Source organism: Saprospiraceae bacterium, assembly GCA_026129545.1.
Classification (GTDB): domain Bacteria; phylum Bacteroidota; class Bacteroidia; order Chitinophagales; family Saprospiraceae; genus M3007.
Genome location: JAHCHX010000003.1, coordinates 173015 through 230685 on the forward strand (window position 1 = coordinate 173015; position 57671 = coordinate 230685).

Below are 57671 nucleotides of genomic sequence, written 5' to 3' on the forward strand. Positions count from 1 at the left end.
CGCGTTTTCAAAATTTCCAACGGACAGGACAAGTACACGGTTTTTACGAAGGACCCGGCCAAGTGTAGTGCCGCTCGCGATTGCTCGTACGGATTGATAGCGGATAAAAGAACGATCACACCGTGCCGGGCCAGGGTCAGACCGACGAAGCCCAAACGGGCTATGTTTTCCAAACGGTCTTCTTTTGAAAATCCGAGATCGCTGCACAGGTGGCGGCGGTATTCGTCGCCGTCAATAATCTCCACCTTGTGGCCCAGGACGAGGAGCTGTTGTTGTACGGCGCGGGCAAGCGTGGTTTTACCAGCGCCGGAAAGGCCGGTTAACTGGATCAGTAGCATGGCAAAGCAGGTTTAAGATTGTGATCGGTTTGCATTGAAAAAATCCGGTATTGATTGGTCAGCCAACAAATCGGCAGTATCGCCAGGTAAGTCCATTGGGCCAGCGTCAGCCCCAGCGCCACCGGCGTGTTGACGCGAATGCATTCCAGTAAAAAACAAAAGCCAGCAGACCCAACGAAAAAGAGCAGTCCCGTGCGCCCGTCGGGAGCGCCGCTTTTCCAACGGCGAAGCAGGTAAACGAAAAAGAGCAGGTGAAAAAAGCTGTCGTACAAGGGCGTGGGATGTACCGGCAGACGGCTTGGGCGGATGCCCCATTCGTAGTGCATGCCCCAGGGGAGTGTAGTCGGTATGCCGTAACAACCGTCGCCCGAAAACTGGCAACCCAGTTTGACAAAAACAATAAACAGGCAGGTTGAAAGCGCAAACAGGTCGAAGCTCTTCCAACGGCTCACAGACGAAATGGCGAGTAACACAACTGGAAGAAAGAGCGCGTAAAGCAGCATACTCCCATTCCAGCGCAATGCGCCAAATCCGGGGTTTTTCAAAAGCAAATCCCACTGAAACGCTACGCCTCGGCTCAAGCTAATATTGAAAAGCGAGAACAAACGCGCGCCGCTCAGCCCGGCCAACACAAAAAATGCAGACAGTAGGAAGAAGGCTGGCCAATGCGCCCGCAACAGTTTGACCCGCCAACACACCAATAAAAAAACCAACACCGCCAGCTCGCCTGCGTTACGAGAAATGGCATTCCAGTTCAGCTGGAGGTCCGAAATGTCAATTTGATGTAGCATAATCGTTTTGATTTTGAGCAAAGTGCAGGTGAATATGCGTCATAGTTTTTGGAGCATCCATTTCCAAGTCTTGCTCCGGCCGGTTTTGCATGCGTAAAACCAGAGGGTTCATTAGCCGAAACCACGCCCGGGGAATCAGCGCCAAGAGCAGCATTTTAGACGGTAAATGCGGCATACGAGGGCCAGCAAGCAAGCCGACTTTATGCAGCGGCCGCTCCAAATGATGGGGCGAATGCACGAAGAGGAACCAGGAATTGTAATTGTCGTATTTGAAATAGCTGTTCCACGAATGTTTCATTGTTATGGCTTCACCGGGCAACCTGCGCAGACCGTAATGTTGGGCATAATTCGTCAGTTCATACAGGACATACACCAGCACGCTCTGGCCCAGCCAAAACAACAGCAGTAGCGGTTGAACAAAAAACAACGACGCGGCAAAAAGCGCAAGCAGGCCCGTGAACAGGTAGTTGTTTCTCCGAATCTTAGATTTGACAACAGGCGGCAAATCGCTCCGGCGGGAATAGCTTCGCCGGATTCGCTGGAGAAATGTCCGGCCTATGAAACTATAAAAATGTTGTCCGAACCTGGCGCTGCTTGCGTCCTTTGCCGTGCCAACCAGTTCGTGGTGACCGTAAATATGGTCGGCTCTAAAAAAGGGCAGGCAAAGCGTGAAGAGCATCAAATTGCCCGTCCAACGCTTAAAAAGAGAATCTGAGTGAGAAAAATCGTGCGCTAGCGGCAACATGAACGTTCCGTTGCTGAATGCAGTCGAAACCAACAAAGCGATAAAATTTAAGGCATCGAAATGCCAGTTGGCCACCAAACCGTACAGGGCCACATTGAACCCAACCAACAACAGGGCGCATGCAATTTTCACCTGCTGCATACGGCGGTTGGAATAAAAAAATGTTAACTCCTGTCGCAATTCCGCTTCGCCGAACTCACCCATCCGCATTGCCGGATAGATCGTTGCAATCAAAAGCAGGATATAAAGCGGCACAGCATTCGCCCATGCCATGAAAAGCAGGGCCAGATACCACCAAACCGAGCCAGTATATTTTAGCGTTTTCATACGTTCATTTAATAGTGAGAAGAGGAGGAGTTACCCGTTTTCATCAGCTGATTTGTTACAGCACGCTCGCAGGGAGTGAGCAAGTAACTCGCAGGCCGAAAGTTTTTCTGTGTTTCCAAAAAAGCGCGGAAAGCGGGCAGTGCGTTTGAAAAGCCGGGCAGATTTAATGCTGTGTAAATGTTTTCCAACGTCTGCTCCGGATGGCGGATGAACTGCTCATATTTGACCTCAATGAGGTTGTTGGGTGGGATTAGCGTTTTTTCAGTTTCATAACGATCGAGCAAACGGGTATAAAAATCAGACACGAACAAAGGCAGACCCAAATTATCGGACGCCGCGGTGGCAAAGCGGGCAAAGAGTTGTTCGTGCATCCGGATTGTTGAGTAATAAACCTCGGCTGGCTCCCTGCTCAAATAAATAAACCGGGCATTAGGGAAGAGTTTGAGTAACAGGCTGATCCGTCCTGTATTTGGTGGGTTTTTTAGCAGAAGTTGCCGGTCGCCGCAGATCGCCGTTAGCTTTTTTAGCACGTAGAGGTACTGTTGGCCAAAGCGGGTGCGATTAGCCTCATCCTCGAATTGCAAGAGAATGTATTTTTCAAAAAAACGGCGCAGCCGGGCCGGACGACACCAACCTGTGTAAGCTGAGGCACCAAACAATCTATCTATGGCAAACTCCTCTTCCTGTGGGCTATCGGGTGTCAGCGCGACGTTATCCCACCGTTTTTCCGGGATAAGCCGGGCTATGACGGCACGGACAACACTTTTTTTGCCAGCTTCCATGAACCAGGGGAAAAAAGTTTTTGCGTTCGTCATCACGCCGAATTGCGCATCCTGCGCCATCAGTGTGTGAAAAAAAGTTGTTCCGCTACGCCAATGGCCGAGGATGAACACGGGGTCGTTGGTCAGCGTCACGCTGGCAACTTTTCGATGCCATTTCAATCGTTCCCAGCCACGCAGCACAGGATACAGAAAAGCCTCCAAGAAAATCATCATAAACGCCCGTAGCAGGAAGCGTATCCGGCTGCGTATTCTATGAGTTTTCCCAATAGAAGCGACTATTGGCATTTTATTCAATACCTGTGGTTGTATAATTGCTTGGTTCATGATATCATAATTTATGACAGTTCAGGCTGTTTTAATAGGCGTTTTGTATTTGAGTTATTCCCAACGTAGAGTGATTTTGAACTGAAAGGAAAATCATGAATTTACGTAAAAACTTAGGCAGCCCCAAGCGCATAAGACTCGGTTGACAGGCTTACAGGTTTTTGACGGGATTTACAGGATAGATGAAGTGGCTTCGCCGCTAAATCCTGTCGAAAATTCAATGTGTGCTGCCCTGCCTAATCAGGGATTGCCACACATTCAACATCGAGACAAAGATTTCCCTTTCCCTTATATCCCAGCGATATTTCGGGTTGGAATAAGGGTGGATAAGATGGTTGGAAAAAGGTTGGAAAGGGGCGCGACAGCCCCCGGTCAAGAAAAAGATTGCGTCGCGGTAAAAACAATCGGCACCGAATCAAGCAGCGGCCCTCGGAGGTTATTCTCCTTCTCGTATTTTCTTACCTTGTAGTAGATGTGGTTGACGTGCGACTTCACGGTGCTCAAATCTATGTGGAGGGATTCCGCAACCTCTTTTTGGCGACGGCGCTCCACAAAACGCTTTTGAAAAACAGCCAACTCAGCGGGTGACAGCCGCTGCTGAAAACGCTCCAGGTGTTCGGCATAGCCCGACGACGGCAACACCGTAATGCTTACCACAAGCCGCTCCAACTCCTCGAAAACCCAGATGTCGTTGAACACTAACCAAGCGAACACAAAAGTCGCCATTGCCCAGGGGCAGTTGGGGAATACCAAGTCGCCCCAAAAACCGCCTTCTTCCATCAGCGAATAAGGATAGAGCCAATAAAATAACAGCAATATCGCAACGCACGCACCGCCCAATATGCCGAGCAACACCACAAAAGGCTCGGGGACAAGGCGAATCAACCCGTTTAGCCGGTGAAACACAGTACCTCGGATGTTTAGGTCTTCCACCATGCGCCGTATTCGTTGCTCCGCAGCAGGGTCGTTTTGTTCCAGTGCCTCGTGATACTTGCGTAACATAGTTTGCCGAAGTGTTTGGCTGACGCCCATGAGCCTTCGGCCCAATATGAGCAAGGTCAACCCAATAAGCGCCGCCATAAGGCAGGCTGCCTGTTCGGTAGTGACATTGTCGAACCCATTTGTTTTCAAAACAAACCGGATGAGCCGCCAACAAAGCAAACCGCCGAAAGCCAGCAACAAGAATAGGATGAGTTGAGAACGCGCGCCGAGGCACACGGCGAGGTGACGAATTTTTGTGCGCATGACTGTGCTCCTTTTTTAAAAGTGAATCAAAAAGGTTTTGATTGGTACAAAAATGAAGCGGAAGGAGTTAAAAGGGGAAGACAAATTTTCAAGAGTTTAGAAAAAAATTTCATGCAAAGCCACTGAAAATGAAGCGGTTGTTATTGCTTTTTTAGAAAAACTCACTTCCTTCGCCTTATGGAAAAAACTAAATTATTACAACTGCTCAACTGCCTTTCGGCTTGGGAACTGCGGAATCTCGGGCAGTTTCTGCGCTCGCCTTTTCACAACCAGCGGGATGATGTGGTGCGCTTGTTCAAATTTTATCGAGAACAACGCGACAAGCGCAAACCCGATTTTAGCGACAAGGCAGCTATCCACGCTGTGTGGCCCGACATGTCGCGCAGCAATGCGGAGTATCCCAACTTGCGGAGCTATCTATACAAGTTGGTAGAAAAGTATTTAGCTATTGAAGAGATTATGGGGGATGAGTTTTTGCTCAAAATGTATCTGGCCAAGGCTTACGGACGCTTGAATAAAGCAGACAACTTTGGGCAGACTGTGCGCGATTTGAAAAATATATTGGAAAAACAACCCTTGCGCAACACCGAGCATTTGCGCCGGCAATTTGAGTTGGAGTACGAACTATTGGATTACGACATCAGCAGAGGCGATATCAAAGAGGACAAACTCCGCCAAGTCTCTGATATGCTCGATTCACATTACTTTGCCGAAAAACTAAAGCTTGCTTGTGCCCAAACCTCTTTTCTATATGTTCGCCCAGATAGTTTCGATATAGACCAGCTGCATGAAACAGTGGATTTTGTGAAAGAAACAATCAATCCTACTTCGCACCCTGCCATAAATATGTATTACCTCGCCTATCGGGCGCTAAGCGACGAGCATGGTAAAGAACATTTCACAAAAATACGCCACCTCTTATCCAATAGTGGGCAACAATTCACCGCGCGAGAACTGGGCGATGTCTGTCGTATATGCCTCAACTATTGCATTAGAAGGGCCAATCAGGGTGACTTGGCCTATGCCAATGAAGGGTTGATACTATATAGCTTCGGCATTGAGCATGGCTATCTGCTAAAGGAAGGGCATTTGCCATACCATACTTACATCAACGCCGCCGCATTTGGCATCTCCCTCGGGGAATTTGAGTGGGTCGAACGCTTTATCGAAGATTACAAGAACAAAATCACGCTTGGGCAGCGTGAAAACGCCTATTTGTTTTCCCTATCTCGGCTGCGATATGCACAAGGCGAGTACCACCAAGCCATGCCATTACTGGCAAAATTCGTGACTGATTATCCATATCATTTTCTCATTGCCCAAAAAATGCTTTGCAAAATCTATTTCGAGCTGAAAGAGATAACTCCATTAGAATCTCTCCTCGGTAGCATGGTCAATTACTTGCATCGTCATAAAATGGACACAGCCATGAAAGCGCATTTCAAACTGTTCGTCAGCCTACTCTCTCGGCTTGTGAAGCTGACACCGGGCAACGAAAAAGCAAAATGCAAACTAAAAAGCGAAGCTGAAAAGCTGCCTCTCAAAATAGACCAGAATTGGTTCCTGAAGCATCTTGACTGACGCCGGCAATATGGTGTTGGAAGTCTTGTGACCGGTGTTGCAAACTCGCTTTTTTGGTCGGGCACTTGCACGGCTTGGTCGGTTTGGCAAGCTCGAAATCGTCGTGAGGAAAAATGTGGCGAACAACGCCAACTTGTAGGTGCATGAACTTTTCATATCCCAAAAGTTTAAGATGGTTGTTGGGTGCATTCCAAATTGTCGTTCATGCAGCCTGAGCGTCAGAGACTTTGATAAGATCGACGACTTTGTTCCACTGGCTACTCATATGTGCCACCCTGAGATTAAGCATATTCTGGGCTCCTATTTCTGACCAGCGTTGACCGGATCGTTTAAGCCGGCACTGGACGACGGTTCGGTGGGCGGCCTCAATAGCCCCTGAACCGATAAACAGTCCATTTTCGAGGTATTCTTTGTATCGCATTCGGTATTCGTTGTCCAACAGGTAATTGATCAAATTTTGTTGTTTGCCTCTGGTTTTGGGCAGCGGAAGGGCAAAGGATCGAATGCATTGAATGACTGCCTGAAAATCACCCTCTAATAATCGGTCGGCCTGCACCTCCAGCCATTTCCGTCGTTTTGCGGCATCAGGATAGACAAGTTCAGCAAATTCGGTCAAGTGTTCTTTGACATGATAAAAGTCCAATATCTGCACCGCTTGGGGATAATGCTCGCTTATCCAGTTTTTAATCCACAATGCCCCGTCGCTGAGAAAAACCAGTCGCTCGCCGAGGTGGCCATATGGGGAAATGACACGGCCAAATCGATTCATAAATTCCTGATAATTACCTAAATAGGCTGAATAATGGCTTTCCCTGATGCTTCCGTTTCGTTTTTCCGAGGTGCTTATTTGGCAGTCGTTTTCCCGGAACAGCCGACCGACTTTAACCTCGCGCCAGTCGTCATCTGTCAAGATCATTCCTCCGTCCATTTGGGCGTAGACCATTTCTCCCTCGTCCACCTGCTCTTCCTTTGCGCTTTCTTCCTCTTGCGCTATTTGCACTTCCAAGAGCGCCCCATAAGTATCGGTAACCCGGTAAAGTTGTGTGACGCTTACCTCCACACCAGCCAACTTTTCCAAAATCTCTACTCCATTGCCGTAACTCTCCATTTGCCCAACATAAACCATCATTTCCTGAAGCAGCGGACTGATGGCAAACCCCCGCACCAATTTGCCGAAGCCGCTGCTGTTGGCTATTTCGATTTGTCCAAACCGCGTTCGAAACTTCTTTTTTTTCGACGATCCGCCGGAACTTCGCTTACCGAAGATTCCAACACGGCACGACCCAACTCAATCCAAATCTCCGCAAATCGCTTCTCGTATGCGTAAAAGTCGCCCCCAGATTTCAATTCTTGTTGCCGCTGTTGGCGCCCCGCCAACAGCAACGGCGGAGTGAGGGGTTTATCTTGTCCACTCATTCCACCGATTTTTGTTGGCGGGAGGCCAACAAGGGCAAAAAGCAAGTCCCACAACCCTCTACCTTCCACCTTCTGCCCTCTACCCAAGTTTTGCTCCAAATCTAAATTTGCAGAGTAAAGCCTTTTGCCGACCTTCGCGCCGTGCTTGCCCTATTTCGCAACAATCAGTTCACTACTGCCATCACGCTCGCGCTTTATGTGGGGCTTACTCACCTCGCGGCACTGCTGGGCAAAATAGACACCTCCGCCCTTGGAATCCCGGAAGGTGGCGTGCTGTATCGTGCGTGGTTCGATTGGGCAGCCGCTTACCCACGCTGGTCGGCCCTCGCTGCGGCGATGTTGGTGTTCTTGCAAGCGCTCTCCGTAAATGTGTTGGCCGACGAGTTTCGTTTGATGGGCGAGCGCAACTGGTTTCCGGGGCTGTTTTATGCATTGGTGGCAGCTTGCCTGCCCGATTTTTTGTTTTTGTCGCCGCCATTGGTGGCGGCCACGTTTTTGCCTATCATTTTGCGGCGCGTGTTCAGGGCTTACAATCAGCCCAAAGCGACGGCGCTGGTGTTCGATGCAGCCTTTTGGACGGCGGTGGCGGCCTTGTTTTACCCACCCGCTATTTTTTTGTTGATTGCGGTATTTTTCAGCCTCAACATCATGCGCTCCTACACTTTTCGGGAGCAGATGGTGTCGGTGGCGGGGGTGGTGGTGGCTTTTTTTCTCGCTTGGCTGTGGTATTTTTGGGGCGACAGGGGTTGGTTGTTTTGGGGGGTGCAATTGGGCGGCCTCTTTCATTTCTATGATTTCGACACTACTTTCGACCAAAAGACTTGGATACAACTGATTTTGCCAGGGTTGTTGGCGGTGGTGGCGTTGCTGAGTTATGGGGCCTATATGTATCGCAGGCTCATACAGGCTCAGAAGTGCATCAGCGTGCTGTATTGGTTCTGGTGGGTGGCGGGGTTGACCGCTTTGTTGCAAGACCAACCGCGGGCGGCTCATTTTGTGCTAATGGCCGTCCCTTTGGGACTTTTTATGTCGTTCTCTATTGCTTCTATACAAAACCGCTCGCTGGCGGGCCTCTTGCATTGGCTCATGTTGGGGCTTGTTTTGTGTGTTCAGTTTTACGATGAGCTGACGGGAGTGCTGCATGCCCTGTGATGCCCATCTCGCTTGTCGGCGGGTTTCGTGCCAAGACCAACGTTCAGAACCTTTATCAACCATAAATTTAGCTCAATGAAATTTGGTGTTATCGTTTTTCCCGGCTCCAATTGCGACGACGACATGGTGCATGTGCTCGGCGATGTGATGGGCCAAGAAGTGACCAAAATTTGGCACAAAGACAAGGACTTGCCCGGCTTCGGCGATGGCGACTGCGTGGTGTTGCCCGGCGGCTTTTCCTACGGCGACTATGTGCGTGCCGGAGCCATCGCCCAGTTTTCGCCCATCATGCGAGCCGTGAAGGATTTTGCTGCGGCAGGAGGGTATGTGTTCGGCGTTTGCAATGGGTTTCAGGTGCTCTGCGAGTCGCATCTGCTGCCCGGAGTCTTGCTGCGCAATGCCAACCAGCAATTTATCTGCAAAAACGTGTGGTTGCGCCCCGTCACCAACCGGTCGCCCATCACGGCGGAGTTGGATTTGACAAAGGCGCTTAAAATCCCTATTGCTCATGCGGAGGGTCGTTATTTTGCCGATGAAAAAACACTCGACGCGCTGGAACGCAACGACCAAGTGCTTTTTCGCTACTGCACCTCCGCTGGGGAAGTGACGGAAGCCGCCAACCCCAACGGGGCAGCCCGGAACATCGCGGGCATTTGCAATGAGCGGCGCAACGTGTTTGGCATGATGCCTCACCCCGAACGCGCCGCCGAGGAGGTGCTGGGCAACACCGACGGGCGAGGGCTTTTTGAATCGCTGCTGGCGAGTGTGGCTTTGGTGTGATGGAACCCGAATCTTTTTTCTCAATATCTCTTTCATCCACAAAACAAAGTTCAACTTATGAAAAACATTTTCCTCACGGTGGCCTCCGTTTCGCTGCTGTCCTTTGCGCTCTCCTGCAAATCAAACAAGTGCGCGGAAAAACCCATTTCTGCCGACTGTGTGTGCACCATGCAATACGACCCGGTGTGCGGCTGCAACAACAAGACTTACAGCAATGCCTGCATGGCCCAGTGCGCGGGCATCAAGGAATACAAGAGGGGCGAGTGCCCGAAGTGAGGCGCAAGCGCGAGGCAACCAACGCTTTTTGGCTTTTGATGGAAACAGCGGCGCGTGCGATTGCCGCCGCGTATGCCGACCAACGCCATGATTTTTGTGTTCTCCCATTGCCTTTCGCGCAAACGCCTTTTTCGTTTTTCCAAAAAAACACAACTTTTTAGCATTTTCGGAACATGAAATTTTTTCACGCCCGCAAAGTTTTCACTATTATTTTGCTGCTGACAATATCTTTGCCCGTCTCTTGGGCGCAGGGCAACCGCGATTTCATGCGCGAGACGGGCAAAATAAACGTCGTGGTCGGCGTTATTTTGCTCATTTTCCTCGGCATCGTTTGGTATCTCGTGCGCTTGGAGCGTAAACTAACCAGATTAGAGCACCAACTCAACGACGACAAAAATGAGTGGAAAAATTAGCTTCTTCAAAAGCGTAGAAGACTACGTGGACAAGGCCGCCGCCTTCACCGACATCCCTGAGGGGCTTGTGGCGCAAATCAAAGCGTGCAACCTCGTGCTTCAGATTCGTTTCCCCATCCGCCGCCTCAACGGCGATTATGAGGTTATCGAGGCCTATCGCGTGCAACACTCCCACCACCGTCTGCCCACCAAGGGCGGCATCCGTTATGCAGAAACCGTTGACCAAGATGAGGTGATGGCGCTCGCCGCGCTCATGTCGTACAAGTGCGCGCTCGTGGACGTGCCCTTTGGCGGCGCAAAAGGCGGTATCAAAATCAACCCGGCCAAGTACAGCACGGAGCAGCTGCAGAACATCACGCGCCGCTACACCACCGAACTGGTCAAAAAGAACTTTATCGGCCCTGGCATTGACGTGCCTGCGCCCGACTACGGCACCGGCCCCCGCGAAATGGCTTGGATTCTCGACACCTATCAGGCGTTCCGCCACGGCGAGATAGACTCGATTGGTTGCGTCACTGGCAAACCCGTCACTCAAAACGGCATTCGCGGACGCGCCGAGGCTACCGGACGCGGCGTGTTCTATGGCTTGCGCGAAGCGGTCTCTTTTGCCGACGACATGAAAAAACTTGGCCTCACCAAAGGCATCGCGGGCAAAACGATGGTGGTACAGGGGCTGGGCAACGTGGGCAGCAATACCGCCCTCATCAGCCAGCAAGAAGGCGACGTGAAAATCATCGGCGTGGCCGAGCGCGAAGGCTCCATCTATTGCGAAAGCGGCATAGACGTGGAGAAACTGTTGGCTTTCCGCAAAGAAACGGGATCCATCATGGGCTTCCCAGGCTCCACCGCGCTGCCCAACAATCTGGCCGCGCTCGAACTCGAATGTGACATTCTTGTGCCCGCCGCGCTCGAGAATCAAATCACCGTGGAAAATGCCGCTCGCATCAAAGCGAAAATCATCGCCGAAGCTGCCAACGGCCCCATCACCGCCGATGCCGACCCAATCCTGACCAAGAAAGGCATCGTGACCCTGCCGGACTTTTACATCAATGCAGGCGGCGTGACGGTTTCGTACTTCGAGTGGCTCAAAAACCTCTCTCACCACCGCTTTGGTCGCCTCGAAAACCGCTTCCAGCACAATGCCTTCGAAGGCATCCTCAACAAAGTGCAGGAACTCACTGGCAAGACCATCGGCGACCGCGAGCGCGATTTCCTCACCCGCGGCGGCACCGAAGTGGAACTTGTCAACTCCGGCTTGGAGGACACCATGATTACTGCCTATCAGCAAATCCGCGACACCATGAAGCAACATCCCGATATTGGTGATGTGCGCACCGCGGCGTTTGTCTGCTCGCTGAAAAAAATTGCCAGCGACTATATTTCGATGGGTATTTTCCCGTGATGACGGGTCATACGCACAACAATCACACGGGGGTAACAATGAGCCGTTTGCGCCATTGTTGCCCCCTTGATATTTCCATTGCCCCCAAATCGCCCGCACTCTCCCCGTCTTTGTCGCTTAACTGACGTTTTCGCGCCCCCCTGCCTTAACCCATACCTGTTATTGGCATCCGTTTTGTTTTCCCCTTGCCGAACATTCAATGAGATAGCAATGAGAAAACTCTTTCTACTAATCCTGCTGGCGCTATGCCTGCAATTCCCAACCACTCAAGCCCAGAATGCCGAATTCCCCAACGCTCTCCATGCCAAACTTGATTTCCTTAGCTACGGCATTCTGAATAGCGAAGACCTGCGACTAGGGCAAGGCTTTGAAATAGGCTATTTTCGCAACATCGCCCCGTTTTTGAACGTAGGAATACCCTTCAAACTGGGGCTTGCCAAGTTGCCTGCCATCCCCGAAAATACCGTCACTACTAGTCTCGACCTCGTTTTCCACATTGGCAACATGCGCAACGATGCCAAAATATCGCCGTATGCGTTTGGCGGGGCGGGGTATTTCCTCGAAGATTTCGACAACGGCCATTTGCAATTCCCCTTCGGCGCAGGGCTTAATATTCGTGTTTCAAAATATGCCTTCGTCAACGTGCAGGGGGAGTACCGCAAGGCCACTCAGGACAAACGCGACAACATACAACTCGGAGTGGGCTATGTTTACTTGCTGCACAAATCTGAGCCCAAACCAGTGCTTCCGCCCGACCGCGACGGCGACGGAACGCCCGATGCCTTGGACAAGTGCCCCGACTTGGCCGGGCCTGCCACCGCGCTCGGATGCCCCGACGCGGACAAGGATGGCCTCGGCGACCACGAAGACGAATGCCCCAACGACCCCGGCCCTATCGAAACCAAAGGCTGCCCCGACACCGACGGTGATGGCTTCCCCGACAAAGACGACGAATGCCCGACCATCGCTGGCCGTTGGAACGGCTGCCCCGACACGGATTTCGATGGTGTGCCTGACAAGGACGATAAATGCCCGACCGAACCGGGGCCTGCTTCCAATTTTGGATGCCCGGAGGAACAGGCAGCAGACAAAGACAGCGACGGCGACGGTGTGCCCGACAGGTTGGACAAATGCCCGAACGTGCCTGGCACGGCAGCCAACCACGGCTGCCCCGAGGCGAAAGAGGACAAGGTGGTGGACAGCGATGGCGACGGCGTGCCAGACAAAGACGACAAATGCCCCAACACGGCTGGCCCAGCCTCCAATTTTGGTTGCCCAGAAGTGAAACAGGAGGTGAAGCAACGCCTCAAAGTGGCTACGCGCTCCGTCCAGTTTGAGACCGGAAAAGCAGTGCTCAAAAACCATTCTTTCCCGGTGCTCGACGAGATGGTGGACATCTTGCGCGAATATCCCGACTACACGCTTTCCATCAGCGGACACACGGACAACGTGGGCGACGAAATGAAAAACCTAAAGCTCTCGGAGGCACGCGCCAAGGCGTGTTACGATTATCTGGTGTTCCGTGGCATCAAGACCAATCGCTTGCGCTACGCCGGCTTTGGCCAAGAGCGCCCCATCTCGGACAACAATACCAAAGAAGGACGAGAGTACAATCGCCGCGTCGAGTTCGAGCTGGTGCTGGATTGATAAACTTAATAAACCAGAGAGGAGTACAATGTGCAAATTGCGGATGAGTTGTCGCCTGTTTTAGGCCACGACAATTGCGCCGACGTACTTGTGTGGAACCCAAACGAGCGGCTCGCTGTTGGCGAGCCGCTCGTCATTTTTGGGTATTTGGCCAAAAACAAAAACCGGCAGTCGAAAACGACGCTGCCGGTTTTGCCATACTTTAAAACAAGGCGGATTAAAGAAAGTATTGTGAAAGAATCCCAGCGGGGAATAATGTGCTCGGAAATATGATTTCAAGAAACCTGCACAAATGTAAAACGAAGCTTTGAGACACGAATGTTTTTTCAAAGAAAAAAACGCAAAACCTGTGTTATGCCCTGTTGCTGACAAACACATCGCGCGCGTAGCGCCCCGTCATGGCCCCAAAGCCAGCCAACACGCCCCCCAGCACGCCCGTCAAACCGAGCAATTGCCATGCCTTCAGCCCCTGAAACAGCAGGCCTACTTTGGCAGCCAATATCCCGTCGTTCTCCGCATTGTACAGGTAAGCGTTGACAAACCAAAGCAGCGCCCCGGCCAAGAAAGCGGCGCTAAAGTTTTTGCCCGCCGACAAAGGAAACAGCCAGCCCGCCAGCATCGCCACCGGTACCAGCCCCCACCATGGCAATCCGAAGTGGCAGAGATGCCCCAGCGCGAAAATGAAAAGGACGGAGTATATAAAGTGTCTCATGTTTGAAAAAATTGACGTTGGTGAACTGCGAGGAAATGCTTGCCGAGCGCATCACGGCAAAAAGACCTGACGGCCCAAAATTTGGTTGGACGGTTCGTCGGCAGATTTCAGGAACAACAAGTTGTTGTATTCTCCCCTTGCCCATGTGTCCACCATGTTGTCGTAGTAGCGGCTGCCCGGATTGCCCGACTGGCCGCCGGGATAGACGCCAAGCCCGCGCACCCGCTCGCCGAGCTCGACAATCATGCGCCAAGAGGGACCATTGCCCTGCTTGATGGCGTTGGGTGCTGAGCTGTGCCCCCCCACCACCACATCGAGCCGGCTAAATGCGTCTATCAAGGCCAGATGCTTGATGGCAAAGCTCCTGAATGCCCCCCAGCCAGTGCGCTTATCGGGGTTTTCCTTGAAATACTGCTGCATCAGCGCAAAAGATTGATGCACGATATCGTGAGCAGTCTCACGTTGGGGCGTGGTCAGGTGGTCGAAAAAGACGCTGTTCGGGTCTTTTTCCAGCAGCTCTATGAAGCGCCACCGCTCAGGCATCAGCACCTGCTTTTTCTCTGCTCGCAGCGACGTGATTTCATCCCAAGTGCGGAGGTAGCAGGAGTCGAACCATACCTCGTAGAGCGATGGAGCGGTGGCATTGGCATCGTAGCGATAGTTCCATGCTGCCAATTCGTCGGCCATCTTCAAGCCTTCCGCATCCAATTTGATTCGGTCGAGCATTCGGAGCATGACGGGCAAGGCATCGGCGGCGCGTTGGCTGAAGTTGTCCAATTGCATGGTTTTCATGCTGTCGAGCGTTGCCGCGTGCATGGAAGAAAGTCGGTCGAAAATGCGCCGGCCTCGATAATCGTCGAAATCGTTGCTTAGGTAATAGTAAGGATAGGCCGGAGGCGTGGAATGTTGATTGGCCGAATACACAAACCCCCTCGAAGGATTTTTCATGGCTGGCACACGCTCTGCAGGAATGTAATCGAGCCAAGCATTCGACCATCGGCTGCCGTCTTGCACGAAACGCCCCTGTTCGGGCGCCCGCACGGGGAACCTCCCCTGCACCGTGATGGCAATATCGCCCGACCGGGTGGCGAACACAAAATTCTGGGCTGGGCAGTCGTAAGCAGCCAGGGCACGGCGGTAATCGTCGTAGTTTTTGCCTGCGTTGAGAAACAAAAAAGTATTCATCTCGTCGCGGCTGGGCTGGTCGTGCGTCAGCCAGCGGAGTGCGCAGTCGCGCAGCGGATGTGTGGGTTCATGGTCATACACCACTGGCCCCCACACCGTGTAGCGCACCGTGTCCAGAAACGGGGCTTTGCCTTTTATCTTAATCGTTTCCACGCGCTTCTGTACCTCACGGGTTTCAGCGTCGAGTTTGTATTGTGTGCGCTCATTGTCCACCCATGCGATTTTGTACCAATCGGATACGTCGTGCCCCACGTTCGTCACGCCCCAAGCGACCTCTTCATTGAATCCGATAATCATGCCCGGAAGGCCCTGCAACGACACCCCGTAGCAATTTTGCTCTGGTGTGTGAATTTGCAATTGGAACCAGATGGAAGGCAACGTCAAATTGAGGTGTGGGTCGTTGCACAACAACGGATGCCCCGAAGCGGTGTTGGAGCCCGCAACCGCCCAGTTGTTGGAGCCGACGATGTAATCGTCGTAGGGGTCAGTTCTTTCATCCAAGGGGAACTTGAATTTCGCCCCCTCCGATATGCCGGAAAGAAGGCCGCTCGGCTCCGGTGCCGCAACTGGTGGCAGCGTCACCTGCCAATCGCGCCACTGCCCGGTGTCGGGGATGATGGCTTGCTGCTTGGGGTTCCATTCGGGATACAGATAGTTAAAGGTGTCGCGGCCAAAGAGCGCCAACGCATTGGTAGAGGCCAAATCATTCTCCCCGGCGGCAAGCGTCTCCGCCATGGCTTCCACCAAGAGCGCCGTCTTTAGCACAGACCAAGGCTCTGGCTTGTAGTTGAGCAATTTGAACTCAATCGGGTATTCGGCGGCGGACAACCCTTCGATGTAAGCGTTCACGCCTTCCGTGTACGCCTGCAACAACCGCATCCCCTCGGCGGATTTGCTCCAGCTTAGCACGGCGTTCTCGGCGGCGAACACCATGCCCCGACGGCGTGCCATGCGGTCAATCTGGAGCGTGCGCTCGCCCAAAATCTCCGAAAGTCGCCCTGCCGACTTTCGCGTGGAAATATCCATCTGCCACAAACGATGTTGAGCCGTCACATAACCCTGCACCCGTACGGCATCCGCCATGTTTTCGGCAAAAATGTGCGGCACGAGCATATCGTCGTACACCACCTCCACGCTGCCGCTCAACCCTTTCAACTTCGCGTTGTGAAAAGAAAAACCCTTTGCAGGCTCCGCATTTTTCCAAAAACCGGAAAAGGGATTGAAAAAGGCACCTAATGGTGGGAGGGAGGAATCGCCTATTTTGTGTGTGGTTTGCAACAGCCAGACAACTGCGCCGGTAAGCAGAAGCGAGAACAGTAATTTCAGGATACGCATAAAAGAAGAAGGGGAAGGTTGATGCTCGCATTGAGAAGCACGGCGAAGGTAAACATTCATTTGAATCCAGCCCCGACAAGCCTTTTTCTTTCCGCCAAACCAATCTTTTTTTGGAATTGGGACTCGTTCAAACGCCTATATTTGGTCAAAAATGGCTTTTTCCAACAACCTGTGAAAATTCTGTTAAAATTTCCGGGAAAAAATTTGTTCGTACCCAAAAAGTTGCCTTAAAATTGCAGCAAGTAGTTTTTGTGTTTATTTGTTTGGGTTAGAGTCCCTCGTCGCACCGGCGAGGGATTTCTATTTTATGGAAGCGCTCACGGCATCATAGTTCACGCACTTGTCTGACGGCCCGAATACAACGGTGACGCGGTGGCCGGGGGAAAAGAAACAGCCGTCGGCGTGCTTCGGACACCGACGGCTGTTTCATGAATGGAGACAAAAACTGTCACAGACGGCCCATCGCCCCCGCCAAGGAAGTGAACAGGAAAGGAAAACCAACCCACACCCATTCAGGAATAAAAATCAAAAGGGCGAGCGTGCCGATAAGGCTAACGATGAACATGAGCCAATCGCGGCCCCGATTCTCGGTGTATTCTTCTTTATTATTCATTTTGCTGTCCGTTTTTTATTGATGGGGGCGAAGATAGGAGACCTTGTTGGTTGTTCAAGCATCGCGGTTCGTATTTTTCTTCCGAAAACCCATTCCTTTGTGCCGCGAAAAACAACATCAACCAGCACTAACCAATTATGATTCAGGTATTTGTCACAGGCGGCACCTTCGACAAGGAGTACAACTATCTCACCGGCGAGCTTTATTTCAAGGATACCCACCTCAAAGAGATGTTTGAGCGCGGGCGCTGCGAGGTCAAGATTGACATCAAGACCCTCATGATGATTGACTCTTTGGAAATGGGCGACGACGAGCTCTCCATCATCGTCTATAATTGCCGGAAAACCGATGCCAACCGCGTCTTGCTCACACATGGCACCGACCGCATGGTGGACACCGCGCGGGTGCTGGCCGAAGCCAACATAGCGGGCAAGACCATCGTGCTCACAGGAGCCATGATTCCCTACGCTTTTGGCACGTCTTCGGACGGTTTTTTCAACCTCGGCAGCGCCTTGGCCTTTGTGCAAGTGCTGCCGCCCGGCGTTTACATCGTGATGAATGGCCGATATTTTCACTGGGACCGCGTGCGCAAAAACCGTCAGACGGGCAACTTCGAGGAAATAGAAGGATAGCCGCAAGGAAGCCTCAGGGCGCCAAAAACGACAGCCTACCGCCAAAAATCAGCATATACAGCCCGGCAGCCGCCATGGGCGCGAGTATGCTCAACAACATGACGTGGAAATAGCGCCGCGGCACTTTGGAGCGTTCGATTCCTTCCGCCATGAGAGCCACCAGCAGCACGGCCAATACGATAGCGCCGACGACGAGCGTTAGAAGCGTCGCCACATAATCATCAAGCAGCCACAACAACAGCCAAATGATGACTTGAAACAAAAAAATTTCCAACAGGGAAAAACGAAAACGCATAACAACACAATGATGAGGCACAAAAACGGCATTTATACGCTCCTCTTTTTCTTTTTCTTCCACGCTGCGCCAATCATCGCTCAAGAAGGCCCTCCTGGCGACGAACAGGAATTTGAAAAACAATATCAGGAGCGCATCAAAAAAGACAAGCTCAATGGAGTCTATATCCCGAAAAACTTGGACGATGCCATGCTTCAGCTCGACAAGAACATATCGCCCGAATCGCAGGCCAAAATAAAAGCCATCCCCGAAGACAGCGTGTGCGCCCTGCTACACAACCGCCTCGGCCAATGGATGATACTCAATTGGGGGTTCTACGGCGGCTCCCGGCTGTCGCACTACCTGCGCAGCGCAGGCGTCACCTTCCCCGACGACATGGCCGACTTGCTCATACTCGCCTACCACCGCAAACTCAACGGCAAAACCATCGCCATGAAAGAACTGGCCCCCCCATTCAGGGAAAAGCGAAAAAAAGAGCGAGCGGAAGAACTCAAAAAGGGAAAAGTGATACAAGAGGAAAAGCGGAAAAAAGAAACAGCGGGGCAGAAGAGCGGGAATTAGCCCCACATCATGGGGCACCCAACACTTCTCCAAGTATCTGTGGCACCAAATGCCGAAGCGCATACTTGCGAAAAGCAACGTACTCATTTTTGGGGTTTTCGGCATCTCTGTTGAATTTTCGGATAAGCACCTGCACCGCCTGCTCTATTTCCGCTCGTGTGCTCAACGCCGCCGCCTCGCTTTTTAGGTCGTTTTCAAAATCATCAAGAATTGCCTTGCGGTAGTCATTCAGATAGGGCCGCCCTACCTTGCAGGTATCGAGCGTGTAAGCGCAGCGTTCGTCGGCTGATTCGACCCAGCCATCCCGACGAAAAACGAGCAAGGGCTGAGGGTCGCCCCGCTCGGGACAAAAGAACAAGGGCTGCTCGGACACATCGTAGCCTTCCGATAGAAGATTGATTTGTGTCAAATCGGCGGGCGGATTGACCTCCCTCGCTCCCGACAGTTCGAACCTGTTTGATTTGCTGCCATTGCAGTCTGGGCAAGCATAGAGCAGGTTGTCCCATGAAAAAGCAAGCCAGTAATAGATGCTTTTGGGGCGGAAATGCTCCACTTGCCACCGCTCCACCCGTTGTTCGCAAAAAGCGCACTTCCCGTTGTAGAGGTCGAACAGTCGCCTTTTGATGTCCTCCATTTTATATCGGCTGTCCACAGCGGATTGCCCGCTCGGATAGGCGCCCTCCGCGATTACCTTTTCGCGCACCCGATGGGTGGACGTTGCTGACCTGTTCAGTGGTGGCACCATCAAAGATGGAGGAATGTCGGCAAGATTTTTTCCAATTGCTATCATGGCGAAGAAGGGTCATGTTAGTTCTTCATTTAAGGCTTTTTCTATCATTTGGTCAATTTCGGTAGGAGAAAAATAGACTCTCCCCTCTTTCTTCTTCGCGTCAAGTCGCTCGCTTATCTTCTGATGAATGCGGCTATACAGAAAATCCTTGCTGGTATCAAGGCTGGCGCGGGCAGTTTCCCCGCTTTCCATGCGGGCATCCGCCAAGCCGAACAGCGGGGAAGTGATGATGTTGTTTGCCATTAAGTCTTTCCAATCTGATTTGTGGTAAGGCTCGCTCAGCTTGGTTTCACCTTTTTCTTTGTACACTCGATAAAACACGGCATCATCCGAGGCACCAAGTATGGTGACGGGGCTATGCGTGGTGAAAAAGAACTGAATGTTCGGAAACCAGCCGCGCAACTTGCGCACGATTTGCCGCTCCCATTTGGGGTGCAGGTGCAAGTTGATTTCATCCACCAAAACCACCCCTACATGGTCTCTGAGATTCGCAACAGAATGCCCAGACATCGCCAGCCGACTAATCATGTCGCACACCCATGTCAAGACGCTTTTGTAGCCTTCCGACAGCTGACCGAACCTCAACTCCACCCCGCGTTCAAGATAACGCACCCCATGAGCCGACACTTCGATGTCAACGTTTTGGTCCAGCAAATCAACCAGTATTTTTTTTGCCTCCTCCACCGTTGGCAAATTCACGTTACGCCCCTGCGACGACTGTACTTTCCCTTCCAACTCAGCCGTGTAAAGCATTTTGAGCCATTCTTCTGGGCTTGTCAGATATTGGTTGTCGTCGAACAAAGTCATAAAGCCCCATTTATCGCTACGCGACGAGTCGTTTCGGCTTCGATGCACACCGTAAGCAAGAATATTGGACAAACTTTCTTCCTCGCCTCCGTCATTTGCAAGTGATTTGCCGGGATAACGATAAGCATTGCCTTGAGCATCATTGCCCGACAATTCAAGGCCGGGATTGGAGCGCACCATGTCAATCACCGCTCCCGTCTCCTTTCTTTCCGTGTGTTTTTCGATGAAATGCCCCCTAAAAGCAATGACAAGCGCCATGAGAATCAGGGACTTGCCATCGCCGTTCTCTCCGAGAAGATAGATTTCCCTGCGTCCGCCCAGCTCGCTCATTTCAATATCTTTTATTGAAAAAAAATTGCTGGCCTTGAAAGCGTGAACATATCGCGCCCGTTCTTTTTCCATAACACTGATTTTAAAAAAGGTAAAACACCGAACAAATTTCAGGAAAAACTGACAATTGCTCCACACAACATTCTTTCGAAACCCAAGACTTTGGGCATTTTCGTTCAAACTGCAAAATCCCATTACTTTTGCCGCCTGATTGGAGCGAGTGTTAGGGTCATCGGGGGGCATTGGGGTCATCGGGGGTCATTAAAGGTCATTGAGGGTCATTGGGGTCATTGAGGGGCATTGGGGGTCATTGGGGTCATTTTTAATTACGCCCGTCCCCTCTAATGGCCCCTCAATGACTATAATGCCCCCCTCAATGACCCCCAATGACCTTTAATGACCTTTAATGACCTTTAATGACCCTCAATGACCTTTAATGACCCCCAATGACCCCCAATGACCCTCAATGACCCCCAATGCCCCCCAATGACCCCCAATGACCTTTAATGACCCTCAATGACGATTTAAATTATGACAAAAAAACTCCTCATCGTAGAGTCGCCAGCAAAAGCAAAAACGATTGAAAAATATCTCGGCGGCGATTTTAGCGTCAAATCCTCATACGGACACATACGCGACCTCGAAAAAGGCAATGACCTCGGCGTGGACGTGGACAACAACTATCGCCCCAAATACGTCATCCCGCCCGACAAAAACAAGACGGTCAAGGAGTTGAAGGAAGCAGCCAGCAAATCCGCCGAGGTATGGCTCGCCACCGACGAAGACCGCGAGGGAGAAGCCATCTCTTGGCACCTCGCGGAAGTGCTTGGGCTGGATGCCGCCAAAACGAAGCGCATCGTCTTCCACGAAATCACCAAGCCAGCTATTCAAAAAGCCGTGCAAAACCCGCGCACGGTGAACATGAACGTGGTGAATGCCCAGCAGGCGCGCCGTGTGCTCGACCGCCTCGTGGGGTGGGAGCTCAGCGGATTGCTGTGGAAAAAAGTGAAGGGACAACTCTCCGCTGGCCGCGTGCAGTCCGTCGCCGTGAAACTCATCGTGGAGCGGGAGCGCGAGATTCAACAATTCAACGTCACGCCTTTTTTCCGCGTGACCGCTCAATTTTTCGCCAAAAACGCGCAAGGAAAAGTCGTCACTTTCAAAGCGGAAAGCCCCACGCGATTCGACGACGCGGCAGGCGCAGCGGCGTTTTTGGAAAAATGCATCGGAGCCAACTACGCCGTCGGCAACATAGAGGTGCGCCCCACCCGCCGCAAGCCCGCCCCACCGTTCATCACCTCCACCCTCCAACAGGAGGCCAGTCGCAAACTTGGCTTCTCCGTGAACCGCACCATGTCGGTCGCCCAGAAACTCTACGAACAAGGGTTCATCACCTATATGCGTACCGACTCCACCAACCTGTCAGAAACAGCCTTGCAAGCCATCGGCGACGAAATCCTGAAGCAATTCGGCGAGCGCTACCACCAGCGCCGCCAATTCAAGACCAAAAACGAAAGCGCACAAGAAGCCCACGAAGCCATACGCCCCACCTACATCGAACGCCAAAGCATCAGCCCCAACCGCGACGAGCAACGCCTCTACGAACTCATCTGGAAACGCGCCATGGCCTCCCAAATGGCCGATGCCGAACTGGAAAAAACAACCGTTGACATCGGCATCAGCACACAGCCCGCGGCGCAACTGGTGGCCGAAGGCGAAGTGCTCAAATTCGACGGCTTCCTCAAAGTGTACATGGAAAGCTCCGACGAGGAAGACGAAGAAACAGCGGGCATCCTGCCGCCCCTGACCAAAGGCCAACAGCTCGACCTCGACGAGATGACGGCCACCGAGCGATTCACCCGCCCGCCCGCCCGCTTCACGGAGGCCAGCTTGGTGAAAAAACTCGAGGAACTCGGCATCGGCAGACCCTCCACCTACGCGCCCACCATTTCAAAAATCATGGAAGAAAATCGCGGCTACGTCGTGCGCGACAGCCGCCCCGGAGAAGAGCGAGTGTTTCAAATACTGACCCTCAAAAACAACAAAATTGCCCAAACAAAAAACAAAGAAGTCACCGGTGCCACCAAAAACGTGCTCTATCCTACCGATATGGGCATGATAGTGAGCGATTTCCTTGAAGACAACTTCGGAAAAATCATGGACTACGGCTTCACCGCCAAAGTGGAAGCCGAATTTGACGACATCGCCGAAGGGAAAATGGAATGGCCGCGCATGATTGACCGCTTCTACCGCCCCTTCCATCAGGATGTGGAAAAAACACTCAAAGAAGCCGAGCGCGCGCAGGGCGAGCGCATCCTCGGCAAAGACCCCGAAACCGGTCGCACCGTGCTCGTCCGCATGAGCACGTTGGGCAAGCCCGTCATCCAAATCGGCACGCGCGAAGAGCTCGCGCCCAAAGAAAAACCTCGCTACGCCAATCTGAGACCCGGCAAAAACCTCGAAACCGTGGCCCTCGAGGAGGCGCTCGAAAGCTTCCAAATGCCGCGAACACTGGGCGAGCACGAAGGCCAACCCCTCGAAGTGAACACTGGGCGCTTCGGCCCCTACGTCAAACTCGGCAACCTTTTCGCCTCCCTCGCAAAAGGCGAAGACCCCTTCGACATCACCTACGAGCGCGCCGTCGAACTCATCGAGGCAAAAAAGCAGGCCGACAAACCCGTCGGCCATTTCGAAGGCCAACCCATCACCAAAGGCAAAGGCAGGTTCGGCCCGTTCATCAAATGGGCCGATTTGTACGTCAACCTGCCCGCAAAGGTCAACTTTGACCAACTCACCGAAAAACAAGCCATCGAACTGATTCAGCAAAAAATCGAAAAAGAGGCGAACAGATACATTCACCACTGGCCAGAGGAGAAAATCAGCGTCGAAAACGGTCGCTGGGGGCCGTTCATCAAATTTGGCAAGGCCATCGTCAAACTGCCCCGCGTCGAAGGCGGCAGCATGACCGCCGACCAAGCGCGTTCGCTTTCTTTGGCCGATGTGAAGGCGATTATTGAGAAAGAAATGCCGGGGGCGTTCGATGCCAAAAAGCCCGCAGCAAAGAATGGCGGAAAAGCAGCCGGAAAAAAGAAGTGAGGGAGGATGTTGATTGGAGTCGCAAAATTTGAAGCCCGTTGAACAAGCTACAGGTTTTGTGCTTACTTTTGTCCAATCGCAGTTCGACAACCATCAACCATGCAAGTAGAAGCAAGATATCTTATCGAACAATCTCGCGGCTTTATCGCCGAAGACAATATCAGCAAAGCCGTGAAGACACTTCGCCTCGTTGCTGATTCCTTTGGGATAACAAAGACAAAAGAGGAGTTGGATGAAATCGCTTCCAGATACTATGATTTAGAAATCTACATCACGGCAGGCACTATTGACGAAGACTTCTCGTCGGTGCAAAAAAGCCGTATCAGGCAAAGACTTTTGCAAATATCAAATGAGTTGGCCATTCAATTGAAGCACGAAAAACTTGATGTGGAAGTAAAGGTGAGAGGCCCTGTCGAAAAGCAAGTGACCGACTGGTTGCAAACCTTATTTGCTTGATTGGATGGAAAACAAGCCCGTAAAAATTGTTATCGAATTGCCCCCCGAAAAGGCAGCGCAGCTGTACGAGCGTTTCAAGGATGTCTTGGCCAAAGAAGAAGCATTGCGCCTCTCCCTAGAATTTTCGGAAATGGCTTCGCTACCGATTCCAGCACCTGCCCATCCCGAAGATAAAATCCTTCAAACTGTGATTCTTGAAGTTAAAGCGTTGCTTTCCACCGACTTGGACAAGGCCCTGAATTACTTGGGTCAGAAGCTCAAGCAAAATTCAGAGCTTCACGACGACTGGGTTAAACTCTCCGCAAGATACAACCGTGTAAAAAAGGCTGCTCTCCAACAAACCATTGATTTCCACGAAGCAGAACAGGAGTACGCGAAAATTGACACAGCCATTATTTATCTGGCAAACGGTCTTCAGCGAGAACATCTCCGTTGAAAAATTTCCCCACCATGACTTTCGACGAAATCCTCCGCGACATCAAGGCCCGGCAATTCCGCCCCATCTACTTCCTGCACGGGGAAGAGCCATTTTTCATAGACCAAATCGCCGAGGCTATAGAGGCCGGCGCCTTGCCCGAAGCCGAAAAAACCTTCAACCAGACCATCCTCTACGGCAAAGACACCGACCACCTCGCCCTGCTCGACGCGCTGCGCCGCTACCCCATGATGAGCGAGCGGCAAGTCGTCGTGCTGCGCGAAGCCCAAGAAATGAAAAGCCTTGCCGAACTGACCAGCTATTTTGAAAACCCCATGCAGAGCACCGTGTTCGTGGTGTGCCACAAGCACAAAAAAGCAGATTTGCGCACCAAATTCGGCAAAGCCTTGCAGGGAAAAAACGTCGCGCTCTTTGAAAGCAAAAAACTGTACGACAACCAAGTGCCGGAGTGGATTGCGAGCTACTGCAAAAGCCAAAAACGACCCATAGAACCACAAGCCGCAGCCTTGCTCGCCGAATACCTCGGCACCGACCTCGCCAAAATCGCCAACGAACTCGACAAACTCTCCCTCAACCTCCCCGCCGAAACCGCCATCAGCCCCGCCCATATCCAGGAATTTGTCGGCATCAGCAAGGACTACAACGTGTTCGAGCTGCAAAAAGCCTTTGCCGTGCGCGACCTCCCTAAAATCGCCCGCATCCGCGAACACTTCGCCGCCAACATCCGCAAAAACTCGCTCATCGTCACCATCAGCAGCCTCTTCGCCTACTTCTCCAAAGTCTATATGCTTCACGCGCTCAAAGGAAGCCCCGACGCGGAATTGCTAAAAGCACTCGACCTGCGCTCCGACTGGTTTTTGAAAGAATACAAAATCGCCGCCAACAACTACTCCCTACCGCAAACCATCCGCGTGATTGCTTTGTTGAAAGAATACGACCTGCGCTCAAAAGGCGTGGACACCGACACAACAAACACCGGCGAAGCAGAGTTGATGAAAGAGCTGTTTTGGAAAATTCTAAATTGAAAATCGGATGTCAGTCAATACTTACCAAGTAGTCAGAGGCGACACCCTATTCGGTATCGCCAGAAAATTCGGCCTCACCGTCGAACAACTAAAATCCCTCAACGGACTCAAATCCGACAGCATCAGCGTCGGTCAAGTGCTGAGGGTCAGGGCACAAAGCACCCCCACGACACCGCCGCCGCCCGTCACCCCCACCCCACCACCCACGACACCCGTCACCAGCGGCAGCGGCACTCAGCAATACAGAGTCGTCGCCGGCGACACGCTTTTCGCCATCGCCCGAAGATTCAACATGAGCGTTGACGAGCTGATGCGCATCAATAGCCTCCGCACCACCAGCCTAAACATCGGGCAGATATTGCTCGTCAGAGGGCAAGGCACCACCACGCCCACCACGCCTACGCCCACCACGCCGACCACCCCAACACCACCCGTCCAAACGGGCGGCAACTACCTGAGCGCCCGACAGCAATACAGGGTGGAGACCCGCCAAGAAGCCGGATTTCGCCGATACTTCCTCACAGTGCCCTTATTCAATGGGCGCCAAGTGGTAGCCAGCATGCGCGACAACCTCACCATATCCATCCACATGGTTTATCCGCACGGCATCATGTATGCAGGGCAGTCGCACATCGAATTGAGCGTGGCCACCATACAGGAAGTCGGGCTGACGCTCGCGCAGGCAAGAGCACTGCAATACGTCTCCACGCACGAGGGCAGTTTCGATGCCATCAACAGCTACGACAAGGCGATATTTTCCTACGGATTCATCCAATTTGCGGCAGCGGCAGCGGTCGGCTCCAGCCTCAACCACCTCCTCGCCAGCATGAAAGCCAATGCGTCGCTCGCATTTCAGAACATCTTTCAGCGAGTGGGCATTGACACGGAAGGCTTTGGCCGAAACGCCGTCGTCACGGTACTCGACGAGAGTGGCACGAAGCGCAGCGGCGACGAGGCTTGGTTCTACATCCAACGCAATGTGCCGCTCTATGGAGCCTTTGTGCAGGCAGGCTTTGAGCCGTCGCTCGTGCGCGAGCAATTGCGCATGGCCAACGAACTCTATGTGCAGCCCGCGCTCAATCACCAGCTCAACCTGAATGTGGGCGGCATCAATATCGTCGTCCCACGATTGAGCGACATCCTCAACTCCGAGGCCGCCATGACCATCGTCATAGCTTTGGCCATCAATCAAGGCAACGGAGGCATGAGCCGCACCGTGGCCGAAGCCATGTCGCGGGTCGCGACCCACCACCGCCTCAACTCCCTCAACGAGCTCCGCCAAATCAACCAGCGTCAAGTGTTCGACACCATCGCATCCACCACCTCCGACCAGCGCGTGCGCGACCGAGTGATGGGCGTGGTGAATGCGGGGTTGAGTTTTGCGTGAGTCGTTCTATCGCAAAATATTGTGGCGGAGGGAAATGGCGAGGCTTTGCATCCAGAAGGGAATGCCGTTGTAGGGATTAATGCAGTCGCATGCAATGATAGCCATCGGTGGGGCAGACCAATTCCAATAAGTCAGCTGTTCGCGGCGCAATAGTCCCGTAAATTCTAAACCGATAGCGGTCCTTTGTTCCATCCTATAATGCAAACCCGCAATCAAAAAAGCCTGTAAAAGTGTGCCTTCACCGAATCTCCTCACCGGGTCACTTTGCCATTGGGTCACAGGATTTTGGGAGTCACTTTCCATTCGGGTCATCATTTCCGAACCCAACACGACATTCAATGCTGCGCCGGCATTCAGTACCCACTTTCCGTTTTTCTTTGGTGAAAACAGAATTTGTAGCGGCGTAATCAGGCTTTGCGCGTTGATATTTCTTGTCATTTTTGTAGTGGCGGGTAAAAATGACGAAAAGGGCTCGGCTCCATTTCCTCTTTCTTCATACCTTGAAAAATTGTATAGCAAATCCAGCGAGAGCCTAAAGTGTCCTCCCAACCGCCTTGAAACGAAAACTCCATAGGAACTGGAAAAGCCTGCCGGGTAGTCATAAGCCAATCCTATCGTTTCCTTCTTTTCATGCGGCATGGTAAATGTCCCCGCCTTCACGGCAAAGCCCAACTCGAATTTTTCCTGCGCGAACAGCGCAACGGTGGATAGCAAGAGCAACGGTAGGAGGTAGAGCTGTTTCATTGCAACGGAAATTTTGTTTTGAAGAAAGACTGGCAACAAGGCACATATAGTTGGGTCAAGAAGATGTCTTTCGCATACTACCGAACATCGTTTTTCAAAAAACACGGCAGCCCGGCGATTCTCCGCAATCGCCGGGCTGCTATCATGCTGGCCCCAATCAAGTACCTCAAAAACACAGGCAACGGCTCATCACCTGAACCCGCCCTTTTGTGGCATACCCATACCGGGCGGCATACCCATTTTGCCCATAGGCGAGTTGGCCATTTGGTGCATCATCTTGCGCATTTGCTCAAAATTCTTGACAAACAGGTTGATTTGCTCCAGCGTCTGGCCACAGCCGCGAGCGATGCGTTTCTTGCGGGAAATGTTGAGTAGGTCGGGGTTGGCGCGTTCTTTTGGGGTCATGCTCTGGATGATGGCTTCCACCCGCACCAGCGCCTTGTCGTCAATGGGCGCGTCTTTGAGCGCCTTGCCCACGCCCGGTATCATGCCGATGAGCGACTTGAGGTCGCCCATTTTCTTTATCATCTGCATTTGGCCGAGAAAATCGTTGAAGTCGAACTTGTTCTGCTTCATCCTTTTTTCAAGGCGTTTGGCTTCTTCCTCGTCGAACTCGCGCTCGGCCTTTTCTACCAGCGACACGATGTCGCCCATGCCGAGGATGCGCTGCGCCATACGGTCGGGATAGAACACATCGAGCGCGTCCAACTTTTCGCCTTCCGAAACAAACTTAATGGGCTTGCCGACGGTGTATTTGATGCTCAATGCCGCCCCGCCCCGTGTGTCGCCGTCGAGTTTGGTCAGCACCACGCCGTCAAAATTGATGCGCCGATTGAAGGCTTCGGCGGTGTTCACCGCGTCCTGACCCGTCATCGAGTCCACCACGAAGAGGGTTTCGGTGGGGTTCAGCGCTTCCTTGAGTGCCGTCACTTCGTTCATCATCGCCTCGTCCACCGCAAGGCGCCCAGCGGTGTCCACGATGATGACGTTGTGGCTGTTAGCCTTGGCGTAGGCCACTGCGTTCTTGGCAATCTCGATGGGGTTTTTGTTCTCTATTTCCTTGAACACCGCCACCTTGATGCTATCGCCCAACACAGTCAACTGGTCAATGGCTGCCGGGCGATACACGTCGCAGGCCACGAGCAGGGGGTTCATTTTGCGTTGCTCTTTGAGGTATTTGGCGAGCTTGCCGCTGAAGGTTGTTTTACCCGAACCTTGCAAACCCGCCACCAACACGATGCCGGGATTGCCTTTCACGTTGATGCCGACGGACTGCCCGCCCATGAGCTCGGCCAGTTCGTCCATCACGATTTTGACCATCAACTGGCCGGGGTTCACGTTTTTCAGCACGTTCTCCGTGCCCAACGCCTTGTCCTTCACCTTGTCGGTGAATTCCTTGGCAATTTTATAGTTCACGTCAGCCGCGACGAGAGCACGGCGGATTTCCTTGATGCTTTCTGCAACGTTGAGCTCGGTGATACGGTGGCTGCCCTTCAAGACTTTGAAGGCAGCATCCATGCGGTCGCTTAAACTTTCAAACATATTTTTTTTGCGGTGGAGTGTGATGGTTGTAAGTAGCGGGCAGCAAAGGTAGGGCGAAATTCATTTTGCCAATAAGAACAAAACAGGATACGCTGGGGTTGTCGGGAATTTATAGGATTTGCAGCTCAACCGAACATATCGAAAGTCTGTTGGCAGTGCACAACCATTAGGCAATGCCGGAAGATTGTCGGCGTTACCGTTGGGATATACATATTTTCCATGAAAAAAACAGCCCTCCTACTCGGCGCCACAGGCCTCGTCGGCAGCCATATTTTGCAACAATTGTTGGAAAACCCACACTACGACCTTGTGGTCGCCCTCACCCGCCGCCCACTTGAAATGCATCACCCCAAACTGCGACAAGAAACCCTCGATTTCGACCATCCCGATGTCTCAAAAGTCCGGGGCGACGACCTCTTTTGCGCACTCGGCACCACGCTGCGCAAGGCAGGCTCGAAAGAAGCGCAATACCGCATTGACTGCGCCTATCCCTTTGAAATCGGCAAAATCGCGCGGCAAAATGGGGCGCGGCAATACCTGTTGGTATCCTCCGTTGGTGCGGATGCGGCTTCTTCCAATTTTTATTTGAAAACAAAAGGCGAGTTGGAGGAAAAAATACGAGGCTTGGACTTTGAGCACTTTGTGTCGGTGCGCCCTTCTATTCTGCTCGGCGAACGCGGTGAGTTTCGGTTGGGCGAACGCGTAGGCATCGTGTTGGCAAAAATGTTTGCTCCGCTCATTCCGCGGCGCTATCGGGGCATCCAAGCGGAAAAGGTGGCGCGGGCATTGATTGCCAGAGCGAACGATGGTGGGGTGGGCATGGAAATATTGGAATCGGAGGCATTGCATGGGTTTTGATGCAGACAGCTGCCCTTGTTGGAGGGACACCCACATCAGCACCTTACTTCAATGTCGCGCCCGGCACATCAACAAATCGCGCAACCGTCAATCCCCTCCCTCACCGCACCACCGCCAGCCCCCGCACCACCGCCTCGCCAGTGGCCGTTCGGATGTGCAGAAAATAGATGCCCGGCACATAGCGCGACACGTCGAGCTCGGTGCCGACACGCTCGGGCGCGAGCGCGAGGTCTTCCACCCAGCGGCCCATGGCATCGAACACCCGCAGCGAGCCGCCCTCGCAGTCGGGCAGCTCGATTTGGGCGAGGCGCTGCGCCGGGTTGGGGTAGATGCGGATGTTGCCGGCGCACTGGGGCGGTGGCGGCGTGGTGTCCTCCGGCGGTGGCGGGCCGTTGATGCCGAGCGTGTCGCAGGGGCTGCCCTCCGCGTCGAACAGGCGAAAATGGGGGAAGTTGGGGGGGGAGAAGCCATGGTATGTTGGGATTGGGTAATGCTGCTCCAAATTACAATCTAATCCCTTATTATCTGGCGTGTGGATTATATGCCAGTATTTCACGCCAAAGGTACATGTCATATATATCTTATTATCGGGAGCAAGTTGCATTTGATAGAAAGTAGTAGGCAGAGCATCCTCAAAACCATCGTAAACCCCAACCACTTGTCTGCTTTTGGATATGTTGACAGACTGTAGGTCAAACTGGTATAGTTTTAACGTGTTTGATGCGTACAAAAATCTTGAGGTTGAAGAAAACGCTACTCCGCAACCCCCAATTGTATCATTTGGAAAGGTGATGCGTACAGGATTGGATAACAATCCAGCACATCGGTCGAAGTTAAAAATTTGAAGTCCCCCAAGAGGGGTGTGATTGACATATTTGGCGCCATTTGGAGAGAATGCAGCTTGGACCCCCCATCTAAAATTCTTTATTGGTTCGCCTATCTTTTGAATAATAGGTTTGCCTATGCCCTCTGGAGATAGTAAGAAAGTATAGTATTCAGCGGTATTATATCGTGGTATCAAAATCCACCAATCCCTGCCATTGCCATGTCGTACAGCCGTCAGCATATCGCAAAAAGTATCGTGATAAACAAAGTTATTCTTTGATAGTACTGCCCCAAACCCATCATCCCCAGAAATATCAACAATTGAGTAAAGTAAATCTAATATGTATTCGCGTGAGATAGTATCTGATTTTCTTAAATGCAATAAAACATACTGATTGGGCATATCAGGAAAAGGAAGAATCAAGACACCCTGATGCGTTGAGTATCCGTATGGATATATGTTTGATTTGCATTCCTGTTGAAATGATAATCCACCAGCATTTATATCATCTCCGTTAATCATTTTTTTGTGATTTTTATTTATTATTTCACATCCATTTGTATAAAACAACAATTTACCCGTGCTATCGGAAATAGCTGCGTTAGCATTTAACTTAACACCGATATCAAAATAATAGTATTCCGTGGGTTCTGTATTAAAATCAACCAAAGTGCCATTGTATTTAGGATTAGGGAAATTTATATCGGCAGGATAGCCTAATACCCAATTATAGTCAAATTTTATTTGCGCGGTAGCCATATTTTGGCCTATCACTAACAGTAAACAAAAAAGTTTTTCAAGTTTCATTGTCTTTAAATTAAAAGGAACCCACTAGTCATAGCCTGTCTCATCGGACATGCTATGACTAGTGGGTTCAGTTAAACTTAGTGAGCGATGCTGATTTTGGTGGTCGAAAAATCGCCGGACGAAAATTGGCAGTTGAGAAGGTACAGGCCCTGCGAGAGCGTGCCCGTGCCAATCCGCAAAGAAGAGCTGCTTATGTTGCCCTCTCGGACGATTCGCCCCGACATGTCCCTCAATTGCCAGCGCCCCGTCGTGTTGGCGGGGAACAGCACCTCTACCTGCCCGTCGGCAGGATTGGGCATCACCCTGATTCCAACAGGCGTTTTCGTCTCCGATGCCGCGAGCGGGCGGATGCCGCAGTTCTCATCCCAGTCCTTGTCCAAGTAGTCCACGCCCTCCCCGTGCGCCAGCCACAGCGGGGCGCGACGGACGCTGATGCCGCCGATTGCCGGGCACTGCGCCGCAATGTCGCGCAGCGTACCGTAATCGCTTTCCTCGAGAGAATCTCCCCGAGCGTGACGAATCGCGATGACAAGGATGTCTTTGAGGTTCTTTTCATAGTCTTGCGTGTCGGGCAGGCTTTGTGCATAAGTGAGGGCTGACTGAAGGGCGGGCAACACGGTCGAGTATGCTTGTTCGCGCAATTGCTGCAAACTGTCGGCAGCCACCGCGAGCAGGTCAAAAACATCGGCACGCTGTTGAGCGATCTGGGTGTCGAAAGTGGTGGTGTCCTGCGCCTGCAACTCGTCGAGGATTGCAATGCTGTCGAGCAATGCCTGAAAATGATTCCCGGTGTTGGCAAACGCGGCATTGAGGCTGTTGGAGAGCGAGTATGCCTGGTCAAACAGGTTTTCGGCATACGCAAACCGCCACGGCGAGGTTTCGGCGGTTTCGTTCGCGCTCAGGTAGTTGGCCGCAGTCGGCTCTTCCGAAACGATTTCGGCGTGGCGCATCAGCTTGTAAAGCAGCAACCTGCGGGTGTCCCAGTTGTCGGTCTCCGCGTTCGGAAACGAGGTGCTGTCCAAAAACGCCCACTCCTTTTCTGTGATGACCACACCACCTACGCCACAAACGTTATTAGAACCTTCGAGTGAGAAGAACCATCCACTAGTAGGAAGGACAGTAATAGGTTTGTCATCTGGAATAGTATTGTCATCGTCATAAAAGAAGAGAAAACCGGGACTCCCGCCTTGATATTCCGCGCCACGGTTGACATAAGTGGAGCCAACCCACCTGTTCTCGAAGCGGTCTTGGTCGGGCAGGGAGGCATCCGACCTGCAATACAGCCCATAGCCCGCATCGCCAATCAGGTTCCTCACAAGGCGTGTGTTGCCCAGGCTGCCCCCACAAAAAAGGTTGTGATGGTTTTCCTCAAGGCGGTTTTCGCAAACCCAGAGCGAAAACGGGTTGTTTGACAGTTGAATGCCCGCCTTTAAGTAAGACTTGCCGTTGCTATCGTCCAACTTCGACCAAATATCATTGTCAATGATAAAATTGTTCGAGCCCATCAGGTCTTGAGCGATGATGCCGAGGGAGCGCAATGCCGCGATAGTCGCCGTAGGAGGTGCGGAGGGCTTCCAAGAGAGGAGGTTTTTGTCAATCACGTTGTAGTTGTTGCCTTTTCCCGCGATGCGGATACCATGTATGCGCGGCCAGGTTCGAGTTACCTCGATGGAATTGGCGCTGATTTCCGCAGCATCGAAAGCGTCCACCTTGCCCAACACGTCTATGACTAGCATGGAGTCTTTTGGGTGCCCGCCATCAACGACAAACGAGTTTTGACGTATCAGGGTGTTGGTCGTTTCGGGCCCGCTCGGCGGTCGTTCCACAAAAATCCCGCTGATGGTCTTCGCGCCATTCAAATGAAAAATGTTGTTGGTCACCCGAATCGGGCTGGTCAGGTTGATGCTCTTGATGCAATTGATGCCGTAGCGTTGAGGGCTGTTGAACCTAGCCCCGCTCACCGAAAGGCCGCGCGTGCTTCTCGAAAGAATAGAAGAAGTGTAAGCATTGAAAAACACGCAGTTTTGATTGCCAGCCCCTCCTACCGCCACGGTTGAGTTGTTGGTAAAAATATCAGTGCCGCTATATGCATCGCCAGCTGTGGCATCGTAAGCATTGTTGTTGAAGCTACAATTGGCAATCGTCATGGTCGCGTTGTTGACGTAAATCCCGCGCCGATAGCCGGATATTTCATTGCGAGCGCTGGCGTTGGAAGCTATATCTACTTTGGCCACTCCGAACACCATGCCCATCCACAACAGGGAGCCATCGTAAGTGACGCCGGGTGGCGGAGGCAGAATAGGCCCGATGTCCCGCTTTATCACATTGCCCGCAAAAACGGCAGGGCGAAATAGTCCCGGGCCTATGAAGTAAATGCCTATCATGTTGTCGTAAAGGAAATTGCCCGAGAGGATGGAACCGGCAATATTCGCGTTGCTCGTGAAATGAAGAGCTATCCAAGCATCCTCTATTCTTGCGCCGACCATCTCAATGCTCGCCCCATTCTGTATTCTTATGCCGCCCCACATCGAAAGAGCCGAGCAGCCCAGCATTTGTGTGCCGCTCCCAATGGAAGCGACCACGCCGCTTCCCTGCGCGACAATCCTTGCCCCGGGACTCATAAGGAAAGTCAGCCCGTTCAGCGTGATGGACTGGTCAATGGTGAGCACCCCGGTCACGTTGAGTATCGTCCCAGAGGGCCAAGTGCCGCCTCCGGGAAAAATGTCGGATACGTTTTCACTGCCGATAGTGACATCTATGGCGTAACCGCAGAATGTGCCTTGTGCCGCCAAATCTTGACGCAGACTCGGCAAGAGAAACATTATGGCAGCCATCAGAAAATAATTTGAAAATAGCGGGGCAAAAATTTGCCCGTGTGTGTGTGTGTAGATGGGCGGGTTTGAAATAGACTGTTCATTTTTTTTGACTGTTTTTGATGAAAGAATGAGAGCGAGGTTCATCGCGTGTGCGATGAGGGGGTATATTCACAACAACACAGTAAGGAATACGGGAAGGATTAAAAAGGAGGGAGCAGGCCTGCCCGGCATCGCGCCCGTGCGCACTTTCGAAGACGCAACACCCTTGCAAATGTCGGCAAGCCGACGGTGAGAGGCAAGGGGAGGCGGAAAAACTTAACATTGGGGAGAATGGCGGCATGGCACACTTGCCGCCGCTTGCTTGCCAATCGGTGCCGGAGAATCTTGAAACGCCGCCGTTGGTTGGGTTTGCGCCAGAAATGGCAGGGTGAAATATTTTCGTGGGGGCCCAGAAAAATCTCCAAGCATAGCCTGTTTCGCCCCTTCGGGGTAATCTGCAATCGAAAAATGCCAAGCGGCTGCCGCACTTGCTTGCGCGACAGCCGCTTGGCATTTTCAAAAAGATTTTTGTACTTACTTTTCGTCGTAGTTGTACGGCAGAATCTTCGAGTCTTTCACGGTGGAAAGCGTCATCAGTGTTTTGAGGCGCTCGATTTCTTCGATTTGGCTAATGGTTTTGAAGAGGAGCTGCTCATATGTGGGGATGTCTTTGCAAATGATTTTCATCAAGAAGTCAGCCTCGCCAGTGATGATGTAGCACTCGGTCACCTCGTCAATCTCTGAGATTTTTTCAAGGAAGTTGTTCAGGGCATTTTCTTTCTTCCATGCCAGCGATACCAGCACAAAGGTTTTCACGTTCAGACCCATCTGTTGGGGGTTCACCTGCGCGTGGTAGCTTTGGATGATGTCGCTCTGCTCGAGCTTTTTCACGCGCTCCAAGGTGGGGGCAGGGGATAGGCCGATTTTTTTGGAAAGGTCGAGGTTCGTGATTTTGCTGTTTTCCTGAAGGATTTTCAGGATTTTAAGGTCTATTTTATCCAGTTTCTCTGACATGGCGAGTCGTGTTGTGAAATTTTATTTCGGTGTTCAAAATTTGCCCAAAGGTAGGACAGGGAAAAATTATGTGCAAGTGAATTGCCAAGAAACCTTTGTAAATTTTGTTAACAAAGCGTTTTTGTCTTTTTGCGCCCCAAAGATTTGGCTTTCAGGCGACAGTTTTTATGATTTCACCAAAAATTATTTGTTAAAAATAAGGCGAAACACCCTTAAAAATGAAAAAAGGCCGAATCAGCGGTTGTTGGAACGTTGGCACCAAACAAAACCTGCTGATTCGACCTTTTCCTCGTTGGGGATTTCGCACAAGGCAGCCTTTTGCAAGGGCATAAGCCAATAGGGCGAGCTTTTTTTATCCCATTTTTGCAAAAACTTAGGTGCGGGGAGGGAGGTGCAGGGTTGTTTCATTTTCTTTGAAAAAGTATGCACCTCAAAAGCAAGTTTCACAGTCTTCTACCCTCCACCGTCTGCCTTCTACCCTTCACCCTCCTTCTACCTTTTTGTCAAGCCATTTCTTTCTCTGAGGCAAATACCGCCGCGAGGTACTCTCGATTCATGCGAGCGATGTTTTCCACCGAGATTTCCTTTGGGCATTCGGCTTCGCAGGCCGTTACGTTGGAACACTTGCCAAAGCCTTCTTTGTCCATTTGAGCCACCATGGCCAACACGCGCTTTTGGCGCTCCACCTGACCTTGTGGCAAGAGCGCGAGATGGCTGATTTTGGCGGAGGTGAAAAGCATGGCGGAAGCATTGGGGCAAGCCGCCACGCAAGCGCCACATCCAATGCAGGCTGCTGCGTCGAACGCCCGCGAGGCCGTCTCTTTCTCGATGGGGATGGCATTGGCATCTTGCGCCTGACCGGTGTTGACACTGACGTATCCTCCGGCCTGAATGATGCGGTCGAAGGCGGAGCGGTCCACCACCAAATCCTTCACCACCGGGAACGCCTGCGCGCGGAATGGTTCTATCACGATGGTGTCGCCGTCGTGATAGTGGCGCATGTGCACTTGGCAGGTGGTGGTGCCTTTCATCGGGCCGTGTGGGCGCCCGTTGATGACGAGGGAGCAAGTGCCGCAGATGCCTTCCCGGCAGTCGTGCTCGAAGGCTACAGGGTCCTCGCGTTGGCTGATGAGCTGTTCGTTGAGCACGTCGAGCATTTCGAGGAATGACATGTCAGGGTTCACGTCGGGCAGTTGGTAGGTGACGTATTCGCCTTTGTATTGGCCGCCTTGGCGCCAGATTTTGAGCGTTAAGCGCATATTTCGCAATGGTTGATTTACTGATGATTGGATGTTTGCCTTTATTTTGGTTCGGTTATTCTCACGACGGGCGAGCAGTTGTCGAGCAGCAGGTTGCCATTTTGTTGCTCGAAGCCCTCCGCGTAGTAGGCCATTAGGTTTATCTCATCAAAATCGGCCACCGTGGGGCGCAAGGTAAAAGTGTAAAGCGTCCATTGAGAATGTCCCACGGGAACACTTTGTGCCAGCAGTTCCTCTTGTTGCGTCTCTGCATTCACGCCCCAGATTTTGAGCACCGTCGGGCTGTTGTAACGGGCTTCTTTTCCCGTCAATTTTGAAATAGAGATGAACCCATTGGAACGCGCCAGCCAGACGCTGAACGTGTAAGCCGAATCTTTTTTCAAAAAACCGCTGAGCCGCTGCCCCACCCCTTCCCATGTGCCCACGTCGCGCACTACCAACCCCAAATACACCTTGCCATGCTGAGCGGGCAACTCGACACCGAAGTGTCCGGGCTGAATGTCGGGGGGCGTTTCAGTGGGAGCGCCCATGTCGAGCCAATCCGTTGGCACCACCCCTGCTCTTGGCCTGTCCTTCTCAAAGGATGGGTTTTTGAGTCGCAAGGTGTCTTGTCCGCTTGCCTTGCCCCAAAAAAAGAGCAGTATTGTGAGCAAAAGACAGTTTTTCATGGCGCCTGCTAAAAGTTCCTGCGAATGTCCGTGTCTATTTGTAAGACCGTTGGGTCACTTTCACCTCTTCGTACTCCAAAGGCTCCTTGTGCAATGCTGCTTGTTCACCCTCGCCTTTCCACTCCCAAGCCGCCACATACATATAGTTCACGTCGTCGCGCTTGGCTTCCCCATCTTCGGTTTGGTATTCCTCGCGGAAGTGGCCGCCGCAGCTCTCGTTGCGGTGCAGGGCATCTTGGCACATGAGTTCGCCAAGTTCCATGAAATCAGCCACGCGCCAGGCCTTTTCCAGTTCGGGATTGTACTCGGCATCGCTGCCCGGCACAAAAACGTCGCGCCAAAACTCAGCCCTCAAATCGCGTATCTCTTTGATGGCTTGCTCCAGCCCTTTGGCATTGCGGGCCATGCCACACTTGTCCCACATGATTTTGCCCAAACGACGATGAAAACTCTCCGCGCTCTGTTTGCCGCCAATGCCGCGCAGTCGCGCGATGCGCTCGCGCACTTCTTTTTCCGCAGCGTCGAATTCGGGCGTGTTGGTAGGTATCTCGCCAGTGCGTATTTCCCTTGAAAGGTAGGCTCCTATGGTGTATGGCAACACAAAGTAGCCATCGGCCAAACCCTGCATGAGCGCCGAAGCGCCCAAGCGGTTGGCGCCGTGGTCGCTAAAATTAGCCTCGCCACAAGCGTAGAGACCCGGAACGGTCGTCATCAGTTCGTAATCCACCCACAAGCCGCCCATCGTGTAGTGCACGGCTGGATAGATGCGCATGGGCATTTCGTAAGGGTTTTCACCCGTGATTTTTTCGTACATCTCGAAAAGGTTGCCATACGCGGCTTCCACGGTCGCCCGCCCCTTGCGCTTGATGGCGTCGGCAAAATCGAGATACACGGCAAGGCCGCTTTTGCCGACCCCCAAGCCTTCATCGCAGGCAACTTTGGCGGCGCGGCTGGCGATGTCGCGCGGCACGAGGTTGCCAAAAGCCGGATAGCGGCGCTCGAGGTAGTAGTCGCGGTCGGCCTCGGCGATTTCGCGCGGGTCTTTCAAGCGGTCGGCGGGATTTTTTGGCACCCAACAGCGGCCGTCGTTGCGCAGCGATTCGGACATTAGGGTGAGTTTCGATTGATATTCGCCCGACACAGGGATGCAAGTCGGGTGAATTTGGGTGAAACACGGATTGCCAAAAAACGCGCCGCGCCGATGCGCCCGCCATGCCGCCGTCGTGTTGCTCAACATGGCATTCGTACTAAGGTAGAAAACGTTGCCATAGCCGCCCGTGCAAAGCACCACCGCGTGGGCGGAGTGACGCTCCAGCTCGCCGGTGAGCAGGTTGCGAGCGATGATGCCTCGACATTGGCCATCTACCAAGACCACATCGAGCATCTCGTGGCGATTGTACATTTTCACCGTGCCGAGTTTGACTTGGCGACTTAGTGCCTGATAAGCACCGATAAGCAATTGTTGACCCGTCTGTCCACGCGCATAAAAAGTGCGAGAGACCTGTGTGCCACCAAAAGAGCGATTGTCGAGCAAGCCACCATATTCGCGGGCAAAAGGAACGCCCTGCGCCACGCACTGGTCTATAATGTGGGCAGAGACTTCGGCCAAGCGATGTACGTTGGCTTCGCGAGCGCGATAGTCGCCACCTTTGATGGTATCGTAGAAAAGGCGATAGACCGAGTCACCGTCGTTGCGGTAGTTTTTGGCGGCATTGATGCCCCCTTGTGCCGCGATGGAGTGTGCGCGGCGCGGGCTATCGTGAAATGTAAAGCACTTCACGTTGTATCCCAACTCGCCCAACGAGGCGGCGGCGGAAGCGCCAGCCAAGCCACTGCCGATGATGATGACATCAATGCGGCGTTTGTTGTTGGGGGCCACGAGCGGGACGTGGCCTTTGTAATCCTCCCACTTTTCCGACATGGTGCCAGATGGAATTTTGGAATCGAGGGCAGCTGATTTTGCCATATTATTTTCGTGTACTGATTTGACAAAGTATTGGTTCGAGCAAGCGGCGCGGCACTAAGGCAATCGAATGACCGCCCCAGAAACGTGCTCCTCGAATTGTTCAGATTTTTGAAAAATACATCCAAAGCGGGATGAGCGCAAACCCCGCCGGAATGGCGACGCTGTAGAGGTAACCCACCGTTTTGATGAGCGGCGTGTAGCGGCGATGGTTCAGGCCCAAGGTCTGGAAAGATGACCAGAAGCCATGCCACAGGTGGAACCCCACTACCACCATACACAACACATAAAAAATCACATAGAAGGGGTTGCTAAATGCCTCTGCCACCGGGATGTATAGGTTTTGTACAGGATGGTCGTAAGCGGCCACATCCACGGGCGGCAGCTTGCCCAATTTCATTTGCAGCCAGAATTGGTACAAGTGGAGCACGAGAAACACCAAAATGACGATGCCCAACCATGCCATGTTGCGCGAGGGACGCTCCTCCGGTCGGCTGTATTGCACCGCGTAGCGGTTGTTGCCCCGTGCCGATTTGTTGCTAAGCCACAACAGAATGCCCTGCACCGCGTGCCATATGATAAAGGCGTAGAGGGTGTAAGATATGAACATGATGAGCGGATTGTGGGTCATGAAAAAGGCGTAGGTATTGAACGCTTCGCCGCCATCGTCTTTCAGCAATTGGAGGTTGCCGAGCAGATGGATGACCAAAAAAAGCATCAAGAACAGCCCGGTCAGCGCCATCACGAATTTTTGACCAAGAGAAGAAGATAGGAATCTGGTGAACCAACTCATTCGGAGTAACAAATTCTTGTCCCGATACCTCGGGGATGAACAATGAAATGCAAGCGCGCAAAGAAAAGAACTTGTCAGGAGTTTACCCCAGCGCCTTTTGCATTTTCGCGGAACAAAACTACTTGCAGGAACGGGGTTGCCGAATTTTCGTTTGAAGAAGAAGGCAATATTTGGGTTATTTAGAAGGGGTAAAAATTCAGGCAATGTGAAGCACAAAAAAAAAGAGCCACCACGACCACTCGCGATGACTCTCTTTTTTTGACGAACAACGGCCTCATCGCTCACTCAACACCTCTAAGCCAAGCCGCTCGATGAGCTCGACCACTTTTTCATCCCACTCGGGATTGGTGCTGTAGCCCGGCTCGTGGGCTGTTTTTTTCAGGCCATCCACCACGCACACATAGTCGTAGCGCGAGCAACTGCGGGCATCGTCGTACCAGCGGCGGGCTTGGATGAAGCGGCCAAAATCAAGCACCGCCTCCTCCGCGCTGCCATACCTACGAAAAGGCGTGTACGTACCATCGTCTCTATGATAAACGACGAGACCGCCCCAATCTTTGCCCGCCTTGATACCAAAAGGGTTGCCGGATTCTTCGAAGAGCTGGCTTTTGAAGCTCGATTCATAGACGGCGATGCTGACGACCACCGTGGCGGGGATGCCGATTTGCGCCTCGTGGTTGACGGCGGCCTGCACATAAGACTCCACTCTGGAGTAGTCTGCCCCATACAACACGGAAATCGTGGACGAAACGGCTTGCACATCGTGCTGAAGCGAGGAGTATTGGCCGAGAGAGGCACTATCGGTGGTTTGCCCGTTCATTTTTCTTTGGGTGAAAGAGGTGCCGACCCAAAAAATGAAGGTAGCAAGAGCGAGATAACACGGGTTGTTTTTCATGGCGTTAGCATTTTAAAAATGAGCAAAGCATGAGCTGGGCACCCATTGCGCGAATGGGCACAAAGTGTTCCGCTATGGGAACGAGGCAGCATCAGCCACCCAGCACATCAGAGCATTTTGGATAAAATCAGCAGGAGCACTAATGCCCTCGAACGGGCTTGTGGAAGCGAGGTTTTGCGTAGAGTTGGCTTTCGGTCTCCTGCACCGCCGGCGGAAAGAAGCGAGATTCTCAATCTTCGATGTTGGGCATAACGAGCATATTTAATGGTAAGTTTCCCGACGCGACGTATTTGTTTTGTTAAAACAGCGATTGCAGCGTATGAACAACTGCTGGCACAAAGGTCGGGGCAGCCCCCTCCGGCCAAAACCCTGCAAATGGTGAATTGCAAAAAATCGGCCCATTGCCCTGAAAACAGGGAAATCCTTCACGGAAATGGGGGGGGATGCATCACCTCTGCCAACCTTGTCGCCCCGCTCTTTTTAAGACATAAGCCAATGAGAAAACCGCTGACTTTTGTTACTGCCCAACCCGCACCCATTCCTTCGCGGGATTTCGCAAACAACCTTTATCTTTGTCAGAAAATCACTTTCAACAAAAAATGAAAAACGGAGCAGCCGACTTCATCGAAATCAACCCCAAAGCGATGCTGGGCAAACCCGTCGTTCGCGGCACGCGCATCACGGTCGAACTGATCTTGGAAAAGCTCTCCAAGGGAGAATCGTTCGAGGAAATTCTGGCCGAACACCCTCGCCTGAAACGCGAGCACATCTTGGCGGCGTTGGCATTTGCAGCCAGTTCTTTACGCGGTGAGATGTTCGTTCAAACCCCCGCCGCAGCATGAAATTCGTAGCGGACGAAGGCGTGGATGGCACGTTGGTCGCCCTGCTCCGCACAGCCGGGCATGACGTGATTTATTTTGCCGAAACCGATAGAAGCACCGACGACGCAACGATTTTGGAAATCGCCAACTCCGACAACCGCATCCTCATCACCCGCGACTTGGATTTTGGCGAATTGGTGTGGCGCATGAAAATGGTACACACCGGCATCATACCCGTTCGCACCGAAGAATTGCGTTCAGTTTCCCGCTCAAAACTTGTCGCTGATTTCATCGAAGCCAATCAAAATTTGCTTTCCGACCATTTCATCGTCATTCAGCCCGGCGCCGCCCGCATCCGAAAGATGCAAGCCTGAATAAATGATTCTCAACAACTTAAAACTCGCCAACTACAAACAATACGCGACCCTCTCGCTCGACTTCCGCGAGGGGCTGGTCGGCATTATCGGCAAAAACGGCGCGGGCAAATCCACCATTTTCGAGGCCATTTTGTACTGTCTGTTCGGGCGCGACGAGAGCAACAAAAACCTCGTGCGCTCCTCTTTCGCCGACCCGAAAGCGACCGTGGAATTGGCGCTGGAATTCACGCTCGGCGAGAGCCGCTACCGCGTGCGGCGCGAGTTTCGGGGCAAGGCGTTGGCCGTCGGCGCCGAACTTTTCAAAAACGACCAACTCGTCGCCAAAGGCGTCTCCGCCGTCAACGACGAGCTCGTGAAGGTGCTCCATATCGAGCGCGACGCCTTCAAACGCTCCGTCTTTTCGGGCCAAAAAGAACTCGACGAACTAACCCACGCCAGCAAGGAGGAGCGCCGCAAAATCGTGCGCCGAATGCTCGGCCTCGACCGTCTCGACGACATTCAGGCACAAGTCAACGGCGACATCCGCGACCTGAAAATTCGCATCGCGGGCCAAGAGCAAAACCTACTCGACGACCTGCTTGTGGAGACGCTCACAGCCGAAATCACCGACGCGGAACAGGCGTTGGAAAAAAACAAATCCGAGTGGGCAACCGAGCACAAAAAACTCAAAGCAGTCGAGGAGAAATACCGAGCAGAACAGCAAAAATTCGACGAGGAGGAAGGGCGCCTGAGGCAGTTCAATGCCCTCAATAGCGAGCTCGGCCAATTGGCTGAAAGACTCGCGGGATTGAAGTCGCAGCGTGAAAATTTGACACAAAAAAGCCGAGAATTGCAACAGCAAAAGGAAAAACTCGACGGCGAGCGTGGCATGTTCACGCAATTTTTGGAAGAAAAAAAACGGCTCGACCTGCTTGAAAAAGAACATCAGCGTTTTGTCAATCGCTCGGCGCGGCTCGACAAAATCGCCGAGACGCACGAACTCCTGAAAAACATTCAGGCGAAAATCGGCGACTACACGAAGCAGTTGGCCGGAAAAGCCGAGGTCGAATCGGCATTGGCCGAAAAACAAGGACTTGTGGCAACGCTGGAAGAAGAAATCAAGGCCAAACTGACAGCGCACGGCACCGTCGAAGGCAAAATCGGCGGCATTCAGGCGGGGCTGCGCGAGCGTTCGGACAAGTTGGAAAGCCTGCGCCAGCTCGGTCGGGAAGGCACTTGCCCCACCTGTCTCCAGCCTTTGCTCGATGGCTACGAACGGGCATTGGCAGCACTCGAACAGGAAATCAACGCCCTGCAAACCAAGCAATTGCTGGCGCTGGAGCAAGAAAAAAACATCATCGTCGAGGCCGGAAAAAACCTGCGAAAACGTCAGGACGCGGTTCGTTTGGAGGTCGAGAAACTGGGCAAAGAACAGGCACGTTTGGCCGAAATCGCGCGTTCAAAAACTTCCGAGGAGAGTCAGCGAGCACTTTTGGAAAAACGCCTCGCAGCCGACGAAGCTATTTTGCGAGAAATCGGCGCGGTTCATTTCGATGAGGGCGCATATTCGAGTTTGAAAGAAAAAATCACCGCGACGGAACCCCGCTATCTCGAATTTTCAAAAAACGAAAACTACGTCGCCCGCGAATTGCCGACAACGCTGGCTGTCTTAAAAACGACTGAAGCCTCCATAGTGGGAACCGAAAAGAACATGGCCGCCAAGTCTGCGGCGCTCGCCCAAGTCGGCTACGACGCGGCCCGCTACGAACACGCCAAACAAGCCATCACGGGTTTTGCCGATGCCCTCAACGCCCAATCCGAAACGGTACGCACGTTGGAAAAGACAGGCATCGAGCTCCAAAACGGCATTGCTCGAAATCAGGAAAAACTCCGCGCCAACGACCGCATCAAAACCCAAATCAGCGACAAACTCGACGAAATCGAACTGCTGCGCAAACTCGCCGAAATGCTCGGACTGTTCAAAACCGAAATCCTCGAAAAAGTCAGCCCCGGCATCTCACGCGAGGCCAGCGACCTGTTCAGCCGCATCACCAAGGGCAAATACGAGCAAATAAGGGTGGACGAAAATTTTGAGTTCACTATCGCCGATGGGGGCGTTTTCTACCCCATCGAGCGTTTTAGCGGCGGCGAGATTGACCTCGCCAACTTTTGCCTGCGCATCGCCATCACCAAAGCCATCACAGACCTCAGCGGTGCGGAACAAGGCATCGGCTTTCTTGCCTTCGACGAGATTTTTGGCAGTCAGGACGAGGAGCGACGGCTGGAGATGATGCTGGCGCTCAACTACCTACAAGAGCAGTTTCGCCAGATTTACATCGTGTCGCACATCGAAAGTTTGAAGGATTATTTCCCGCATATTTTGGAAGTGCAGGGCGGCGAGTCTGGCAGCGTGGCCGTGTGGCGCTAAGAAGATTGATGCAGCACGTCGCCAAGTTTTCGGCATGACTTGAATTTCCAACCCGCTCAAAATCATGGTTGTCAATCATAGTGAGGTGATAAACCTTGGCGCGTCAAGGCGTACTTTTGCAGAAAAATAGAGCGTGTTCAGAAAACTGTGTCATCCCAATGGAGACGATAAGAAAACACAGAGGCACGAAGGGCACAGAGTTTTGGTTTTCAATAATTTACATTCCTTTAAGCGCGGCGTGTATTGCGTAAAAAGAAAACACCCGGTATGGTTTGACACACTTTTCTGAACACTCTCGAAAAATACGCTTGTATGGAGCCACATCAACTCGCCGCGCTTCGACGCAACTACGCCCGCCAGTCGCTTTCCGAAACCGACGTGCTGGCCAATCCTTTTTCACAATTTGGCGTGTGGTTCGAGGAGGCCATCAGCAGCGAGCTGACTGAGCCTAACGCCATGACCCTCGCCACCGCCGACAGCCACGGTCGCCCGAGCGCCCGCACGGTCTTGCTCAAAGGCTTTGACCGGAACGGCTTTGTTTTTTACACCAACTACGAAAGTCGAAAAGGGCAGGAATTGGCTGAAAACCCACAAGCGGCCCTGCTTTTTACTTGGCTGGAGCTCGAACGACAAATCCGCATAGAGGGCACAGTGGGAAAGGTGTCGCGCGAAGAGGCGCTTGCCTATTTTCAAAGCCGCCCGAAAGGCAGCCAAATCGGCGCATGGGCCAGCCCCCAAAGCCGCGTCGTGTCGGGCCGCATGGCGTTGGAACAACGCGCCTTGGAACTCAAAGAACAATATCACGACGAAACCGCACTGCCGCTGCCGCCTTTTTGGGGCGGTTTCAGGTTGGAGCCGGATGTGTTCGAGTTTTGGCAAGGCCGGGAAAGCCGCTTGCACGACCGAATATGCTATACCAAGACGGCTGACGGCTGGAAGATAGAGCGATTGGCCCCCTGACAAACACGAGCGGCTGCTTCGGTGTCCCGTAGCAGCCGCTTGTGATGGTGGTTGGCGCAAGGCACCGGCTCGTTTATGGATTCGGAATGCGCAGCACCTGCCCGATTTCGATAAGGTCGGGGTTTTTGAGTTGGTCGCGGTTTGCCTCAAAAATCTGCTTGTACTTCATCATGTCGTCGTAGTAGTGCTGGGCGATTTTGCTGAGGCTCTCGCCTTTTTTCACCGTGTGCATGGCATACACGTCGGGGTTGGCCACCCTGATGTCCGCCACGATATCGGTCGGCGCGGCGCCGCCCACTGCTTTGATGGCATCCCACAATTGGTCTTTGTGCTGGCCATATTGGACGGTGCCCCACACACGGAGCACGCCGTTTCCTTCCTCGACGCGACCGTCGGTGACGCCGAGCTGCTCACCGAGCGCGAGCACGCTTGCATACTTGTCTTTTACTGCCATAGTTGGTTTGAAAGTTTTTGGTTGTGAGAAAATGCTTTGTCAGAAAAAAGGATTTGATGGCAAAGGTAGGCCAAGTGCCTTCAAAATTTAAAAAATCGTCGCAAGGTTTCATAAAAAATTCAATTCCCTCATCACTTCGCCCGCTTAGGGTTGTCCTTCAAAAACGCTTTCCAGCCAGTGTATGATTTGGCACCTTTGAGCGCGGCGTTTGAGGATTGGTACCAGTGGCACACAGCCGCTGCCAAAGCATCTGTGGCATCGAAGTATTGTTCGGAAAATTTTGTTTTCAGGATGTTCTCCAACATTCCCGCCACCTGCTCCTTGGAAGCGTTTCCATTGCCCGTCACGGCGCTTTTGATTTTTTTGGGCATATATTCTGTTGTGGCGAGGTTGTTCACCATGCCAGCAGCGATGGCGACCCCCTGGGCGCGACCCAACTTGAGCATGGACTGCACGTTTTTGGCGTAGAAAGGTTGCTCTATCGCCATCTCCGTGGGGCGATATTGGTGAATCAAATCCTGCACTTGCTCGAAGATGTAGCGCAACTTCACCGTCTGTTCGGCACCGAGATGCGCAAACGTGACCACGCCTATTTCAATCACCTTTATTTCCTTTTTGCTCGCATCAATAATGGCATAACCCAGCACATTGGTGCCGGGGTCAATGCCGAGGATGCGCGTTTTTTGTTCTTCCATTGCAGCAAAGGTAGGGAAAAGGAGGGCGGGCTTGAGGATTTCTACCCGTCCGGATGAATATATGTTCGGGAGGGATTGCTGATTTGGAGGTTGATGTGACCAGAATGCCGAGAGTGTCCACAAAGCTGTGCCACCCCAGTTCGGGCAATGAGAAAACACAGAGACGCGGAGGCACAGAGTTTTGGTTTTCGAAGACTCACGCTCTTTTGAGTGCGGCGTTCGACATGTAAAAAAACATATAGGAAGGTTTGACACGCTTTTCTGAACATTCCCAGAATGTCGGCTCCGAAGGTTTCTTTAATTTTGGCAAAAACAGGTTTTAGGTTTCATGTAAGTTTGTGCCCTCAAAAAACCATAAACCCCGCCTGCTCCGCTTGGCCGAGCAAACCAACAAGCCTCAAACCCCCAAACCAGAAACCTTCTAACCCTCCAACCTTTCTCATGGACACAATAGGCATACTTGGCGCAGGAGCAATGGGCAGCGGCATCGCCCAAGTCGCCGCTGCTGCCGGACATCAAGTGGTGATATGCGACAATCTTACCATTGCCTTGGCCAAGGCTGGCAAGGGCATGCAGGCATCCTTGAAATTAGGCGTCGAAAAAGGAAAAATCACAGATGCCGAGGCATATTCCCTATTCAGCCGCGTCCGCTTCACCGACCACATGAGCGAATTCCGCGATTGCGCCATCATCATCGAGGCCATTGTGGAAGACATCGAACAGAAACAAATCGCTTTCAAGAGCATGGAGGCCATCGTGGACGAAAATACCATTCTGGCCAGCAACACCTCCTCGCTTTCCATATCGGCTATGGGTGCCCAACTCAAACACCCAGAGCGCATACTCGGTGTCCACTTCTTCAATCCTGCCCCGCTGATGCGGCTGGTGGAAATCATCCCCGGCCTTCAGACCCGCCCAGATGTGGTGGAGCGCGGCAAAAAACTCATTGACAGCTGGGGCAAGACGACCGTCATCGCCAAAGACACACCAGGCTTCATCGTCAATCGCGTGGCAAGGCCCTATTATGGGGAAGCCCTGCGCATTTTCGACGAAGGCATCGCGGATGTCGCCACCATTGACTGGGCCATGCGCGACCTCTGCGGCTTCCGCATGGGGCCTTTTGAACTGATGGACTTCATCGGCAATGACATCAACTACGCCGTGACGGAAGTGATTTTCTCCAATTTTTTCTACGACCCTCGCTACAAACCCTCTTTCACCCAAAAACGCCTCGTGGATGCACACCTGTTTGGCAAAAAAACAGGGCGCGGATTCTACGACTATCGAGAAGGCGCCGTGAAACCCGAACCTACCCGCGACGAAAACCTCGGACGCGAAATCGCCAGCCGCATCCTCGCCATGCTTATCAACGAAGCCGCCGACGCACTCTACCTGCGCGTCGCCAGCCGCGACGACATTGACCTCGCCATGACGCAAGGGGTCAACTATCCCAAAGGGTTGCTCGCTTGGGCCGACGAAATCGGCATCGAAAAAATCGTGGAAAAACTGGATTCGCTCTATGTCGAATATCTGGAAGACCGCTACCGATGCAGCCCGCTGTTGCGGAAAATGGCAAGGGAAAATCAGGGGTTTTATTGATTGCTCGTTGTTGGTTGTTCGAGGTTTTGGATGATGCCATTACCGCCAAAGATGAAGGATACATAACACAGGAAGAACTTCAAACAGGAAGAACGAAATTTGAAACGACAATAAAATCGGTCAACGGCTACATCAAGTACCTGAACTCTAGCTTTAATCAATCAATAAACAACGCACAACCAGCAATCCCGTGCTCCCTCTTGAGATTTTCCACAAAATGTACGACAACGACCCGTTCAGCCAATGGATGGGCATGGAGCTCGTGTCGGTGGGGGAAGGCACCTGCACCTTGCGCATGAAGGTGCGGGCCGAGATGCTCAACGGCTTTGGCGTGGCGCACGGGGGCATCACATTTTCGCTGGCCGACAGCGCCTTCGCATTTGCCTGCAACTCAAGCGGGCGGCACACGGTCTCGATTCACTGCACGGTGGAACACATCGCACCAGTTTTTGAAAACGACGTTCTGACCGCCACCGCCACGGAGGAACATTTGGGCAACTCCATTTCAAACTATGCCATAAAAATCACCAAACAGGACGGTTCGCCAGTGGCATTTTTTCGGGGAGTGGCTTTTAGAAAGAAGCAGGCATGGCAACCCGAATAGTCAGTTTATATACTTTGCGCCGCCGGGTTTGGGGCATGCCTAAAAGCGCAGGCAGCCTGCTCAAAATCATGGAGAGCGAGCATGGTCGTCTGACAAATCCTAGCGAATCAAGGTATATTTTTGTAAAAACTTAGCCAGCCTTAAAAACGATAGTTTTCCTATCAAAAGCGTTTGTCAGGTTCTGGAACACGTTCATTGAATGTTTGCGTAGAGTTGAGGTAAATGATTGTATGCGTGCATAGTGCTGCGCCCCTTTAAAGGTTTGGAAATTGGTGGCGACCTTTTGTTTGGTCTTCAGGCAACGGATGTCGCGCTCGGCTTGGTTGTTGGTGAACGGCACGTTTTGCTCAAAGGCAAAGGCAAGCCACTCGTCCCGGTGCTTGACCAGGCGATTGAGCAGGTTGCGTCCCTTCGAGTTTTTGGGCTTTCCTCTTTTGCCCTGTTTGGGGGGCGGCTCTTCCCTGTCGGCCGATTGGCAGATTTGCTCGAAGTGGTGCCGCCAGGTTTGAGGGTCGGCCACCGACCCGGTGCCCTTTTGGCTGGCTTGGTAGAGTTGCAGGACAAACTGGTGCATTTGGGAGGCCCATTTTGAGCCGTTTTCCGCCAGATTGGTCAGTTCCCGGAGCAGGTGCGCGCCACAGAGGGCGTGCTTGCACTGTTGAAAGTCAAAATAACTGGCCCAGCAGTCGTGCACGGCCCGCTTGGTGAAGTCCTTGAGCAGCGAGGCTTCGGATTCGAGCGCCTCCTTGCCCCGTTTTTTGTGGACGAACAGGTGGGTGAACAGCGCGGTCGAGGCGACGTGGAACCAGTGGAGTTTTTTCTCCACCCGCATGCCCGTTTCATCAAAATGAACCACATCGGAGGCCAAAACCGCCGTTTTGATTTGTTCCTCAATCGGCTCAAGGGCTTGGTACATGCCAGCGTTGGCCGTCAGGGCGGTGCTTTCGTTGAACGAACAGCCCCACAGGTCGCCCATGAGTTGCTCGATTTTCTCCAGCGGCAGTTTGTAGTCGTTGTTCAACAGGACGCTCAGCGCCTTGATCCGGGAACCGTACTGCACAGGCTGGCCTACCTCGGGCGGAAAACAGCCCCAATGCTGCCTGCCACAACAGACCGCCACGCCCAACTGGTGCTCCGTGACCTCCATGCGGGGTGCGGGAATATCGAACACCTGGCGCTTTTGGGCCACTTCAACCACGTCGGCAGTGGAAAAATCCTTCGAACAGCAGGAGCAGGATGTGGCATGGTGCACCACAACGTGGTCCACCGTGTCCACCATCTTGAGCGTCTTGCCTTTGTGGCCCAACTGGCCGCCGCTCTTTTTGGGCGGCTCTTTGGGAAGGCCCGGTTTCTTGGACAAACCATCTGACGACGGCGGCTTGTGACTGTTCTTGCTGTTCATCTTTAGGCGCGAACGCAATTCGGCAACTTCCGCCCGAAGGGCAGCATTCTCGGATTCCAGTGCCTCAACCTTGGCAAGCAAGACCATGACCAAATCCTTCAATACCGATATGTCATTCGATAACTCCATGAACCAGATGTATTCGCTAAAACAATTTTACATTGACTTGGGTTGGATGCCTAAGTTTTTACATATTTTTTTCAAAATCTCCGACGCACAGGGGAGATTGTTTTCGGGGAAAATCGTGAGCGCGGAATAACAAACAACCTCGCCCAAACGGACACGCCCAAAACCGTACCTTCGCGCTATGAAAAGGTACGGTTTTTTCATCTTTTGGGCATTTTTCATTTTAAAAACGGCCGCCCAGCCCGGCACCCGCACCGTCACGCTCGGTGAAAGCCTCGATTTGGCGCTCGCGCACAGCCCACAACTCAAGAAAGCACAACTCGAACGCGAGGGATTCGAGCTTCGGCTGAAAGAAGCCCGCAGCGCCGCCTATCCGCAAATAGCGGGCGGCATCACCTACGAATATGCGCCCGTGCTGCCCACTCAGCTGCTGCCGGGCACACTCTTTGGCCTCGCCGAGGGCAGCATCGTGCCGGCCCAATTCGGTCGTCCGTGGCAAATGCTCACCTCTGTGACCATCACACAACGGATATACGACGAGTCCTTGTTTCGTGGAATCCCCGCCATCACCGCCGGACGCGCCGTGTCCGACCTGCTGGTGGCACGCTCTGAGGAGGAAATTATCTTCAACACCGCCACCGTTTTTTATCAAACATTCCAAACCGAGCAACTACTCCGCTCCCTCAATGCCAACGCTGAAAAATTGGATGCCCTCCAACGCATGGCCGAACTCCAGTTGGCCAACGACTACGCCATCCCGACCGACGTGAAACGCATCCGAGTGGCACGCACCAACCTGGAAACCCAACGCCAAAAACTGCTCACGGGCATCTCCGTGCTGCATCAGACACTGCAATACCTCTGCGGTGTGCCGTTCGAGGAACGCCTCCAACTCATGGAGGACATGAGCAATCCAGCCGCCGATTCGCTCCGTTGGCTATCGCTCCCTTTCGAACCCGAAAGCACCACCGAACATCTGCTCATTCTGCGCAGCCTCGAGCTCAATCGCATCCAGACGCGCAGCAAATGGGCCGAGCGCCTGCCCAGCCTAAGCGCCTACGCCACCGCCTTTTACCAAACATGGCGCAATGATGGCAACGTGTTCGACCCCGAAAACACATGGTATGGGGCCACCGTGTTCGGTTTGAAAATTGATGTGCCGATATTCGACGGATTCAGCCGCAACAGGAAGGTGAACGTATTGCAATTGGAGGCCAAAAAACTGCACGAAGACCGCCACCAGTTGGAAGGCATCAAGGCACTCGAATTCCGCCAAGCACGCGAAGAGCTCCAAAATGCCATCCGGGTGTTGGAATATCAATCGGACAACGTGGCATTGGCCCGCGAAATCACCGACAAACTGCTGCTGCAATATCGGGAAGGAGTGGTGCCGCTCACCGACCTGCTCAACGCACAAACGGCGCTTTCCGAAGCCGAGACGAACTACTGGCAGCAAGTGTTCGGCTACAAACTCGCGGTGCTGAAATTGCTAAAGGCATCAGGAAGACTTGAGGACTTGAAGACACGGTAGAAAAACAAAAACCTCCGAAGCGCCGAAACGCCCGGAGGTCTTGCATTTTTCTGTGACCACGACTGGAGTCGAACCAGCACATCCGTAAGGACACCACCCCCTCAAAGTGGCGCGTCTACCAATTCCGCCACGTGGCCGTTAGTAGGGTCATTAAGTGCAATCGAGGGTTATTAGGAGCCATTTTTAAGAGCTATCGTCAAAATGGAGTGCAAAGGTAAAGTCGTTTCGGAAAAAAAGAAGATGCCGTTCAAAAATTTCTCTCAAACATCCTCATCCCTGCCTCACACCCCACACTATTGGACATTATTTTTGTGCTGCGAAGGCACAATGGCACAAAATGCGGCAAGTCTACCCAGATTGAAGAGGATTTGAACCTGCCCGTTGGCAAGGCAGGGATTCCCTTGATTGATTTGTGTGATTTTCAAAGGATTACGAGCAACGTCCGTTCAAGGCCACCTTGTCAGACCCTGTACTCAGGGGCTTGCCCGGCCAAGTGAAGCGGACGGGACTGATTTGCGTTGACTATCAATGCGTATTTTGCTTTGCGTCTTTGTGACTTCGTGGCAAATTTGAAAATGTCCAGTCGTGTGCTCGCACCCTCTCTACGATGCTCAGCTAAACACATCTTTCACCCGCTCAAAGAAACTTTTGTCTTCCTTTGCCGGAGCGGGTGTGAAATTGGGCATCTCGCGCAGTTTTTCCAGCAAACGACGCTCCTCGTCGGTCAGCTTTTTGGGCGTCCACACATTGACATGAATCAGCTGGTCGCCACGCTGATAGCTCTGGAGCGCCGGCAGCCCTTTGTCTTTCAGGCGAAAAACTTTCCCGGACTGAGTGCCTGCCGGCACCGTGATGCGTGCCCTGCCATCCAAAGTGGGCACTTCCAATTTGGAGCCAAGCGCCGCATCGGCGATATTGAGGAAGAGTTCGTAGTGTATGTTGTTGCCTTCTCGGGTGAATTCGTCGTGCGGAATCTCTTCGATGGTGATGACCAAATCCCCCGGCGGGCCGCCTTTGGCTCCGGCATTGCCTTTGCCCGACATGGAAAGTTGGATGCCCTCGTGCACGCCAGCAGGTATATCCACATCAATCGTCTCCTCGCCAAACACGCGCCCGTCACCTCTGCATACGTTGCATGGTGACTTGATGGTCTGCCCCGAACCATTGCAAGTAGGGCACTGAGCGGCAGTCTGCATCATGCCAAAAGGTGTCTGTGTGACGCGGTTGACCATGCCCGACCCTCGGCAAGTGCTACAAGTCTCCACAGAGTTGGCATCGCGGGCGCCGGAGCCACCACAAGTGCCGCAAGTGACTTGCTTCCTGACCTTTATCTTCTTATTGACCCCACTGGCGATTTCTTCCAAAGTCATTTTTACTTTGATGCGCAGGTTGGTGCCGCGCTCGCCGCGAGGCCGCGCGCCGCCGCCACCGCGTCGTCTGCCACCGCCAAAAAACTCGCCGAAAATATCATCGGTATCGAAGCCAAAGCGACGCAGGATTTCGTCCATGTCCATCCCTTGGAATCCGCCCCCGGGCCCGCCGCCCATACCTTCCACGCCAGCATGGCCGTAGCGGTCGTAACGCGCTTTTTTGTCGGCATCGCTCAACACATCATACGCCTCTGCTGCCTCCTTGAATTTTTCTTCCGCCGACTTGTCGCCGGGGTTGCGGTCGGGGTGATATTCCAAAGCCTTTTTGCGGTAGGCTTTTTTTATGTCGTCGGCGCTGGCGTTTTTCGCTACGCCCAACACCTCGTAATAGTCTCTTTTTGTCATTGTGCTGATTGGTTATTCGGTTATTTGTTGACTTGGTTATTTGATTATCGAACAACCAGACACTCAACTAACCCAAACCCCACTTATTTCCCCACCACCACCTTGGCAAAGCGAATGATGCGCTCGCCAAGCGTGTAGCCGGGTTCGAGAATGTCGATGATTTTGCCTTTTAATTCGTCGGATGCGGCAGGCACTTCCGCCACAGCCTCATGCACGTCAGCATTGAACTCGTCGCCGGGTTGGGTGTCAATGACCACAAGCCCGCGGCTTTTTAGCGTGTTGACAAGTTTTTGGTGTATGAGGGAGGTGCCTTCCGTCAGTGCGTCGCTTTTTTCCGCCCTGTCAAAATCGTCCAAAATAGGCAAAAGGGCTGTCAGGATGTCACGTCCGGCAGTCTGGATTAGGTCCATTCTTTCGCGGGCGGTGTTGCGCTTGAAGTTTTCAAAATCCGAATAGAGATAAAGATACTTGTTGCGGCTTTCGTCCAATTGTTCTTGCAACTCGCGCAATTTTTCGTCAGTTGATGGGGATTCGGGCGGTTCGGCCGCCATCACCTCCTGTTCTTCCGTTGCTTCCATTTCGGGCGCGTGGCTCTCTTTTTCCATCATATCGAATATCTTTTTGAGTGTTTTTTTCATAAAAAGTTGGTCTTCAAACACAGGTGAGTTTGGGCACAAGGGCAATGCACAATTTTTATGCCCTGCCCCCAGACGCGCCATTTTGTCAGCGAGCGGCCAAACGTTCGGCGAGCATTTTTTCGATTTGCGCAGGCTGCCAATTCACGCCCATGATGTCGCCATCGGGGTTGAGCAAAAAAGTGGCGGGAATGGCTTTGATGTTGTAAAGCCGGGAGGCGCTGCCGCCAAAATCCGCCGATTCCATGGCGTGATGGCGCCACGTCAATCCGTCGCGCTCAATGGCGCGTTGCCACGCCAGCTCGGTCTTTTCAATGCCCACACTGAACACCTCAAAGCCTTGGCCATTGTATTTTTGGTAAATAGCGGCCAGTTTGGGGTTCTCGGCCCGGCAGGGACCGCACCAACTTCCCCAGAAGTGGAGCAACACATATTTCCCTTTCAAATCGTGGAGTCGCGCTTTCTGACCATCGGCCAAAGTGACTTCAAAATCGGGTGCCATATCGCCCGCCCTGAACCGGGGTTGGCGGTATTGGTACCATGCAAACACCAAAGCGGCTAACAATGCGAACGCGCCAATGCGCATAAGAGAGGACTTATCCATGTTTGATTTTGTTTTTCTCGAAAAACGAAGCACAAATATCCGACGTGCTGCATCGGCAAGGCGCTACTTTTGTCGCCGTTTTCAAAAGATTTTCAATTTGTGTTACCATGTTAAGGATTGACCCGCTTGAAATCGCCACCAAAGACTTGCACCAATTTATTCTGGGTGCGGTGGCACCTCGTCCGATTGCCTTTGCCAGCACATTGAGCACCGATGGGGTGCCCAATCTGGCACCGTATAGTTTTTTCAACGCCTTCAGCAGCAACCCGCCTATTCTAATTTTTTCCAGCAATCGCCGCGTGTCCAACAACACGACGAAAGACACTTTGAAAAATGTGGAAGAAACGGGCGAGGTAGTCATCAATGTCGTGCCGCACCGCATCGTTCGTCAGATGGCGCTATGCAGCGTCGAATATCCCGCCGAGGTGAATGAGTTTGAAAAAGCGGGATTCACGCCGCTGCCATCCGAAAAAGTCAAACCCTTTCGGGTGGCCGAAAGCCCCGTGCACATGGAATGCAGGGTGGACAAGATACTCCCGCTTGGCGACAAGGGAGGAGCAGGCAACTTAATCATCTGCAACATCGTGCTGATGCACATCGCGGAGGAGGTGCTGACCGAAAATGGCCGCATTGACCCACACAAAATTGATTTGGTGGCTCGCATGGGGCGCTTCTACTACGCTCGCGCCAGCGGCGATGCCATTTTTGAGGTGGTGCAGCAGGTGACAGCGCTCGGCATTGGCTTCGATGGGTTGCCCGCGGGCATTCGCTACAGCAACGTCCTGACGGGCAACAACTTGGGGCAATTGGCGGCGCTCACCGTGCTGCCTTCAAGAGAAGAGGCGATGACCTTGGCCGCCACCGACGGGCGGGTGCGAGCGGCGCTTGCGGACACATCGGCTCCTGCCGCGTTGTTTGCATACGCCAAAGAGGCGCTCGATAAAAACGACGTGGAATTGGGCGCAAAACTAGCGGTGTTGGCCGATTCGCTTTTAAAAGGCTGATATATACGCCAAGAAACTGTTTCAAAACCCAGCGTTGGGCAGGTGTGGCATGACCGCTTTGAGAGCAATGATAAAGTATGATTCCCACGAGTGGTCATGCCACACCTATTCAACCCTGGGTTTCGGATGGTTTTAAAAGAGTTCACAAACAAAAAAAGCCACCCCGTCCGAGGTGGCTCTGTGGGCGCAGAAGGATTCGAACCTCCGACCCCCTGCTTGTAAGGCAGGTGCTCTGAACCAGCTGAGCTATGCGCCCAAATCGCAAAAGCGGCGGCAAATGTACGCGCAAGCCTTTTTGAAAACCAAACTGTTTTTCAAGAAAAAAAACCGCGCTTCAAAATCCTGTTACCTTTGAGCGTGTTATCGAATACGTTACGTTAACTATTGACTCAATGAAGCACCTTTCGCTTGGCGGCCTGACTTTAGTATCGCTCATCATTGGCTGTACTTCCCCACCCTATCTTTCGCCTGAGGAAACCGCGCAAACATGGCAAGCATGTATTGACAAAAATCGGTTCGACTGCGCACGCGAGCTCAGCACGGGCGAGGCGCTGCTCTATGTGGATGAACTGGCCAGCTACAACAAGGGTACCGACACGTTGGATTGGGAAAACAATGTGCTGCTCAACCTGCAGTGCCAAATCACGGGCGACTCCGCTATTTGCAGCTACCACTTTGAAGACGAATTGGGCGAGCCGCTGCCCGGTTATTTGGGATTGTTGCGGGTCAAAGGCTATTGGTTGGTGAACCGTGTCAATTTTGATGAGTTGATGCCTGTTGACACCTTCCGACCCGGCGACGAAAACCTTGTCTTCCCGCCAGATTCGCTCGAGGGGGAATTGGAATGAAGCGACAGCCTAATCATCCGCATCACTTCTTTTTCCAAAAGGTATGGCGCCAAACCACGCAAGGCATCCCAACAGCATAAGCGTTTTGTGAGTGTCGAGCGTGATGCTTCCTTCAAATACAAGTATGGAGGGCAGCAAGGTCAGCACTAAACCAAGTGCTCGCAACAAGTGGAAAATACCTTTTTTCATGCCGTCTTTTTTTGAAAAAAATAACTCAGCAGCGCATACACGGCGACTGCCACAAACCACCCCGGCAAACCAAGGAAGAATATCTCCACCCCGAAGGCACGATTGATGAAGACACAGGCCCCAAGCGTCAAGAACCAAGTAAGCGCCGCAGCCCAGTTCCAGTGCAGATGCCGCAGCGCCGCCAAATTGCTTTGAAGCCCCCATTTCGGGAATATCCAAACATCCATGAAAATGATGGCCCCCATCGGCATCAGCAAAAGGCCGTAGAGCGCCACAAAATCGAGCAGGCGCATGACCAATGCGGGAAAACAAGCCGCCACGGTGGTTATCAATCCTACAATTAAAGTCACTTTCCATGTTTTTGAAGCAGGCATCACAGCCTGCACCGCCAGTCCCGCGCGGTAGATGGTCGGGTTGGCGGTGGTCCAGCCTGCCACGATGACGCACACCGCGCCCGCCACGCCAGCGGCATAGTAGGCGATGGGGCCGGGAGCAAATTCTTGCGCGTTTTGGCTTTTTTGCAAAAAAACAGCGTAC

The 57671-nt window shown here is 52.6% G+C and carries 55 protein-coding genes and 2 tRNA genes (2 of these 57 running past the window's edge); 25 read left to right on the plus strand and 32 right to left on the minus strand.

What is annotated here, in order from left to right:
* From cysC to KIS77_18515, 5 genes are all read right to left on the minus strand, one after another.
* Window positions 1–338: the 5' end (the start) of an adenylyl-sulfate kinase gene (gene cysC, locus KIS77_18495; GenBank protein ID MCW5924319.1), read on the minus strand. The gene continues 604 nt to the left of window position 1, outside the view; the window shows 338 of its 942 coding nt (coding positions 1–338); the start codon lies at window positions 336–338; its stop codon lies beyond the left edge, outside the window.
* Window positions 329–1129 carry a prolipoprotein diacylglyceryl transferase gene (locus KIS77_18500; protein MCW5924320.1) on the minus strand — a complete coding sequence of 267 codons (801 nt, stop codon included), beginning with the start codon at window positions 1127–1129 and terminating at the stop codon, window positions 329–331. The genes cysC and KIS77_18500 overlap by 10 nt, the downstream gene beginning before the upstream one ends.
* A complete protein-coding gene (locus tag KIS77_18505; GenBank protein ID MCW5924321.1) occupies window positions 1113–2201 on the minus strand; it encodes a fatty acid desaturase in 1089 nt (362 codons plus the stop codon). The genes KIS77_18500 and KIS77_18505 overlap by 17 nt, the downstream gene beginning before the upstream one ends.
* Before the next feature lie 8 nt (window positions 2202–2209).
* Window positions 2210–3307 carry a sulfotransferase gene (locus tag KIS77_18510; protein ID MCW5924322.1) on the minus strand — a complete coding sequence of 366 codons (1098 nt, stop codon included), beginning with the start codon at window positions 3305–3307 and terminating at the stop codon, window positions 2210–2212.
* A gap of 372 nt (window positions 3308–3679) precedes the next feature.
* Window positions 3680–4552, minus strand: a complete 873-nt coding sequence (locus tag KIS77_18515) for a hypothetical protein (protein ID MCW5924323.1) — start codon at window positions 4550–4552, stop codon at window positions 3680–3682.
* Between the two features lie 177 nt (window positions 4553–4729).
* Here KIS77_18515 and KIS77_18520 point away from each other — a divergent pair, with 177 nt between their 5' ends.
* Complete coding sequence (locus tag KIS77_18520; protein ID MCW5924324.1) at window positions 4730–6133, plus strand: hypothetical protein; 1404 nt, start codon at window positions 4730–4732, stop codon at window positions 6131–6133.
* 202 nt (window positions 6134–6335) lie between these two features.
* Here the strand turns inward: KIS77_18520 and KIS77_18525 are convergent, their stop codons facing one another.
* Window positions 6336–7400 (minus strand): ISKra4 family transposase, encoded by a 1065-nt coding sequence (locus tag KIS77_18525; GenBank protein MCW5924325.1) that lies wholly within the window; start codon window positions 7398–7400, stop codon window positions 6336–6338.
* Between the two features lie 290 nt (window positions 7401–7690).
* Between KIS77_18525 and KIS77_18530 the strand changes: the two genes are divergently transcribed.
* The 6 genes from KIS77_18530 to KIS77_18555 all read left to right on the plus strand — a co-directional run bounded on the left by KIS77_18530 (window position 7691) and on the right by KIS77_18555 (window position 13219).
* Window positions 7691–8701, plus strand: coding sequence for a hypothetical protein (locus KIS77_18530; GenBank protein ID MCW5924326.1), 1011 nt, complete (start codon window positions 7691–7693; stop codon window positions 8699–8701).
* A gap of 75 nt (window positions 8702–8776) precedes the next feature.
* Window positions 8777–9481: a phosphoribosylformylglycinamidine synthase subunit PurQ gene (gene purQ / locus KIS77_18535; GenBank protein ID MCW5924327.1), complete on the plus strand. Its 705-nt coding sequence runs from the start codon at window positions 8777–8779 to the stop codon at window positions 9479–9481.
* A 57-nt stretch (window positions 9482–9538) separates the two neighbouring features.
* Window positions 9539–9757 (plus strand): hypothetical protein, encoded by a 219-nt coding sequence (locus KIS77_18540; protein MCW5924328.1) that lies wholly within the window; start codon window positions 9539–9541, stop codon window positions 9755–9757.
* Window positions 9758–9930: 173 nt separating this feature from the next.
* Window positions 9931–10170: a CcmD family protein gene (locus KIS77_18545; GenBank protein ID MCW5924329.1), complete on the plus strand. Its 240-nt coding sequence runs from the start codon at window positions 9931–9933 to the stop codon at window positions 10168–10170.
* The gene (locus KIS77_18550; protein MCW5924330.1) at window positions 10154–11572 is read left to right on the plus strand and encodes a Glu/Leu/Phe/Val dehydrogenase; all 1419 of its coding nucleotides are present in this window, start codon (window positions 10154–10156) and stop codon (window positions 11570–11572) included. The genes KIS77_18545 and KIS77_18550 overlap by 17 nt, the downstream gene beginning before the upstream one ends.
* 210 nt (window positions 11573–11782) lie before the next feature.
* Complete coding sequence (locus KIS77_18555) at window positions 11783–13219, plus strand: OmpA family protein (protein ID MCW5924331.1); 1437 nt, start codon at window positions 11783–11785, stop codon at window positions 13217–13219.
* A gap of 352 nt (window positions 13220–13571) precedes the next feature.
* Here the strand turns inward: KIS77_18555 and KIS77_18560 are convergent, their stop codons facing one another.
* A complete protein-coding gene (locus KIS77_18560) occupies window positions 13572–13931 on the minus strand; it encodes a hypothetical protein (GenBank protein ID MCW5924332.1) in 360 nt (119 codons plus the stop codon).
* A 51-nt stretch (window positions 13932–13982) separates the two neighbouring features.
* The gene (locus KIS77_18565) at window positions 13983–16451 is read right to left on the minus strand and encodes a penicillin acylase family protein (GenBank protein MCW5924333.1); all 2469 of its coding nucleotides are present in this window, start codon (window positions 16449–16451) and stop codon (window positions 13983–13985) included.
* Window positions 16452–16561: 110 nt separating this feature from the next.
* Here KIS77_18565 and KIS77_18570 point away from each other — a divergent pair, with 110 nt between their 5' ends.
* Window positions 16562–16723 (plus strand): hypothetical protein, encoded by a 162-nt coding sequence (locus KIS77_18570; protein ID MCW5924334.1) that lies wholly within the window; start codon window positions 16562–16564, stop codon window positions 16721–16723.
* Between the two features lie 176 nt (window positions 16724–16899).
* Here the strand turns inward: KIS77_18570 and KIS77_18575 are convergent, their stop codons facing one another.
* The gene (locus KIS77_18575) at window positions 16900–17064 is read right to left on the minus strand and encodes a hypothetical protein (GenBank protein MCW5924335.1); all 165 of its coding nucleotides are present in this window, start codon (window positions 17062–17064) and stop codon (window positions 16900–16902) included.
* Window positions 17065–17201: 137 nt separating this feature from the next.
* On the opposite strand from KIS77_18575, the gene KIS77_18580 reads away from it, so the two are divergent.
* Window positions 17202–17696 (plus strand): asparaginase, encoded by a 495-nt coding sequence (locus KIS77_18580; GenBank protein MCW5924336.1) that lies wholly within the window; start codon window positions 17202–17204, stop codon window positions 17694–17696.
* 13 nt (window positions 17697–17709) lie between these two features.
* On the opposite strand, the gene KIS77_18585 is transcribed toward KIS77_18580, so the two are convergent.
* Complete coding sequence (locus KIS77_18585) at window positions 17710–17991, minus strand: hypothetical protein (GenBank protein ID MCW5924337.1); 282 nt, start codon at window positions 17989–17991, stop codon at window positions 17710–17712.
* A 9-nt stretch (window positions 17992–18000) separates the two neighbouring features.
* On the opposite strand from KIS77_18585, the gene KIS77_18590 reads away from it, so the two are divergent.
* On the plus strand, window positions 18001–18552 hold the full coding sequence (locus tag KIS77_18590) for a hypothetical protein (protein MCW5924338.1): 552 nt from the start codon (window positions 18001–18003) through the stop codon (window positions 18550–18552).
* 7 nt (window positions 18553–18559) lie between these two features.
* On the opposite strand, the gene KIS77_18595 is transcribed toward KIS77_18590, so the two are convergent.
* Both KIS77_18595 and KIS77_18600 read right to left on the minus strand, forming a co-directional pair.
* Window positions 18560–19342 (minus strand): hypothetical protein, encoded by a 783-nt coding sequence (locus KIS77_18595; GenBank protein MCW5924339.1) that lies wholly within the window; start codon window positions 19340–19342, stop codon window positions 18560–18562.
* Between the two features lie 12 nt (window positions 19343–19354).
* On the minus strand, window positions 19355–20551 hold the full coding sequence (locus KIS77_18600; protein MCW5924340.1) for an AAA family ATPase: 1197 nt from the start codon (window positions 20549–20551) through the stop codon (window positions 19355–19357).
* 459 nt (window positions 20552–21010) lie between these two features.
* On the opposite strand from KIS77_18600, the gene topA reads away from it, so the two are divergent.
* From topA to KIS77_18625, 5 genes are all read left to right on the plus strand, one after another.
* Entirely contained in the window at window positions 21011–23575 is a 2565-nt protein-coding gene (gene topA / locus KIS77_18605; GenBank protein MCW5924341.1) for a type I DNA topoisomerase, read from the plus strand.
* A gap of 99 nt (window positions 23576–23674) precedes the next feature.
* Complete coding sequence (locus KIS77_18610; GenBank protein MCW5924342.1) at window positions 23675–24031, plus strand: hypothetical protein; 357 nt, start codon at window positions 23675–23677, stop codon at window positions 24029–24031.
* 4 nt (window positions 24032–24035) lie between these two features.
* The gene (locus KIS77_18615) at window positions 24036–24467 is read left to right on the plus strand and encodes a hypothetical protein (protein MCW5924343.1); all 432 of its coding nucleotides are present in this window, start codon (window positions 24036–24038) and stop codon (window positions 24465–24467) included.
* A gap of 14 nt (window positions 24468–24481) precedes the next feature.
* Window positions 24482–25492 (plus strand): DNA polymerase III subunit delta, encoded by a 1011-nt coding sequence (gene holA / locus KIS77_18620; GenBank protein ID MCW5924344.1) that lies wholly within the window; start codon window positions 24482–24484, stop codon window positions 25490–25492.
* A 7-nt stretch (window positions 25493–25499) separates the two neighbouring features.
* Window positions 25500–26879, plus strand: a complete 1380-nt coding sequence (locus KIS77_18625) for a LysM peptidoglycan-binding domain-containing protein (GenBank protein ID MCW5924345.1) — start codon at window positions 25500–25502, stop codon at window positions 26877–26879.
* Between the two features lie 6 nt (window positions 26880–26885).
* Here the strand turns inward: KIS77_18625 and KIS77_18630 are convergent, their stop codons facing one another.
* Window positions 26886–27623, minus strand: a complete 738-nt coding sequence (locus KIS77_18630) for an outer membrane beta-barrel protein (GenBank protein MCW5924346.1) — start codon at window positions 27621–27623, stop codon at window positions 26886–26888.
* A gap of 189 nt (window positions 27624–27812) precedes the next feature.
* Window positions 27813–29165, minus strand: coding sequence for a signal recognition particle protein (gene ffh, locus KIS77_18635; GenBank protein MCW5924347.1), 1353 nt, complete (start codon window positions 29163–29165; stop codon window positions 27813–27815).
* A gap of 219 nt (window positions 29166–29384) precedes the next feature.
* Here ffh and KIS77_18640 point away from each other — a divergent pair, with 219 nt between their 5' ends.
* Entirely contained in the window at window positions 29385–30023 is a 639-nt protein-coding gene (locus tag KIS77_18640; GenBank protein ID MCW5924348.1) for an oxidoreductase, read from the plus strand.
* A 100-nt stretch (window positions 30024–30123) separates the two neighbouring features.
* Here KIS77_18640 and KIS77_18645 read toward each other — a convergent pair whose 3' ends face one another.
* From KIS77_18645 to KIS77_18680, 8 genes are all read right to left on the minus strand, one after another.
* The gene (locus KIS77_18645) at window positions 30124–30597 is read right to left on the minus strand and encodes a T9SS type A sorting domain-containing protein (GenBank protein MCW5924349.1); all 474 of its coding nucleotides are present in this window, start codon (window positions 30595–30597) and stop codon (window positions 30124–30126) included.
* A 1136-nt stretch (window positions 30598–31733) separates the two neighbouring features.
* A complete protein-coding gene (locus KIS77_18650) occupies window positions 31734–34490 on the minus strand; it encodes a T9SS type A sorting domain-containing protein (GenBank protein ID MCW5924350.1) in 2757 nt (918 codons plus the stop codon).
* Between the two features lie 555 nt (window positions 34491–35045).
* Window positions 35046–35525: an Lrp/AsnC family transcriptional regulator gene (locus KIS77_18655; GenBank protein MCW5924351.1), complete on the minus strand. Its 480-nt coding sequence runs from the start codon at window positions 35523–35525 to the stop codon at window positions 35046–35048.
* A gap of 503 nt (window positions 35526–36028) precedes the next feature.
* Window positions 36029–36784 (minus strand): succinate dehydrogenase/fumarate reductase iron-sulfur subunit, encoded by a 756-nt coding sequence (locus tag KIS77_18660; GenBank protein MCW5924352.1) that lies wholly within the window; start codon window positions 36782–36784, stop codon window positions 36029–36031.
* A gap of 41 nt (window positions 36785–36825) precedes the next feature.
* Window positions 36826–37452: a hypothetical protein gene (locus KIS77_18665; protein ID MCW5924353.1), complete on the minus strand. Its 627-nt coding sequence runs from the start codon at window positions 37450–37452 to the stop codon at window positions 36826–36828.
* Window positions 37453–37486: 34 nt separating this feature from the next.
* Entirely contained in the window at window positions 37487–39418 is a 1932-nt protein-coding gene (locus KIS77_18670) for a fumarate reductase/succinate dehydrogenase flavoprotein subunit (protein MCW5924354.1), read from the minus strand.
* Window positions 39419–39518: 100 nt separating this feature from the next.
* A complete protein-coding gene (locus KIS77_18675; GenBank protein MCW5924355.1) occupies window positions 39519–40208 on the minus strand; it encodes a succinate dehydrogenase cytochrome b subunit in 690 nt (229 codons plus the stop codon).
* A 274-nt stretch (window positions 40209–40482) separates the two neighbouring features.
* On the minus strand, window positions 40483–41103 hold the full coding sequence (locus KIS77_18680; GenBank protein ID MCW5924356.1) for a glucosaminidase domain-containing protein: 621 nt from the start codon (window positions 41101–41103) through the stop codon (window positions 40483–40485).
* A 599-nt stretch (window positions 41104–41702) separates the two neighbouring features.
* On the opposite strand from KIS77_18680, the gene KIS77_18685 reads away from it, so the two are divergent.
* From KIS77_18685 to pdxH, 4 genes are all read left to right on the plus strand, one after another.
* Window positions 41703–41945, plus strand: coding sequence for a DUF433 domain-containing protein (locus KIS77_18685; protein MCW5924357.1), 243 nt, complete (start codon window positions 41703–41705; stop codon window positions 41943–41945).
* Window positions 41942–42298: a DUF5615 family PIN-like protein gene (locus KIS77_18690; protein MCW5924358.1), complete on the plus strand. Its 357-nt coding sequence runs from the start codon at window positions 41942–41944 to the stop codon at window positions 42296–42298. Before KIS77_18685 ends, KIS77_18690 begins: the two co-directional genes overlap by 4 nt.
* Before the next feature lie 4 nt (window positions 42299–42302).
* Complete coding sequence (locus KIS77_18695) at window positions 42303–44708, plus strand: SMC family ATPase (GenBank protein MCW5924359.1); 2406 nt, start codon at window positions 42303–42305, stop codon at window positions 44706–44708.
* Window positions 44709–45020: 312 nt separating this feature from the next.
* On the plus strand, window positions 45021–45668 hold the full coding sequence (gene pdxH, locus KIS77_18700; GenBank protein MCW5924360.1) for a pyridoxamine 5'-phosphate oxidase: 648 nt from the start codon (window positions 45021–45023) through the stop codon (window positions 45666–45668).
* 73 nt (window positions 45669–45741) lie between these two features.
* On the opposite strand, the gene KIS77_18705 is transcribed toward pdxH, so the two are convergent.
* Together KIS77_18705 and ruvC are read right to left on the minus strand one after the other, a co-directional pair.
* On the minus strand, window positions 45742–46122 hold the full coding sequence (locus KIS77_18705) for a LysM peptidoglycan-binding domain-containing protein (GenBank protein ID MCW5924361.1): 381 nt from the start codon (window positions 46120–46122) through the stop codon (window positions 45742–45744).
* Between the two features lie 131 nt (window positions 46123–46253).
* Window positions 46254–46817 carry a crossover junction endodeoxyribonuclease RuvC gene (ruvC, locus tag KIS77_18710; GenBank protein MCW5924362.1) on the minus strand — a complete coding sequence of 188 codons (564 nt, stop codon included), beginning with the start codon at window positions 46815–46817 and terminating at the stop codon, window positions 46254–46256.
* Window positions 46818–47258: 441 nt separating this feature from the next.
* Between ruvC and KIS77_18715 the strand changes: the two genes are divergently transcribed.
* Together KIS77_18715 and KIS77_18720 are read left to right on the plus strand one after the other, a co-directional pair.
* A complete protein-coding gene (locus KIS77_18715; GenBank protein MCW5924363.1) occupies window positions 47259–48416 on the plus strand; it encodes a 3-hydroxybutyryl-CoA dehydrogenase in 1158 nt (385 codons plus the stop codon).
* Window positions 48417–48633: 217 nt separating this feature from the next.
* Entirely contained in the window at window positions 48634–49020 is a 387-nt protein-coding gene (locus KIS77_18720; protein ID MCW5924364.1) for a hotdog fold thioesterase, read from the plus strand.
* A 130-nt stretch (window positions 49021–49150) separates the two neighbouring features.
* Here KIS77_18720 and KIS77_18725 read toward each other — a convergent pair whose 3' ends face one another.
* Entirely contained in the window at window positions 49151–50551 is a 1401-nt protein-coding gene (locus KIS77_18725) for an IS66 family transposase (protein ID MCW5924365.1), read from the minus strand.
* A gap of 178 nt (window positions 50552–50729) precedes the next feature.
* Between KIS77_18725 and KIS77_18730 the strand changes: the two genes are divergently transcribed.
* A complete protein-coding gene (locus tag KIS77_18730; GenBank protein MCW5924366.1) occupies window positions 50730–52079 on the plus strand; it encodes a TolC family protein in 1350 nt (449 codons plus the stop codon).
* Window positions 52080–52132: 53 nt separating this feature from the next.
* On the opposite strand, the gene KIS77_18735 is transcribed toward KIS77_18730, so the two are convergent.
* From KIS77_18735 to KIS77_18750, 4 genes are all read right to left on the minus strand, one after another.
* Window positions 52133–52216: transfer RNA gene (locus KIS77_18735), tRNA-Leu, on the minus strand.
* Between the two features lie 474 nt (window positions 52217–52690).
* Window positions 52691–53854, minus strand: a complete 1164-nt coding sequence (dnaJ, locus tag KIS77_18740; protein ID MCW5924367.1) for a molecular chaperone DnaJ — start codon at window positions 53852–53854, stop codon at window positions 52691–52693.
* 83 nt (window positions 53855–53937) lie between these two features.
* Entirely contained in the window at window positions 53938–54492 is a 555-nt protein-coding gene (locus KIS77_18745; GenBank protein ID MCW5924368.1) for a nucleotide exchange factor GrpE, read from the minus strand.
* 85 nt (window positions 54493–54577) lie between these two features.
* Window positions 54578–55093 (minus strand): redoxin domain-containing protein, encoded by a 516-nt coding sequence (locus KIS77_18750; protein MCW5924369.1) that lies wholly within the window; start codon window positions 55091–55093, stop codon window positions 54578–54580.
* A gap of 107 nt (window positions 55094–55200) precedes the next feature.
* Here KIS77_18750 and KIS77_18755 point away from each other — a divergent pair, with 107 nt between their 5' ends.
* The gene (locus KIS77_18755; GenBank protein ID MCW5924370.1) at window positions 55201–56097 is read left to right on the plus strand and encodes a flavin reductase family protein; all 897 of its coding nucleotides are present in this window, start codon (window positions 55201–55203) and stop codon (window positions 56095–56097) included.
* Between the two features lie 181 nt (window positions 56098–56278).
* Here KIS77_18755 and KIS77_18760 read toward each other — a convergent pair.
* Window positions 56279–56353 (minus strand) — tRNA-Val (locus tag KIS77_18760).
* 136 nt (window positions 56354–56489) lie between these two features.
* On the opposite strand from KIS77_18760, the gene KIS77_18765 reads away from it, so the two are divergent.
* Window positions 56490–56945 carry a hypothetical protein gene (locus tag KIS77_18765; GenBank protein MCW5924371.1) on the plus strand — a complete coding sequence of 152 codons (456 nt, stop codon included), beginning with the start codon at window positions 56490–56492 and terminating at the stop codon, window positions 56943–56945.
* Between the two features lie 9 nt (window positions 56946–56954).
* Here KIS77_18765 and KIS77_18770 read toward each other — a convergent pair whose 3' ends face one another.
* Together KIS77_18770 and KIS77_18775 are read right to left on the minus strand one after the other, a co-directional pair.
* Window positions 56955–57134 (minus strand): hypothetical protein, encoded by a 180-nt coding sequence (locus KIS77_18770; GenBank protein MCW5924372.1) that lies wholly within the window; start codon window positions 57132–57134, stop codon window positions 56955–56957.
* Window positions 57131–57671, minus strand: the end of a protein-coding gene (locus KIS77_18775; protein MCW5924373.1) for a hypothetical protein. The gene runs 848 nt beyond the window's last position; only the last 541 of its 1389 coding nucleotides appear in the window; its start codon lies beyond the right edge, outside the window; it ends in the stop codon at window positions 57131–57133. The genes KIS77_18770 and KIS77_18775 overlap by 4 nt, the downstream gene beginning before the upstream one ends.

Coding starts and splice junctions, on each gene's coding strand:
- KIS77_18500 (MCW5924320.1), bottom strand. CDS start 1,129: ATGCTACATCAAATTGACATTTCGGACCTCCAGCTGAACTGGAATGCC.
- KIS77_18505 (MCW5924321.1), bottom strand. CDS start 2,201: ATGAAAACGCTAAAATATACTGGCTCGGTTTGGTGGTATCTGGCCCTG.
- KIS77_18510 (MCW5924322.1), bottom strand. CDS start 3,307: ATGAACCAAGCAATTATACAACCACAGGTATTGAATAAAATGCCAATA.
- KIS77_18515 (MCW5924323.1), bottom strand. CDS start 4,552: ATGCGCACAAAAATTCGTCACCTCGCCGTGTGCCTCGGCGCGCGTTCT.
- KIS77_18520 (MCW5924324.1), top strand. CDS start 4,730: ATGGAAAAAACTAAATTATTACAACTGCTCAACTGCCTTTCGGCTTGG.
- purQ (MCW5924327.1), top strand. CDS start 8,777: ATGAAATTTGGTGTTATCGTTTTTCCCGGCTCCAATTGCGACGACGAC.
- KIS77_18540 (MCW5924328.1), top strand. CDS start 9,539: ATGAAAAACATTTTCCTCACGGTGGCCTCCGTTTCGCTGCTGTCCTTT.
- KIS77_18545 (MCW5924329.1), top strand. CDS start 9,931: ATGAAATTTTTTCACGCCCGCAAAGTTTTCACTATTATTTTGCTGCTG.
- KIS77_18550 (MCW5924330.1), top strand. CDS start 10,154: ATGAGTGGAAAAATTAGCTTCTTCAAAAGCGTAGAAGACTACGTGGAC.
- KIS77_18555 (MCW5924331.1), top strand. CDS start 11,783: ATGAGAAAACTCTTTCTACTAATCCTGCTGGCGCTATGCCTGCAATTC.
- KIS77_18560 (MCW5924332.1), bottom strand. CDS start 13,931: ATGAGACACTTTATATACTCCGTCCTTTTCATTTTCGCGCTGGGGCAT.
- KIS77_18565 (MCW5924333.1), bottom strand. CDS start 16,451: ATGCGTATCCTGAAATTACTGTTCTCGCTTCTGCTTACCGGCGCAGTT.
- KIS77_18575 (MCW5924335.1), bottom strand. CDS start 17,064: ATGAATAATAAAGAAGAATACACCGAGAATCGGGGCCGCGATTGGCTC.
- KIS77_18580 (MCW5924336.1), top strand. CDS start 17,202: ATGATTCAGGTATTTGTCACAGGCGGCACCTTCGACAAGGAGTACAAC.
- KIS77_18585 (MCW5924337.1), bottom strand. CDS start 17,991: ATGCGTTTTCGTTTTTCCCTGTTGGAAATTTTTTTGTTTCAAGTCATC.
- KIS77_18590 (MCW5924338.1), top strand. CDS start 18,001: ATGATGAGGCACAAAAACGGCATTTATACGCTCCTCTTTTTCTTTTTC.
- KIS77_18595 (MCW5924339.1), bottom strand. CDS start 19,342: ATGATAGCAATTGGAAAAAATCTTGCCGACATTCCTCCATCTTTGATG.
- KIS77_18600 (MCW5924340.1), bottom strand. CDS start 20,551: ATGGAAAAAGAACGGGCGCGATATGTTCACGCTTTCAAGGCCAGCAAT.
- topA (MCW5924341.1), top strand. CDS start 21,011: ATGACAAAAAAACTCCTCATCGTAGAGTCGCCAGCAAAAGCAAAAACG.
- KIS77_18610 (MCW5924342.1), top strand. CDS start 23,675: ATGCAAGTAGAAGCAAGATATCTTATCGAACAATCTCGCGGCTTTATC.
- KIS77_18615 (MCW5924343.1), top strand. CDS start 24,036: ATGGAAAACAAGCCCGTAAAAATTGTTATCGAATTGCCCCCCGAAAAG.
- holA (MCW5924344.1), top strand. CDS start 24,482: ATGACTTTCGACGAAATCCTCCGCGACATCAAGGCCCGGCAATTCCGC.
- KIS77_18625 (MCW5924345.1), top strand. CDS start 25,500: ATGTCAGTCAATACTTACCAAGTAGTCAGAGGCGACACCCTATTCGGT.
- KIS77_18630 (MCW5924346.1), bottom strand. CDS start 27,623: ATGAAACAGCTCTACCTCCTACCGTTGCTCTTGCTATCCACCGTTGCG.
- ffh (MCW5924347.1), bottom strand. CDS start 29,165: ATGTTTGAAAGTTTAAGCGACCGCATGGATGCTGCCTTCAAAGTCTTG.
- KIS77_18640 (MCW5924348.1), top strand. CDS start 29,385: ATGAAAAAAACAGCCCTCCTACTCGGCGCCACAGGCCTCGTCGGCAGC.
- KIS77_18645 (MCW5924349.1), bottom strand. CDS start 30,597: ATGACATGTACCTTTGGCGTGAAATACTGGCATATAATCCACACGCCA.
- KIS77_18650 (MCW5924350.1), bottom strand. CDS start 34,490: ATGGCTGCCATAATGTTTCTCTTGCCGAGTCTGCGTCAAGATTTGGCG.
- KIS77_18655 (MCW5924351.1), bottom strand. CDS start 35,525: ATGTCAGAGAAACTGGATAAAATAGACCTTAAAATCCTGAAAATCCTT.
- KIS77_18660 (MCW5924352.1), bottom strand. CDS start 36,784: ATGCGCTTAACGCTCAAAATCTGGCGCCAAGGCGGCCAATACAAAGGC.
- KIS77_18665 (MCW5924353.1), bottom strand. CDS start 37,452: ATGAAAAACTGTCTTTTGCTCACAATACTGCTCTTTTTTTGGGGCAAG.
- KIS77_18670 (MCW5924354.1), bottom strand. CDS start 39,418: ATGGCAAAATCAGCTGCCCTCGATTCCAAAATTCCATCTGGCACCATG.
- KIS77_18675 (MCW5924355.1), bottom strand. CDS start 40,208: ATGAGTTGGTTCACCAGATTCCTATCTTCTTCTCTTGGTCAAAAATTC.
- KIS77_18680 (MCW5924356.1), bottom strand. CDS start 41,103: ATGAAAAACAACCCGTGTTATCTCGCTCTTGCTACCTTCATTTTTTGG.
- KIS77_18685 (MCW5924357.1), top strand. CDS start 41,703: ATGAAAAACGGAGCAGCCGACTTCATCGAAATCAACCCCAAAGCGATG.
- KIS77_18690 (MCW5924358.1), top strand. CDS start 41,942: ATGAAATTCGTAGCGGACGAAGGCGTGGATGGCACGTTGGTCGCCCTG.
- KIS77_18695 (MCW5924359.1), top strand. CDS start 42,303: ATGATTCTCAACAACTTAAAACTCGCCAACTACAAACAATACGCGACC.
- pdxH (MCW5924360.1), top strand. CDS start 45,021: ATGGAGCCACATCAACTCGCCGCGCTTCGACGCAACTACGCCCGCCAG.
- KIS77_18705 (MCW5924361.1), bottom strand. CDS start 46,122: ATGGCAGTAAAAGACAAGTATGCAAGCGTGCTCGCGCTCGGTGAGCAG.
- ruvC (MCW5924362.1), bottom strand. CDS start 46,817: ATGGAAGAACAAAAAACGCGCATCCTCGGCATTGACCCCGGCACCAAT.
- KIS77_18715 (MCW5924363.1), top strand. CDS start 47,259: ATGGACACAATAGGCATACTTGGCGCAGGAGCAATGGGCAGCGGCATC.
- KIS77_18720 (MCW5924364.1), top strand. CDS start 48,634: ATGTACGACAACGACCCGTTCAGCCAATGGATGGGCATGGAGCTCGTG.
- KIS77_18725 (MCW5924365.1), bottom strand. CDS start 50,551: ATGGAGTTATCGAATGACATATCGGTATTGAAGGATTTGGTCATGGTC.
- KIS77_18730 (MCW5924366.1), top strand. CDS start 50,730: ATGAAAAGGTACGGTTTTTTCATCTTTTGGGCATTTTTCATTTTAAAA.
- dnaJ (MCW5924367.1), bottom strand. CDS start 53,854: ATGACAAAAAGAGACTATTACGAGGTGTTGGGCGTAGCGAAAAACGCC.
- KIS77_18745 (MCW5924368.1), bottom strand. CDS start 54,492: ATGAAAAAAACACTCAAAAAGATATTCGATATGATGGAAAAAGAGAGC.
- KIS77_18750 (MCW5924369.1), bottom strand. CDS start 55,093: ATGGATAAGTCCTCTCTTATGCGCATTGGCGCGTTCGCATTGTTAGCC.
- KIS77_18755 (MCW5924370.1), top strand. CDS start 55,201: ATGTTAAGGATTGACCCGCTTGAAATCGCCACCAAAGACTTGCACCAA.
- KIS77_18765 (MCW5924371.1), top strand. CDS start 56,490: ATGAAGCACCTTTCGCTTGGCGGCCTGACTTTAGTATCGCTCATCATT.
- KIS77_18770 (MCW5924372.1), bottom strand. CDS start 57,134: ATGAAAAAAGGTATTTTCCACTTGTTGCGAGCACTTGGTTTAGTGCTG.